The organism is Streptosporangium sp. NPDC000396, from assembly GCF_042898655.1.
GTDB lineage: Bacteria > Actinomycetota > Actinomycetes > Streptosporangiales > Streptosporangiaceae > Streptosporangium.
The window spans coordinates 1-56,903 of record NZ_JBIAZA010000016.1 but is presented as its reverse complement, the minus strand read 5'-3'; the positions used below and the strand labels follow the sequence as shown (position 1 = coordinate 56,903).

Below are 56,903 nucleotides of genomic sequence, written 5' to 3'. Positions count from 1 at the left end.
CAGGACCGCGAGGATGCTCTTGGCGTTCACCGGTTTGCCGTTCCCCTTGGCGACGGTGACGTCCAGCGGGGTCTTGGCCGCGGTCTGCACGAATGTCGCCGCGGGACGGGCGTGCAGGCCGACCTCGGCCTTGACGGTGACTTGGCGCTCGGCCACGTGTTCCTCCTGCGAGAGTCGGCCGGGCGGTCTAGACCGCCCGGCTCATTGTCTGGTCATAGGTGACCGGCCGGACGCGGCCGATCGTGGGAGACCCTGCGGGCCGTGGCCTCATGTCCACTGGAACAACTCGTCTCCCGCGCGCACGAGGCCCTCGGCGAGCGTGGTCACGGCCCCCTCGATCGCGTCCAGCGCCACGACCGGGCAGACGGGAGAACGCCCGCCCGCCTCGACCTCGGCGGGGTCCCAGGCCACCACGGGCTGTCCCGCGCTCACCCGATCCCCCTCGGACACCAGCAGCTCGAACCCCACCCCTTTGAGCTGCACGGTGTCGATGCCCAGGTGAACCAGAACTCCCCGGCCGTCGTCGTCGACGACGACGAACGCGTGCGGATGCAATTTGATGATCTTGCCCGCGATGGGTGAGACCGCCCGGCCCGGCGCCCTGTCGGGCTCGATCGCCATCCCCGGCCCGACCAGGCCCTCCGAGAACACCGGGTCGGGCACCGCCCCCAGACCCACGGCCGCCCCCGCGACCGGGGCCAGAACTGTGGTCATCACACCCCCTCGGCATGCCCCGCCCGCGAAGGCGGGGCCGTCCCCGCCTGCTCAGCCGATGATGTCCTCGATGTCGCTGGCGATCGTGTCGGCTTCGGGGCCCACGACCACCTGGACGATGTTGCCCGCGGCCATCACGCCGTGCACGCCTGCGGCCTTGAGCGCCGTCTGATCGACCTTGGAGGCGTCACGCACCTCGGTGCGGAGCCGGGTGATGCACGGTTCGATCTCAATGATGTTGTCCGCACCGCCGAGCCCCGCGATGATCGCATCAGCGCTGGCTGCCATGTCGCCCTCCAGTCGTCATCGGACCGCCCCCTGTCCAGGTCTGTGACCAGGCTAAACGATGCTCCGCGATCAGTCGGTCTGGGTCACCTTGTTGAGACCGCGCGGGGCGTCGGGGTCGATCCCCAGCCTGCGCGCGAGGGCCTCGGTCAGCAGCTGGCCGGGGACGATGAGACCGAGCGGGGCGACCCACTCCGGAAGGTCCGGGCCGTGCAGCGCCGCCGTGGAGACCGCGGAGAGCGCGGTGCCGCCGCCGACGGTGTAGGCCGCGGCGCCGGCGCCGGTGACCCGCTCGGCGAGTGCCACAGTGCCGGCCAGGGTCGGGCCTTCCCCGGCCGCGACCAGGATGGCCGGGGTGTCGCGGTCGACCACGGCGATCGGGCCGTGCAGCAGGTCGGCGTAGGACAGGCCCATGGCGTGCAGGTAGCACGCCTCCTTGAGCTTGAGCGCCAGCTCCAGAGCGGTGGAGAAGGCCAGGCCGCGGCCGGAGACCACGACACCCGGCTTGTCGGCCAGACCGTCGACGATCGCGTCCAGGTCGCCCGGGTCATCGATCAGCTTCTCCACCGCATCCGGCACCCGCCGCAGGTCGTCGGCGTTGACGTCGGCGCCCAGGCCGAGGCCGAGCACGGCCAGCGCGGCGAGCTGGGTGGTGTAGGTCTTGGTGGCCGGGACGGCCTTCTCCTCGCCCGCGAGCGTGCACAGGGCCAGGTCGGCGGCCTGGGCGAGAGGGCTCTGCTCGCCGCCGTTGGTGATCGCCAGAGTCCTGGCGCCGCAGTCCTTGGCCCAGGCGAGGGTCTCGACGATCTCCTCGGTCCGGCCGGACTGGGAGAGCGCGACGGCCAGCACGCCGTCGAGGTCCAGCCTGCGCCTGTAGGTGGTCGCGATCGAGGGCGCGGCGAGCGTGGACAGACGGCCCGTGTGCGCCTCAGCCAGATAACGGCCATAGACTGCGGCATTGTCGGAGGTGCCCCGGGCGATGAACAGCAGCTGACGGGTCTGGCTCGCCAGCCGCTCCACCTCCTCGACCCTGGGGAGGAGGGCGTCCAGTGTGGCCCGCAACGCAGCAGGCTGCTCGGCGATTTCGCTGCGCATCTTGGTCGTCATCACACGCTCACCCTTCGGTCGGGCTGATGAGATCGGGCCGTTATCGATCCGTCGCCGCACCGTACGTTGACACCCTTTTCCGGCCTGTGGTCTAGTCCGGACTAGACCAGTACGAACCATAACTCATCCACACATCTCAGATCGAGAGGGGAGGATCCCGTGGCCCAGATCGATCCGGACAGTCCAGTGCCGAAGTACTTCCAGCTTCGCGAGATCCTGCTCGACCTCATCGAGAACAACGAGCTGGCGATCGGCACGGCGATCCCGTCGGAACGCGAGCTCTGCCAGCGCTTCGGTCTGTCCCGCATGACCGTACGGCAGGCGGTCGACCACCTGGTCTCGGAGGGCAGGCTTCAGCGCGTCGCGGGCAAGGGCACGTTCGTGGCCCGCCCCAAGATCGAGATGTCCCTCCGGCTGACCTCGTTCAGCGACGAGATGCGCGCCCGGGGCATGGAGCCCGGCTCCCGCGACCTGGACCGCCGCGTGGTCAGGGCCAGCGCGCATCTCGCCAGGGAACTCGGCATCCACCCGGGAGACGAGGTCCACTTCATCGAACGGCTGCGCACCGCCGCCGGCGAGCCCATGTGCATCGAGCGAGCCCACATCCCGGTCTCCCTCGCGCCCGATCTCAACAGCTACGATCTGACGGGCCGCTCCCTCTACGCCCTGCTTGAGACCCGCTACGGCCTGGTTCTCGACGCGGGCGAGCTCACCATCGACGGCGGCATCGCCGACCCCGCCGACGCCGACCTGCTGAAACTGCCGCGCGGCGGAGCCGTTCTGCTGCTCCAGCGACGTTCCTTCGCCGGAGGCGTCTGCGCCGAGCTCGGGGTCTCCACCTACCGCGCCGATCGCTACCAGCTCCGCACGGCCCTGGAGATACCGGCCCGCCGCACCTGACCTCCTCCCCTCCCCCACCCTCTGGAGGAAAGTCCGATGAGTTCCACCTCAGCGGACGCGGGTCTGCCCGCCCCGTACCCATCCGGATCCGCCGTGATGAGCGTGCTCCGGCGCCCGGGATGCTCCTTCGCAGGCCTCCTACGTCCCCCGCGTGTCCACGACCGTGTATTCGCGACGACCAGTGGTACATACCAAGCATCCCCCCGCACGGCGTGGCACGCGGGGGGTCTGGGATGAGTACGGCAGCCGCAGAGCGCGGCCCATCGGCATGGTCGTCGGTCTTCGCCATCCTCCAGCGCATCGGGCGCTCGCTGATGATGCCGATCGCGGTGCTGCCCGCCGCCGGTCTGCTGCTCAGATTCGGTCAGGAGGATCTGCTCGGCCGGACGGACAACGCTTTTCTCGACCAGGTGGCCGCCATCTTCGCGGCCGCCGGTGGCGCCCTGTTCGACAACCTGCCGCTGCTGTTCGCGGTCGGCGTCGCCATCGGGTTCGCCCGCAAGGCCGACGGCTCCACCGCGCTGGCCGCGCTCGTCGGCTACCTGGTCTTCGACCGTGTTTCCAAGACCCTGTTCTTCGCCGCTCCACCGGTCTCCCAGGTCTACAAGAAGGTCGCGCTGAACGTCGTGGACCCCGAAGGGAACCCCGTTCCCGCGCTCAACCTCGGCGCGCAGAATCCCACCGGGGTCCTGGGCGGCATCGTCATCGGCATCACCGCCGCCCTGCTCTGGCAGCGCTACTACCGGATCAAGCTCCCCTCCTGGCTCGCCTTCTTCGGCGGCCGCCGGTTCGTCCCGATCATCACCGCCGTCGTCGCGCTGCTCCTCGGCGTGGTCTTCGGCCTGCTCTGGCAGCCGGTCGGCGAATGGCTGGCCGGCGTGGGCGACTGGCTGGCCCTCCACGGCACCCCGGGCGCCGGCGTTTACGGCGTGGCCAACCGCCTGCTCATCCCGGTAGGCCTGCACCACTTCCTGAACACGATCGTCTGGTTCACCCTCCCCGAGTGCGACGCCGGGGTCAACGGCGCGACCAGGAACGCCTCGGGCGACCTGAACTGCTACTTCGCGGGCCAGGACGGCGCCGGGATCTTCATGACCGGCTTCTTCCCGGTGATGATGTTCGGCCTGCTGGGTGCCGCCATCGCGATGTGGCGGGCGGCCCCGCCCGGCAGGCGCGCGACCGTCGGCGGCATCATGCTCTCGGCCGGCCTCACCTCCTTCGTCACCGGTATCACCGAGCCGATCGAGTTCGCCTTCATCTTCGTGGCGCCCGTGCTGTTCGTGGTGCACGCGGTCCTCACCGGGCTGTCGATGGCCCTGATGGCGGAGCTGGGGGCCCGCCTCGGGTTCACCTTCTCCGCGGGCGCCATCGACATGCTCCTCAACGCGGGCAAGTCCAACACCCACGGGATCGGACTGATCATCGTCTTCGGCCTGGTCTACTTCGTCGTCTACTACGCGCTGTTCACCGTCCTGATCAGGAAGCTGAACCTGGCCACCCCGGGCCGGGAGCCGGAGGAGGCCGACGCCGCACCGGGCACGACCACCGACCCGCTCGCTCCCTGAGCACCGTTTCGGCTGTCCGCCAAAGATCAACGACCCATGCCGGAAACCGCCTTTCCCCAGGTGGGAACCGATCCAGCATGAGGTCACCTTCTCCGCCTAGCCGGACGAAACGACGGTGATCGCGAGGAAGTTGGCGACCGACGTATCTGGACAGGGGACCGGAAACTCCTGGACATGTCAGTTCCGCCGACCACGATCGGAGTTGTCATGTCGCGCCCCCCACGACCGGTATCGCTCCCCCGGATCGCGCCGTCCCCCCGCACCGAACCGCCCTATGACGACGAACGCCCGCCCGGGGACATCCCGGCCGCCGCCCCGCCGTACGTCCAGGGGGCGCTCGCGCTCGACTACGAGCCTGAGCCGGTCGACTCCCGGGCCCACAGGCCGTTGGTCTGGGGACCGCCGGGCGCGATTCCCGACGGGCGGCGGCTGCGGGCTCTCTGCCAGGCCGTCGCCGAGATCCTGGCCGGCAGGCGACCGCCTTCGAGCGTCTCCTCCCACATGACCGGCCGGGCCCACGCCGAGCTGGTCAGAAGCGGAAAGATCATCAACTGCACGCGACCGCCGCTGGTCGGCACGCCTCACGTGTCCCAGCCCGAGGACGGAGTGGTGGAGATGTGCGTCCTGGTGCACTGCGGTGACCGGCCACGCGTCCTGGCGCTGAGACTGGAGCGCCAGGGGGTGCAGTGGCTGTGCACCGACTTCGAGGCGACGCCCTGACCGCCCGCCGTACCGCGTGAACCTGCCGTACCGCGTGAAAGCGAAGGGCCCGCACGGCGTGCGGGCCCTTCGATCAGCGATCAGGCTTCGGTGTGCTTGGGGTCACCGTGGCAGCGCTTGTACTTCTTGCCCGAACCGCAGGGGCACGGGGCGTTGCGCTCGACGTTGCCGTAGGCGTCGCGCTCCGCCTTGGTGCTGACCCGGGTGTGCTCGATCTCGCCGCTCTCGCCGGGCGCGGTGTATTCCAGCTCGGAGGGACGCTGCGGGCCGCGCAGGCCACGGGCGATGATCGAGCGGGCCTCGGCGATCGCCTCGTCCTCGGCCGCCTCGGCCTCTTCCACGATCGGGTTGGTCTGCACCTCGACTTCGAGGTTGAACAGGTAGCCGACCGACTCCTCCTTGATGCCGTCGAGCATCTGGGAGAACATGTCGAAGCCTTCGCGCTGGTATTCGATCAGCGGGTCGCGCTGAGCCATCGCGCGCAGGCCGATGCCCTCCTGGAGGTAGTCCATCTCGTAGAGGTGCTCGCGCCACTTGCGGTCGAGGACCGACAGGATGACCCGGCGCTCCAGCTCCCGCATGGTCTCCGAGCCGAGCTCCTCCTCGCGACGGTCGTAGGCGGCCATCGCGTCGGCCTTCACCTTCTCGTTGAGGATCTCGGCGGTGAGCTCCTCACGACCACCGACCTCCTCGACGATCCCGTCGACGGTGAGAGTGGTCGGGTAGAGCTGGCCGAGCGCCTTCCACAGCTTGTCGAGATCCCACTCCTCGGCGAAGCCCTCGGCGGTGGCGCCCGCGACGTAGTCGTCGATCACGTCGTTGATGAAGCCGCGGATCTGCTCGTGCAGGTCGGCGCCCTCCAGCACCTGGTGGCGCTCGGCGTAGATCACCTTGCGCTGCCGGTTCATGACCTCGTCGTACTTCAGAACGTTCTTACGGATCTCGAAGTTCTGCTGCTCGACCTGGTGCTGAGCGGAGGCGATGGCCTTGGAGACTATGCCCGACTCGATCGGGACATCGTCCGGGATGTTCAGCCGCGTCATGATCATCTCGACCCTGGCCGAGTTGAACAGGCGCATGAGGTCGTCCTCGAGCGAGAGGTAGAAACGCGACTCGCCCGGGTCGCCCTGACGGCCGGAACGGCCTCGCAGCTGGTTGTCGATGCGCCGCGACTCGTGCCGCTCGGTGCCCAGGACGTAGAGGCCGCCCAGCTCGGTGACCTCGTCGTGCTCGGACTTCACGGCCTCCCTGGCCTTCTCCAGCGCCTCGGCCCAGGCCTTTTCGTACTCCTCCGCGGTCTCGACCGGGTCGAGGCCGCGGTTGCGCAGCTCCGTGTCGGCACGGAAGTCGGGGTTGCCGCCGAGCATGATGTCGGTGCCTCGACCGGCCATGTTGGTGGCGACGGTGACGGCGTGCTTGCGGCCCGCCTCGGCGACGATCGCCGCCTCACGCGCGTGGTTCTTGGCGTTGAGGACCTCGTGCTTGACGCCCCTGCGCTTGAGCTCCTTGGACAGGCGCTCGGACTTCTCCACGCTCGTGGTGCCGACCAGGACCGGCTGGCCCTTCTCGTAGCGCTCCTTGATGTCCTCGACGCAGGCCATGAACTTGGCGTCCTCGGTCTTGTAGACCACGTCGGCCTGGTCCTTACGGATCATCGGCCGGTTCGTCGGGATCGGGACGACGCCCAGCTTGTAGGTCTGGTGGAACTCGTTGGCCTCGGTCGCCGCGGTGCCGGTCATGCCCGAGAGCTTGGAGTAGAGGCGGAAGTAGTTCTGCAGCGTGATCGTGGCGAGAGTCTGGTTCTCGTCCTTGATCTTCACGCCTTCCTTCGCCTCGATGGCCTGGTGCATGCCCTCGTTGTAGCGGCGGCCGTGCAGGACGCGGCCGGTGAACTCGTCGACGATCAGGACCTCACCGTCGACGACGATGTAGTCCTTGTCCTTCTTGTAGAGCTCCTTGGCCTTCAGCGCGTTGTTGAGGAAGCCGACCAGGTGGGTGTGCTCGGGCTTGTAGAGGTTGTCGATGCCGAGCCAGTCTTCGACCTTCTCCACGCCGGGCTCGAAGATGCCGACGGTGCGCTTCTTCTCGTCCACGACGTAGTCGCCGGTCTGCTCCTCGCCGTCCTTGCCCTCGGTGCCGCGGCGGAGCCTGGGGACGATCTTGGCGAACTCGGTGTACCACTTGCCGGACTGCTCGCCGGGGCCGGAGATGATCAGCGGTGTCCGGGCCTCGTCGATGAGGATCGAGTCGACCTCGTCGACGATGCCGAAGTTGTGGCCGCGCTGGACGCACTCCTCCAGCGACCAGGCCATGTTGTCGCGCAGATAGTCGAAGCCGAACTCGTTGTTCGTGCCGTAGGTGATGTCGGCGTTGTACTGCCTGCGGCGCTCGTCGGACGGCATGTTCGCCAGGATCACGCCGACGTTGAGGCCGAGGAAACGGTGGATCCGGCCCATCTCGTCGGCGTCGCGCTTGGCGAGGTAGTCGTTGGTCGTGATGACGTGCACGCCCTTGCCCGAGAGGGCGTTGAGGTAGGCGGGGAGCGTACAGGTGAGGGTCTTGCCCTCACCGGTGCGCATCTCAGAGATGTTGCCCATGTGCAGGTTGGCCCCGCCCATGATCTGCACGTCGAAGTGGCGCTTGCCCAGCACGCGGCGGGAAGCCTCGCGAACGGTGGCGAAGGCTTCGGGAAGCAGGTCGTCGAGGGACTCGCCGTCGGTGTAACGCTGCTTGTATTCGGCGGTGAGCGCGCGAAGCTCGGCGTCGGTCAGGCTCGTGAAGTCGTCCTCGATGGAGTTGACCTGGTCGGCGATTCGCTTGAGCTTACGCAGCAGTTTGCCTTCGCCTGCGCGAAGGATCTTGTCGAGAAAGGCTGGCACTTTAGGTAAAGCTCCTCGCAGGTCTTCCGCGGCCGGACGGGCCCGGATGAGGACGAGACATGGTTCTCCGCTGCCATCGTAGGCGGTTCTCCCACCAGACACAGCCACCCTGAAAGACGCTCTGCGCGTCCACGGAGTTCCTCACGTCCCTTTTAAGGGACTAGCGACCAGCCTAAAGGGTATGCCGGTTTGCACACGCGCATGGCGAAGGAATGAGCATACGGCGCGTCGTACTCCGGGGGGAACGCTGCCATGGCGGGCGCGTCTCAGCAGGCCGACCCTGACGACAGGGCGACGTTGTGGCTGTCCGTGACCGTGGTCGCACTGGGTTTCTCCATCGGAGGAGCGGCCCTGTGCCTGGGTCCCAACTGGCTCCTGTTCGGAATGGGCACGATCATCTTCGCTCTGGGAGGAATCCTCCTCATGGCCTTCCATGTCCTCCAGGACGTCACCCCCGACGAGGACGTCATCCCCGACGCCTCACACGCGTCGCACGAGCAGACCCGCCAGGACCCACCCAGCTGACACCGGCATAGCATTTTTGTCGGTGTGGCGCGCTAGTCTTCGGCCTCATGCTGACGCTTTTCCCTCCCCTGGGCCGCCCATGACGGTCACGCTCTCCGCGGACGAGGCCCGCCGGATCATCCTTCGCGCCCAGGGCTTCCTGGGTGCCGACGCCCGCCGCGGCGGCGTCCCCGCGGTCCTGCGCCGCCTGGGAGCCGTCCAGCTCGACACGATCTCCGTCCTGGCCCGCTCCCACGAGCTCATCGCCTATGCCCGGCTCGGCGCGGTCGGCAGGCAGAAGATCGAGCGCGCCTACTGGGACGACCCGGCCCGCGCCTTCGAATACTGGTGCCACGCCGCCTGCATCCTGCCGATCGACGACTGGTCTCTCTACGCCTTCCGGCGCAGGCGTTTCCGGGACAGGAAATACCGCTGGCACGAACTGCCCGACAACGTGGACAAGGTGCTTGAGCAGGTCCGTGAGAACGGTCCCATCACCACCGCGGACATCGGGGGCGCCAAGAACGGCGGCCCCTGGTGGGACTGGTCCGACTCGAAGATCGCCATCGAGTGGCTGCTGGACACCGGGGACGTCGTCTGCACCCGCCGCGTCGGCTGGCGCCGCGTCTACGAACTGGCCGAACGCGTGGTCCCGGGTCACCTCCTGGGCGACGACCTCTCCGACGCCGAGTGCGTCGTCCGCCTCGCCCGGATCGCCGGGCGCGCTCTCGGCGTCGCCACCCGCGCCGACCTCGTCGACTTCCTCCGCCTCAAGGCGCCCGACGCCGCCCTTCTGGACAGGTCGCTGCTCGACGGCAGCGCCGGGCTCACCCCGGTCCACGTCTCGGGCTGGCCCGAGCGGGCCACAAAGGCCTGGGCCGACCCCGCGACCCTGGAGACCGACCCCCGGGGCCGTCACCGCACGACGCTGCTCTCCCCGTTCGACTCCCTCGTCTGGGACCGCGCCCGCACCGTCCGCGTGTTCGGCTTCAACCACCGCCTGGAGGCCTACGTCCCCAGGGAGAAACGCGTCCACGGCTACTTCGCCATGCCCGTTCTCGCCGGGGGCCGGCTGGTGGGCCGGGTCGACCCGGCCCGCGAGGGCTCCACCCTGGTCGGCCGCCAGGTCAGCGTCGAACCCGGTGTCAACCAGCGCAAAGCGGCCGAATCTCTGGCCGACGCCCTCTGGGAGGCCGCCGCCTGGGTCGGTTGCGACGACGTTCGCGTCGACCGTGTGGACCCGCAGCTGTCCGCGCCTCTCCAGCAGGCCCTGATCCGCTGATCCCGCGGGCATGAGTCATGAGGGCATGAGGGCGCGGTGGCCACATGTGGTCATCGCGATGACCACATGTGGCCATAAGGGTGCGGTGACCCACGTGCAGGGCCACCGCACCAGGTGTTTCAGGTGATTTCGAGCATTCGCTCGCGAACCGCGTAGACCACCGCTTCCATCCGGGAGTGGAGCTGGAGCTTGTCCAGGATGTTGCGGACGTGGTTCTTCACGGTGTTCTCGGAGATGAACAACTGCTTGGCGATCTCGCGGTTGTTCATGCCCTTGGCGACCAGGCGGAGCACCTCCATCTCCCGGTCCGTCAGACGGGGAACGGGGACCTGGGGAGGCCGTTCGGCCTCCTTGCGGCTCATGTTCGCGAACTCGGTGATGAGTTTGGCGGCCATCGCCGGATTGATCAGCGACTGCCCTTCGTGAACACCGCGCACGGCCTCGGGGACCTCGTCGAGCTGCACGTTCTTCAGCAGGTAGCCGGTGGCGCCCGCCTTGATCGCCTCGAAGAGATCCTCCTCCTCGTCGCTCACCGTCAACATGATGATCCGCGTGCTCGGCACCGAGGCCTTGATCTCGCGAGTGGCCTCGATGCCGTTCCTGCGGGGCATCCGGACATCCATGAGCATGACGTCAGGGGTGAGGCGGTCGGCGAGCTCGACCGCCTCCTGACCGTCGCTCGCCTCACCGACCACCTCGATGTCCGTCTCCGCAGCCAGCGCCATCTCCAGGCTGCGTCGGATCAGCGCGTGATCGTCGACGATCAGCACGCGGATCGGGTCACCGCTCTTGGCAGGGCGGTTCGCCTCATCGGGTTCCGTCACGCCTCCTCCTCGGGGGGGCCAGAGCCGTTGGACCGCCATGATTACACGGGTTCCCGGTCCTCGGGGTGGTCGGAGAGGATCTTCGAACTCGTCCGTCAGGATTCGACGAGCCGCAACACGCCGTAGCTGTAGCCTTGCCGGAGGTATACGACGCTGGGCTGTCCGCTCTCCTTGTCGCGGAACAGATAGAAGTCGTGGCCCACCAGCTCCATTTCGAGCAGTGCCTGATCGATGGTCATCGGGTCGGCCTTGTGGGTCTTCTCCCGGATCACCAGCGGCCCGTCTCCGTCCATCTGGATCGGGATGATGCTCTTGTCTTCGGGAAGGCCGGCGTCGGCCGCCGGCTCGGCCTCGTGCTTCGCGCCAAGGGCGGGCGGCGCGGCTTCGAGCGACTCCGCGAGCGCGGCGGCGGTCAACTCGGCGATAGAAGGGGGGCAGTGATTGCCGTGGTGAATCTTGCGCCGGTCAGCGAGGCGCCTGAGTCTTCCTTCGAGCTTTCCGAGCGCCATGTCGAGGGCGGCGAAGCGATCGTCGGCCGAGGCCTCGGCCCGGATGGCGGGACCGCGAGAGTAGATGGTGAGCTCGACCCGCTCGCGCGGACCGCTGATGTGGCCGTTGGTCTCTCTGGTCACCTCCACATCGATGCTGATGAGCTTGTGGTCCAGACGCTCGACTCTGGCCAGCTTGGTAGTCACGTAGTCGCGGAATCGGTCACTCACTCCAGTGTGCCGACCCTTGACGATGATCTCCATGCACAGCCCCCCTTCGAATCCCGACGGTGGTACAGCGGCACCCGCTCGGCCGACCTGGTCTTCGTCCCCACATCCGCCTGCTGAGGGTTTCGCAGCTCTTTGCCACTACATGCCCTTCTCTTCTGGCGAGGAACATCTGGCTCCTCGGGAAGGCAGGACTTACCTCTAAGCCGCACCGTGATCGATCGACAAAGAGTCGTCTTACGTGGACCGTTTTGCCTGCGGCTGGCATCGGCTAACCGGGCCGGCCCCCTCATGGGGGTCGGTCCGGCGCAACCACGGACCCGAGCGGGTGCCATGGCTCAGACGCTATCCGCATCCCGTCCGAATGTCAGCCTGGGAAACCGCCAAAGGATCACTTTGCGTGATTTTCGGCGGGGTTCCGGACGGCGGAAAGGGTGACCCCCTCGGCGCGACATCCCTGCGAACGCGCGCTTCCCACACCCGCCGACCAGCCCGAGGCCTTGATCGAGACAGGGAGGTATGACTTTACGGTGAGACCGTTTATTCACCCACCAACTTACCCTCCGTCACGAATACCAGTCCGACCCCTCCGGCGTGTCGCGGCGACCGTGACGGCGAGGGAAGCCGCCACGCCCGCCTCGCGCAACGCTCTGGCCGCTTCGGCGAGCGTCGCCCCGGTGGTGACGATGTCGTCCACCAGCACAACCCGCTCGGCGTCGCCCCAGAAGGCCGCCTGGGGCCCGTTCCAGGCAGTCGCAACCTTGTATGCCAGAGCAAGGTTTTCGACCCGCTGGAGCGAGCTCAGCCCCGCCTGGTCGGCGATCCGGCGGCGCGGGACGAGCAGCTTCGCCACGGTCGCCGGCCGGCCCGCCGCACGGAGACATCCGGCGGCGAGCTCCGCGAGCCCGGTGACCGGATCGTGCCCGCGCCGCCGCAGGGCCGGGCGGGCGCTCGGCACGGGAACGAGGGTGACCGGCCGCTCGTCGGCCCCGGCGGCGATCGTCAGTGCCAGGGCTCCGGCCAGCGGACGGGCGAGGGCCGTACGGCCGCGCTCCTTGTAGGCGATGATCATCCGTCGCACGGCACCCGTGTAGCCGGTCGCCGACCAGCACTCGGGAAGACCCGGCGGGGGCGGGGCGGGCGTCCGGCACGCGGGCTCCCCGTGCAGCTCGGCCGTACAGCGAGGGCAGACGAGGGCGCCCGGCGCGCCGCATCCGGCGCAGCGGGGCGGAAGGACCAGGTCGAGCAGCGCGGTCGGCACGGATCCACGGTGTCATGCCCCACCGACAGGCGGTTCGGCCCATGGCCGCGCAGACCGCCGGGCTCCTCACGCGTCGGCCGGTGTCTGCCTCACCGGCGAAGCGCATCGGCCGGTGTCATGCCTCACCGGCGAACGGCTCAGCCCAGGGGGTAGGCCGGGGAGGAGGGGCCGTTCTTGACGAAGACCGCGGCTCCGTTCTGGTTCTTGACCAGGGTCTCCCACTTGGCCGAGTTGTGGTTCCAGGAGAGGACCTGCAGGTTGCCGTCCTCGTCCTTGGCCCCGGCCAGCAGGGAGCCGTCCAGGGCGGTGATGCTCTGGATCCCGGAATAGGAGGCGAGGGACTTGGCCTCCGCGGTGACCGAGGCCTCCAGCAGGTTGAACTTGCCGGTGAGCACGTAGAGGGTCTTGCCGTCCTTCCAGGCGATGTCCTCGATCGTCTGCTTGCCGTCCGGGGGCACGACGGTCTGCAGCGCGGTGATGCGGGTGTAGCTCCCCTGGCCGATGACCGTGCCGATGAGGACCTCCTCCTCGTCCAGCCCGTTCCTCGTCACCACCGCGACATGCACCCCGTCCCGCGCGACCTTGAGCGCCTTGACGTCGGTCGTGTCCAGGTCGGGAGCCGAGACCTCGTACTGCTGGTTCTCGTCGCGCCGCAGCACCTTCGAGGAGTGGTCGCTGGACCGGTTCACCGTCCACAGCGTGTGGTACCGATCCCACGAGGGCGGGGTGAGCTTGTCGCCGGTGACCCACGGCTGCCATTCGCCGCCCTGGGTGAGCGGCGCGACCGAGACGGTCTTGCCGTCCTTCGACAGCGCCGCCACCTGCTGACCCTGGTCGCTGATGGCCGGGTGGGTCCGCGTGCCGTCCTTCTCGCCCGCTTTGCCCAGCACCGGCTGGCCGGTGTTCTCACGCAGCTGCAGCAGCGCGCCGTCGGCGAGATAGAACGGGTGGACCTCGCCGGGAGCCAGCCACGGGTCGAACCTCGAATGCTGCTGGGCGTCGACCAGCAGCGGGCTGTCGGAGGAATAGTACGGCTCGCCGTTCACCCTGATCTCGAAGCCCCAGCCGCCCTTGGTCAGCTCGGCGAGCGTCCCGGCGAGCTGGGCCGACATCGGGATGATCTGCTCGGAGTCCACCCGCTTGGTCAGGTCGACGACGACGCGGTTGTTCTCGGTGAAGACGTCGTTGAGCTCGGTGCCGGACTCGAAGGCGGAGTTCACGGCGTTCTTGAGCAGGCCGCTCGGCCCCTTGAGCAGTCTCTTGACCGTCGTCTTGGCGAAGTTGGACGTGGGGTCGATCGGCACGCGGACCTGGTCGACGACCAGACCCGTCCGCGCCGAGTCCAGGAAGTACAGGTCCACCTTGAGATAGGCGCGATCGACGTCGGCCTCCGACAGCAGCAGACCGTTGGGCGCCGAGCTGATGCGCCACCCCTTCGGTCCTTTGGCGAGGGTGAAGGGCACCTCCCTGCTGCCGCCGCTCGGCTGGTAGCGGCCGTCCTGGCCGACGGTCGCCGTCACCGTCCCGTTGAGCGTGACCGTGACCTGGTTCGCGTCGCTCCCCTGCTGCTTGCGCGGGGCTTCGGTCTGCTTGTAGACCGTCACCCCGCTCTGCGGGTCCCACTTTTTGGCGAAGTCGTCGGTGAGGTATTTACGCGCGATGTCACGCCTGGGGTCGTCGACGCTCGCCATCGCCGCCCGGAATCCGGTGACGACCTCCTCGGCCGTCCAGTCGGGGCTCGGCGACACGGCGACCACCCGCGCGTACGGGTCGCCCAGCGGGTTGCCCTTACGCACGTCGTCCACGCCGATGATCGACCTGCCGCCGATGGGGATCACCGAACAGGCGGTCGTCCCCGCGCAGGTCAACGTGACGGCCAGGCCCGCGGCCCCCAGGCTTCGCGCGGTCCTACTCCGCATCGCGTCCCCCGTCCGCCGCCGCCGGTGACAGCACCGGTGTCATGTGCCCGCGCCAGGTCCGCCGCATCTCCACCTCCGGCGGGACCAGCGGCAACGGCGAACCTCTCAGCGGCGTCCCGGCCGTCCGGGGCAGCGAGAGCCGGAACTGCGACCCCTCCCCGTGCGCTCCCCAGGCCTGAAGCCAGCCGCCGTGCAGCATCGCGTCTTCGCGGGAGATCGCCAGGCCCAGGCCCGTACCGCCGATGGTCCGCGCACGCGACGGGTCGGCCCGCCAGAACCTGTCGAAGACCATGTTCTCCTCGCCGGGTTTCAGGCCCACCCCGTGATCCCGTACGGCCACCGCCACCGCGTCCCGGTCCGCGCCGACCGTGACGATGATGTCCCGGCCCTCGCCGTGCTCGATCGCGTTGAACAGCAGGTTGCGCAGGATGCGCTCGACCCGGCGGCTGTCTATCTCGGCCATGCACGGCTCGCCGGGCAGACGCAGGTCGAAACGGGTGGAGTGGCGCTCGGCCAGCACCTCGGAGTCGGCGACCGCGCGCAGGACCACGTCTCTGACGTCCGTCGAGTCGACGTCCAGCTCGGCCGCGCCCGCGTCGTAGCGGCTGATCTCCAGCAGGTCGGCGAGCATCGACTCGAACCGGTTCAGCTGGTTCTGCATCAGCTCGGCCGATCTGGCGGCCATCGGGTCGAAGTCCTCGCGGGCGTCGTAGAGCAGGTCGGCGGCCATCCGCACGGTGGTCAGCGGGGTGCGCAGCTCGTGCGAGACGTCGGAGACGAACTGCCGCTGGACCTGGGACAGCTCCTCCAGCTGATGGATCTTCAACGCCAGGTTGCCGGCCATCTCGTTGAAGGAGGTGGCCAGGCGCGCCAGGTCGTCCTCGCCGCGGACCTTCAGCCGCTCGTCCAGGCGTCCGGCGGCCAGCCGCTCGGCGGCCTGCCTGGCCAGCCGTACCGGGGTGACCACCTGGCGGGTGACCAGCGAGGCGATCGCGGCCAGCAGCAGCACCAGGGCGACCCCGACGACGATGAGCATCCGCAGGACCGAGGTGAGGGTCTTCTCCTCCTCGTCCAGCGGGACCAGGTGGTAGATCTCGTATCCGCTGTCCAGCAGGGTGCCGGAGGTGTCGAGGCGGGTGCCGATCACCATGCCCGGCACAGGCTCCCGCTTGCCGCTGTAGTACAGGTATGTGTAGGCGGTGCTGTCCTCGTCGGCCGGCTTCCTGAGCACCTCCTCGCGCAGCTTCGGCGGAATGCTCGCCTGGTCGATGTTCGTGCTGGCGGAGAAGTCTCCGGGCCGGCTCTCGTTGCGGATGATCACCGAGTATCGGGTGGCGGGCCCGGCCCGCCCCGCGAGCGCCGCGACCGCCTCGCCGAGCGGGCTGTCCCCGCCTCCGGAGAACGTCTGCCCCGGTTCGGCGGACTGCTTGGAGACGTCGCCTTCCTGCCGGTTCAGGTAGGTGAGCACCGTTCTCCGGTCGGCCTGCGCCTCGCTCCTCGCCGCGCGCTCCCTGGCTCCCAGCGTGGTGGCGATGATCTGCTGCATGAGGAAGACGCCCAGCACGGCGACCACCGCGATGGAGATGACCATCGTGCTGGTGACCACGCGGAGCTGCAGGGAACGCCGCCAGACCCGTCGCACGCCGCCCGCGGCGCGGCGGGCACGCCGACGAACACCCCGCGCCACCTGGCGCGGGGTGCGACGGCGACGCTTGTCAGACGAAGGCATATCGGGGACCGGAGGGGCCGCGGGCCTAGGCCGGTCCGGCCTTGTACCCCACCCCGCGAACCGTCACCACGATCTCGGGGTGCTCGGGGTCCTTCTCGATCTTGGCGCGGAGCCGCTGGACGTGCACGTTGACCAGGCGGGTGTCCGCCGCGTGCCGGTAACCCCAGACCTGCTCGAGCAGGACCTCCCGGGTGAAGACCTGACGCGGCTTGCGGGCGAGCGCGACCAGCAGGTCGAACTCCAGCGGGGTGAGGTTGATCGTCTCCTCGTCCCGCTTGACCGAGTGCCCGGCGACGTCGATGGTGATGTCGCCGATCTGCAGGATCTCCGGCGTCGGCTCGTCGGTGCGGCGCAGCCGCGCGCGGACCCGGGCCACCAGCTCCTTGGGCTTGAACGGCTTGACGATGTAGTCGTCGGCTCCGGACTCCAGGCCGAGCACCACGTCGATGGTGTCGCTCTTGGCCGTCAGCATGACGATCGGCACACCGGACTCGGCACGGATGCGGCGGCACACGTCGATGCCGTCGGCTCCGGGCAGCATGAGGTCGAGCAGCACCAGATCCGGCCGGGTGTCGCGGAACGCGTCGATTGCCTTGTCCCCATCGGACACGAAGGAAGGTTCAAAACCCTCTCCGCGCAGCACGATGCCGAGCATCTCAGCGAGAGCGGCGTCGTCGTCGACGACCAGCACGCGTCCTTTCATGGCCCCTCATTCGTTTTACGCAGTTTGGGAGTCGGTGGGGTAAACGGCACAGTCGTCGAAGATTACCCTCGTCCGGCCACTGGATGGCACCAGCTTGACAACCGGCCATCCAACCGCCGAATTTTAGGTGCACACAACGTAGGTCGCGCAGCAGTCCCCCGTATCACCACCTCCGGATTTGGCGACTGCGGATACCAAGCAGAGGTAGTGACGTTCCCAGTCTGCGATAAACAGCGGCGTCTCGGCCATCCCTCCGGCATCTCCATCGATCTCCACGGGGTGAAACCTCGGTGTGATCTCCCCATCAGCACAATCGGCGCGTCTACATGCCAGGATTGGGATATGTCAGACGGTCACGGCACCACTCCCAACACACCACCCGGCTGGGCGTCCAACCAACCTCCGCCCTACGGCAACGCCTCGGGATCGCCGTGGACCACGCCCGGTTCCGGCCCGGACATGCCGCCCCCGCAGCAGCCGTACGGCCAGCAGGCTCCGCCCTACCAGCACGATCCCCACGACCGGCAGGCCCCGCCGTACGGCTACCGCCCGCCGCCCCCGGCACTGCGGCCGGGGATCATCCCGCTGCGCCCGCTCAGCCTCGGCGACATCCTCGACGGCGCGATCAAGCTGATCCGCTCCAACCCGAAGTCCGTCCTGGGCCTGTCGGCGATCGCCGCCGCGCTCGGCGCGATCCCCGTGGCGGTCGGCCAGGCGATCCGGCTCGGCGAGGTGGGCACCACCCTGAGCCAGTCCTCCTCGCTGGACGGCCAGCCGGAGGCGGGGTTCCTCACCCAGTACGGCCCGAGCCTGATCTCCTACATGGTGCAGTTCGTCGCGGTGACGCTGCTCAGCGGCGTGCTGACCCGGATCCTGGGCCGGGCGGTCTTCGGCGGCAAGATGACGGTGGGCGAGGCCTGGCAGCTCACCCGCAGCCGGGTGCCCACGCTGTTCGGGCTGGTGGCCGTCGGCATGCTGATCCTGCTGGTCCCCGTGGCCGCGGTGGTCGCGCTGCTGTTCGCAATGGCGTCGGCGGGCGCCGGAGTCGGGGCGACGGTCCTCGCGGGCGCGGTGGCGCTACTGGGTTTCCTGGCCTACTCGCTCTTCATCACCACACGCCTGGCGCTCGCGGCGTCCGTCGCGGTGCTGGAGCGGCGCGGCGTCGTCGACTCCCTGAGCAGATCCTGGCGCCTGGTGAGCGGCGGTTTCTGGCGGACGCTCGGCATCCTGCTGCTCACCCAGATCATCGCGGGCCTGGTCGGCATGGTGCTGTCGTTCCCCTTCACCCTCGCGGGGTCCGCCGTCGGAATCATCGGCCAGGGCTCTTCCGGAACGCGGATCGCCGCGGCGATCCTGATCGCCGTCGGCGTCACCGTCGGCGCGATGATCACCTACCCGTTCCAGGCGGGGGTCAACGGCCTCCTCTACGCCGACCGGCGGATGCGGGCCGAGGCGTTCGACCTGGTGCTGCAGACCGCGGCGATCGAGCAGCAACGCCAGGGCTGGGTTCACGCGTCGGCCGACGACCTGTGGGACCCGTCCGTCACGCCCGGCGGGCCCGGCCGGCCCGGGCAGGCCGGCCAGGGATCTCCGTGGCCCTATTCCTGACGACCCCGATCGACCTCGGCCGCGACGAGGCTCAGCGAGAGGCGGCCCGGGAGCTGCTGAAGGCCGAATACGCCAAGGAGTCCCTGGTCGACCGCGCCATGCGGGCCCTGAACCAGTTTCTCGGCGATCTGCTGGACCCGGAGTCGGTGGGCGTCGTCGGCAGCGTGGCGGCGCGGATCGTGCTCGTCGCGATCGTGATCGCCGTCGTCGGCGCCGTGGCCGTGATCGCGCTCAGGACCACCCGGGGCGGCACCGCGCGCCAGGAGGGTATTTTCGGGGACCGCCGCCGCACCGCCGCCGAGCACCGCGACACCGCCGAACGCCTGGCCGCCGAAGGCCGGTGGGCCGAGGCGATCCGTGAGCGGCTCAGAGCCGTCGCCCGAGATCTGGAGGACCGTGTCATCGTCGACTCCACGCCTGGCCGTACCGCCGACGAGCTCGCCACCGAGGCCGGGCGGGCGCTGCCCGGCTTCGCCGCCGAGCTGACCGCGGCGGCGAAGGTGTTCGACGACGTGACCTACGGCGAGGTGCCGGGCACCTCCGACGCCTACGAGGTCCTGCGCTCCCTCGACGAACGCCTGCGCACGGCCCGCCCGGCGCTCACCCCCGCGGCGAAGGCGGTCTCGTCATGAGCCTCGCCGCCGCCCCGGGAACGGGATCGACGTCCGTCTCGCCGACCGCCGCGAGCCTGTGGCGTGGCGGCCGCGGCATCCTCCTGGTCGCGCTCATCGTGGTCACCGGCGCCGTCATCGGCGTGCTGCTCGGCGGCTCCGGTGAGAGCAGGCTCCTCGACCCCGCCGACACCTCGTCGTCCGGCGGCAAGGGCATGGCCCAGCTGCTGCGGGCCCACGGCGTGCGGGTCACCCGGGTCACCTCGGTCGCCGAGGCGCGGGCCGCCGGCTCCGGCGGCGGCACGATCCTGCTCAGCGACACGTCCTCGCTCACCGACGAGGACGCCGAGGAACTCGCCAGGATGCCCGCCGACCTGCTCGTGGTCGGCGTACGGACGCGCCTGGACCTGCTCGCCCCGGGCGTGAGCGTCGCCGGCACGACGCGGACGCGCTCCCGCGAGCCCCGGTGCGCGCTGCCGGCCGCGACCAGGGCCGGCAGCGTTTATATGGGCGGCATGGCCTTCACCGCCCCCTCGGGGGCGACCACCTGCTACCCGGCCGACGGGAAGCCGACCCTGGTCAGCTATCCCGACGCGGGCCGGACGATCACCGTCGTGGGCGACGGCCAGTTCATGACCAACCTGCGGCTGGCCGAGGACGGCAACGCCGCGCTGGCGCTCAACCTGGCCGGGGCCAGGCCTGCGCTGATCTGGCTGGTGCCGTCCGAGAGCGCCCCGGCGGGCACGGGCGAGGAGAACCTCTACGATCTGATCCCCGACGGGATCAAATGGGCCGTGGTGCAGCTGATGTTCGTGGTCGTGCTGCTGGCGCTCTGGCAGAGCCGCCGGCTCGGCCCGGTGGTGACCGAGCGGTTGCCCGTCGTGGTCAGGGCGGCCGAGACCGTGGAGGGCCGGGCCAGGCTCTACCGGGCCAGGCGGGCCCGCGACCGGGCCGCCGCCGCCCTCCGCGCGGGCTTCGTCGACCGGACCACTCCCCGGCTCGGGCTGCCCTCGACGGCCGGGCCGGACGCGAAGGTGAACGCGATCGCCGAACGGACCGGCCAGGCGGGCGCCCACGTGGGGGCGGCCCTGTACGGCCCGCCGCCGGCTGACGAGGCCGGGCTGGTCGCCCTGGCCGCATATCTGGACATGTTGGAGAGGCAGGTTAAAGAGTCGTGAGCGAGCGTAGCGAGCGAGCTGACGGGCACGGCGGCACCGTGCTCCCGCAGCCGGCGAAGGGGGCCTCGTGACCACACCAACGGAGAACGGCGGTCCGGCGGAGACGACCCCGGCCGCCGGGATCGCGCCCGGCGCGCCCCGCGCGAACGACGCGAGGGAGGCGCTCGGCGCCCTGCGCGCCGAGGTCTCCAAGGCCGTCGTCGGCCAGGACGCCGTGGTCACCGGGCTGGTGATCGCGCTTCTCTGCCGTGGGCACGTGCTGCTCGAAGGCGTGCCAGGCGTCGCCAAGACCCTGCTCGTCAGGACGCTCGCGGCGGCGCTCTCGCTGGACTTCAAACGGGTGCAGTTCACACCCGACCTGATGCCCGGCGACGTCACCGGCTCCCTGATCTACGACGCGAAGACGTCGGAGTTCGAGTTCCGGGAGGGCCCGGTCTTCACCAACCTGCTCCTCGCCGACGAGATCAACCGCACGCCTCCCAAGACGCAGGCCGCGCTGCTGGAGGCGATGGAGGAGCGGCAGGTCAGCGTGGACGGCAAGCCCCGCGGGCTGCCCGAGCCGTTCATCGTGGCCGCCACCCAGAACCCCGTCGAGTACGAGGGCACCTACCAGCTGCCCGAGGCACAGCTCGACCGGTTCCTGCTCAAGCTGACCGTGCCGCTGCCGCCCCGCGACCAGGAGATCGCGGTGCTGGAACGGCACGCGCTCGGCTTCGACCCGCGCGACCTGTCCCACATCAAGGCCGTGGCCACCGTCGGCGACCTGGAGGCCGGACGCGCGGCGGTCAGCCAGGTGCACGTCGGCCCCGAGGTTCTCGGCTACATCGTGGACATCGCCAGGGCCACCCGCCAGTCGCCGTCGCTGCAGCTGGGGGTCTCGCCGCGCGGCGCCACCGCGCTGCTGGCCGGGGCGCGGGCCTGGGCCTGGCTGTCCGGCCGCGCCTACGTGACCCCCGACGACGTCAAGGCGCTGGCGAGGCCCTCGATGCGGCATCGGATCCAGCTCCGCCCCGAGGCCGAGCTGGAAGGCGCGACCGCCGACGGCCTGATCGACGCCATCCTCGCCTCCGTCCCCGTTCCCCGCTGAAGACGATGGCACTGACAGGACGGGCCGCGCTGCTGGCCCTGCTGGGCACGCTGGTCGTGCTGTTCGCACCCCGGCCGGGGGCGGCCGTGGCCGGGGTCGCGCTGCTGCTCGCGGCCCTGATCGCGGTGGACCTGTCGCTGGCCGCGGGCGTGCGGCCGCTGCGGTTCACCCGCGCGGGCGACCGGCTGGTACGGCTCGGCGAGTCCGCCACGGTCGAGCTGATCGTGGAGAATCCCGGGCCGCGCCCGGCCCGGGGCCTGCTCAGGGACGCCTGGCCCCCCTCGGCCGGGGCCGTACCGCGCAGCCTGCCGCTGGATGTGCCTCCCGGGGAACGCCGCCGCCTCACCATGACCCTCACCCCCACCCGCAGGGGCGACCGTGAGGCGGTCACGGTCACGGTCCGCACGCTGGGCCCGCTGGGCATCGCGGCCCGCCAGGGTTCTCACAAGGTCCCGTGGTCGGTCCGGGTGCTGCCGCCGTTCCTCAGCCGCAAGCACCTGCCCGCCAAGCTGTCCAAGCTCAGGGAGCTGGAAGGCCAGCATCCGTCGATGGTCAGGGGGCAGGGCACCGAGTTCGACTCGCTTCGCGAGTACGTGGTCGGCGACGACGTGCGCTCGATCGACTGGCGGGCCACCGCCCGCCGCAACGACGTCGTGGTCCGCACCTGGCGGCCCGAGCGCGACCGGCGGGTGCTGATCGTCCTGGACACCGGACGCACCTCGGCCGGCCGGGTGGGCAAGGCCCCGATCCCGCTGGCCGGAGAGGTTCCCAGGAGCGGTGGCGTGCCCGGCGGGACCGCGATCGTGCCGGGCTGGCCCAGGCTGGACTGGTCGATGGACGCGGCCCTGCTGCTGGCCGCGCTGGCCGCCCGGGCCGGCGACCGGGTGGACTTCCTGGCCTACGACCGCGCGGTACGCGCCTGGGTGTCCGGCGCCAGCCGTACCGAACTGATGTCGTCGCTGGTCAACACCATGGCTCCGATCGAGGCGGAGCTCATCGAGGCCGACTCGGCCGGCATGGTCGCGGCCGTTCTGGCCCGGGCCAAGCGGCGCTGCCTGGTCGTCGTGCTGACCGACCTGAACTCGGCGTCGCTGGAGGAAGGCCTCCTGCCGGTGCTCCCCCAGCTCTCCTCACGGCACCTGGTGCTCCTGGCCGCCGTCTCCGACCCGCAGGTGGCCGCGATGGCGGCCGGGCGCGGCACCCCCGAGCTGGTCTACAACGCGGCCGCGGCGGAACACCAGAACGCCGACCGCCGCAGGATCACCGCCCGGCTGCGCCGCCACGGGGTCGAGGTGGTGGACGCGGCCCCGGAGCAGATCGCCCCCGCCCTGGCCGACGCCTACCTGGCGCTGAAGGCCGCGGGCCGCCTCTGACCGATCGCCCCTCCCCGCCGGGCGCCCGGAGAACTCAACCGGCGCTCGGCGCGAGGCCGGGCCTCCGGAGAACTCAGCCGGCGCTCGGCGCGAGGTCGGGCGCCCGCTCCAGGTCGCCGGTCTCCTGAGCGGCCACGGCCCGGCGGCCGAAGAAGATCACATAGGTGAGGAAGGCCGCCTCTGCGATCACTCCGATGCCGATGCGCATCCAGGTGGGCAGGCCCGACGGGGTGACCAGGCCCTCGATGAGCCCGGAGACGAACAGCACCACCACAAGGCCGAGAGCCACGCTCATGACGGCCCTGCCCTGCTCGGCGAGAGCCTCGCCACGCTTGCGGGGACCGGGGTTGACGACCGTCCAGCCGAGGCGCATGCCGACGGCCGCGGCGAGGAAGACCGCGGTCAGCTCCAGCAGGCCGTGCGGGGTGATCAGGCCGAAGAAGATGTCCAGCTTGCCCCGCGAGGCCATCAGCCCGGCGGCGACGGCCACGTTGGCCGCGTTCTGCCACAGGATGTAGGGGATCGGCAGACCGAGCAGGATGGCCATCATGATGACCTGTATCGAGACCCAGGCGTTGTTGACCCAGACCTGACCGGCGAACGAGGCCGCCGGGTGCTCGGAGTAGTAGTCGGCGAAGTCGTGCTCGACGAGCTTGGTGACCTCCTCCGGCGTGGCGATCGCGGCCTGGACCCCGGGGTCACCCGCCACCCAGACGGCCATGACCGCGGAGACCAGCGCGAACGCGGCGGCCGTACCGATCCACCACCAGCGGGCCCGATAGGCGACCACCGGAAAGGAGACCGTGAAGAAACGGATGAACTCCCGCCAGGCGGGGGTGTGGGCACCGGTCACCGCCGAGCGGGCCCGGGCGACCAGCGCCGACAGGCGGCCCACCAGGAGGGAGTCGGCCGACGCGGAACGCACGATGGACAGGTGCGTGGCGACTCTCTGGTAGAGATCGACCAACTCGTCGACCTCGGCACCGTCCAGCGACCTACGGCGCCGGATCAGGTCCTCCAGGCGGTCCCAGGCCGGGCGGTGCGCGCTGACAAAAGCGTCGATGTCCACACGGAAAGCCTAGGGCCTGCTCTGCGGATCACTGATTGTTGAGCGCGGTCCGCACCCATGGACCTCGCTGAATCTTCGCGCTGCGCGCGGTTCACACTCGGGCTGTGCTTCTTTGGGGCTTCGCCCCAAACCCCAGGTGAAGGGCCTCCGGCCCCTCACACTCCCCGGCCGCTGACCGATTCGCCAGACAGCTCCGCAGCTTCGATCAAGAGCAAGTGGTCGGGATTGTTCACCCCGTTGACACAGTCAGCCTCGTATGGTGGAGCTGCCGCGCAATCGCGAGGAGGGGCTGAGATGGCTGGGCATGACTGGAACCCTGATCTAGGCGGTAGCGGGAGCGAAACCACAGGCCAGCGAATTGCCCGAGCGCGGAAACGCCGAGGACTCACTCAAACGGGCCTCGCCGCCAAGGCCAACATCTCTCGCAGCCTGATCGCACAGGTCGAATCAGGCCATAAACCCGCCACCCCTTCGCTTGTCGCCGTCGTGGCGAGAGCGTGCGGGGTCGACGCCGCCGAAATCAACGGTCAGCCTTACCGAGGGTCCGATAAGCGCAGTGATGCGGTGCATGCGGCGATACCCGCCATCAGACGCGCTTTGGCTTATGCCGACGTTTCCCCTGAGTTGGATATTCCCCCAAGGTCACTCGATGAGCTGGCTTCAGAGTTGGTCAAACTTCAGAAGCTAAAAGGGGCTGCCGCGCATGTCCTCCTCGGAAGTCATCTACCAGCGGCCATCGAGGAACTGACGGTTCACGCGATGGAGTCGGACGCTCCGAAGGCATGGCGTCTGTTGAACCGCGCTTACGCCATAGCGGTATCTCTGACTCGTCGCCTGGGTTACATCGATCTGGCGCAGGTCGCCATCGACCGGACCGCGACTACCGCGCTGCGCGCCGATGACCCGCATCTGCGGCACCTGATCCCACTGTCACGAGCACTCTTGTTGCTCGCTCTGGGGTCTGGAGACATCGCACTGACAATGGCTAAGCAGGCGGCAAACAACGTGGACAGATCCGAACCGGCAGGGCTGGAGGTCTACGGATCACTCCACCTGCGCGCCGCCATCTCTGCGGCACGGATTGGGTGCGAATCGGACGCCTGGGAGCACCATGGTCTCGCGGCCGAGACAGCGGCCCGAATCGCCCCACAAGATCGGCTGGACCCGTACGGCTTGCAGATGAATCCCGTCAACGTGGCGATCCACGGGTGCGCGGTGGCCACCGAACTGGGTGACTACGACACAGCGATTCGTCTGGACGCAGATTTCAAGCAGCCTACCAAGCTCACTGCCGAGCGAAGGGCGCACCACGAGATCGACATGGCCAGGGCGCACCTGTGGCTCAACAATCACAACAAAGCACTCAAGCGTGTCCTTAATGCCGAGCGAATTGCGCCGCAAATGACACGATTTCACCCTACAGCGAGAGAGACCGTCAGGCAGCTAGGCACCCACTATCGCCTTATTCCGGAGGAGCTTCACGGCCTGGAAAGTCGCATGGCTTTCTAAGGTTTATTCGAACGATTTGTTCACGGAAACTGTGAACATTCACTGTCCTAGCACTTCGTAAGGTCACCGTGACAGCGAGACTACGGGCCCCGTTGTCCGACTCTGGCGGTTCCGACCTTGGAGGACAGGTGACACGGCACACGGCAGCAGTTGAATCTCCGGAGGAAATAGACGAAGCCACAGCGGAGAGCCGAGACAAGGCGTTGGCCGTCGTGCAATGGCTGTTGAAGTCACACGGGCTTCGTGGGGATGTCATGCCGTCGCCGAAGGCATCTCTGACGTGCTACGCCCCCGAACTGAGGGTGTACGGCGGCACGGGATGGATGGTCGCCAAGGTGATCGTGGGGCGGCGGTCCTGCCACTACCTGGTGACCCTGTCCACGGTTGAGATCGAATGCCAGCCCGTGAACGGCAATCAGCCGTATGCCGTAGTGGACCTGGTTCTCGCGGCGGCTCGCGGGAGGGTCGCGTGACTGATGCTGTTGCGACACGCACCAGTCTCCGTGTTCCTTACGTCATCGCTCACGAGGGCGAAGTCGTATCACCACGGTTGAAGTTTGTGCGCCATCCGGCTGGAGGGCTAACCCTCTCCCACGCCGATCCTCGTCGGGGCGATTGGGCCTACGGGGTACTGCGCGCACGGGTCCGGAACACAACGTCGAAGTCGGTCTCAAGCAGACCGCCCTGCTTCCCTACGCGCTCGCCACGCAGCTGGTTGTGCGCCTATACGACATGCAGCCTGTACCTCATCCAGGTCGCAGCTAGCGACCTCCTAGGACTCCCGACAGAGAACCGCGTGAACTTCCCAGCGCCGCCCATTCACACGGTTTGGCCTCTCGTCCGGGCGAGAGCCCCTGTCGGGGGCCGCACACTCCTCTGGTAGGCGAGGCGCGCTCTACCGGAGGTCCCGAACCCGTCGCCCACCGGAGGGGCGGGCGTGGCAGACGACAGTTCGGGTCGTCTCCCGCAAGCGGGTTCGGACGCGGTCCCTGCCACGACGGACGTGGCAGGGACCGCAGCACCGCCCGTTCCACTACTCAGTACCCGCGCTGGCGGGAGAAAGAAAGGCACCGTGACGGTAGTGATTCCCTGGGGAGCAAGTCGGATGACCGCGCCCCTCCCAGAAGAGCCGCCCCTGTACGAAACCCTCAAGTTCGACCCCAAGACGCAGCTCACCCACTTCTACGACGCAGGCGGCGGGGTCGTGGACATGGCTGGCAAGGTGACCGTGACCAAGTCGAAGGGGGGCGGCGGCGACGGTTCTAGCGGCTCATCCTCGGTCGCGGACGACTCCAACAACGACGGGTAATAGCGGATGCAGCCCACCCCGCAGGCCGTGCTGGTCATCACGTCGGCGGAGGACGTCACGGCCAACATCGTCATCGAGGCGCTGAACGAGCGCCAGGTGCAGGTTGTCCGCATCGATCCTGCCGATATCGGCGCCGAGCTGGTGTTCAGCGCCGTCATCGGTGACGGCCGTGGGGAGTGGGCGGGGCGGCTTCGCACGCCGAGCCGTGACATCGCGCTGGAGAACGTGGGGGCGGTGTACTATCGCCGCCCCCGCCCGTACTCTGCTCGATTCACCCGCCTTCCCGCTGTGGAGCAAAAGTTCGCCACCACCGAAGCCCAATATGGGCTTGGTGGCATCCTGAACAACTTGCATGGCGCGGTATACGTCAACCACCCTGCTGCCAATTCCCGGGCCGACTACAAGCCCGCGCAGCTTCAGACAGCCGCCCAGCTTGGCCTGTCTGTTCCGCTGACCCTGATCACCAACGATGTGGAACAAGCCCGTCGGTTCGCCGCCGAGCACGGCCCAATCATCTACAAATCATTCCGAGGTGCCCCAGCAATGCCAGATGGCTACGTTTCTGCCATATGGACGCAGCGGGTCACTGCACAAGAACTTGATGACTCCCTGTCGGTGACTGCCCACCTGTTCCAGAAGGAGGTGCGCAAAACTGCTGACGCCAGGGTGACCGTGATCGACCGAAACGTGTTCGCAAGCAGGATCACTACACCCGATGCCGCTCTCGACTGGCGCAGCGGTGACTGGGAGAAGCTGGTTCACGATCCCCTGGACGTGCCCGAGTCGATCAAGAACGCTCTATACGCTTACCTTGATCACTTTGGGCTGATGTTCGGCTGTTTCGACTTCGCGCTCGAAGCCATCGGCGGGCGAACTTCCGAGGCCTGGACCTTCATCGAGTGCAATCCCAACGGGCAATGGGGTTGGCTTCCCGATTCCGACGCGATGGCGCACGCCTTCGCTGATGTGATCTTGAAAGGATGGTGGTCGTGAGCGACATGGCAATGAAGCTCCGTCACATGCTGGCGGACACCATCGGGTCTGCCGACTGGCGCATGGCACTGGAGCTGGTGCCTCGCGAGCTGTTCGTAGGAGATGCCGTCTACCGAGTCGACCAGGCCCGCGGTGATCTGTGGACGCCTGTCCAACGGGCCGAGGTCGGTGAGGACGACTGGCTGGCCCTGGTCTACACCGATGAGACGTGGGTGACCCAGGTTGCGGGGATCATGGCCGAAGACGCGGTAGGGCCGGTAACGGGATCTCCCAGCTCGTCATCTACTTTCCCGAGTCTGGTCGTCCGGATGCTGGAAGCCGCCGGAATCGCCGAAGGCGACACGGTGCTGGAGATCGGCACGGGCACCGGGTACTCGACCGCGCTGATGTGTCAGCGCCTCGGCAACAGTGCGGTGACCTCGATCGAGTACGACCCTGCCGTGGCCGAGCGTGCCAGGAAGGCCATCACTGCGGCCGGATACGCACCCACCCTCGTGGTGGGAGACGGTCTTCACGGTTATTACGGCAATGCCGAATACGACCGGCTGATCTGCACCTGCTCGGTGCGGACCATTCCCCCGGCGTGGCTGGATCAGGTACGCGCTGGGGGGACCATCACCACCCCTATGTGGGGCTGGATGGATGGGGTCGCGTCCGCGCACCTCACCCTCGCCGATGACGGTACGGCGAGCGGACGATTCCTGAAGGATGACCTCTACTTCATGCGTGCCCGCGCCCACCTGCCGCCGCCGCGTCCACCCATCGTGACTGGTACTGGGGAGGCGCGGGAGAGTCGAATCGATCCGGCGATCCTGGGTGACGAAGCCGCTCTGTTCGTCGCCCAGCTCGCCGCGCCGGCCGCCCAGTACACATGGACCCAGGACACGACGATCCTGCTGGATGTCAGCACTGGCTCGCGGGCCGATACCAGGCCGAACTCCAGTGGTGGATGGACGGTTCATCAACACGGCCCTGTACGGCTGTGGGACGCGGTCGAGGACGCCATCTTGCTCTGGCAGGACGCCGGATCTCCGCACCAATCGGCATTCGGGCTCACCGTCACCAGAGACCGCCAGTATGTCTGGCTGGGCGAGCTGGATGGGCCGGCTTGGAATCTGCCCGCCTAGCTCACCGAACTCCCCGGTAGGGCGCCGCGCCCTTACCCAGAACCAGTCCTACCGGGGTCTCTCTCGGTCGCAGGTGCTTCCTCACAACACCTACTCCCTTCGAGCTGCGCAGGGCGACGCCCACGCGGCACAAGATCGGCACCGCGAGCACGTGCGGCGGTCAGGCTCCCGTACGGTGATCACCCTCAGGAGCACCCATGATTGGCGTCGCGCGGGAAACCTCGGCGGTGGAAACGCAGATCAGAACGCGACTCCGCAGCGCAGGAGCACGTTGGCGTACGGCCGTGCCTCGCCGGTGCGCACGACCAGCCGGCTGGAACGCGACAGGTGCTTGAGCCGCTCGTGCGGGACGTAGGCCAGGCCGGGAAGCCGGGCGCCGAGCAGGGTGTCGCATTCGGGGTTGGCCGCCCTGACCTCCTCGGCCGCGACGGCGCCCTCCACGACGAGTTCGGCGAGGATTCCGTCCAGTACCTCGGCGAACGCCGGAATGCCGGGAAGGAAGGCGAGATCGACGACCTCGACTCCGGGTGGAAGCGACATCCCGCTGTCGCAGACGAGCAGCTCGTCGGTGTGGCCGAGGCGCGCGAGCGCACCCGACAGGGCCGCGTTGAGAATTCCCGAGCGTTTCAAAGAGCCCTCACCTCTTCCATGCGCGGATAGGAACTCTGCGCCCCGGGCCTGCGAACGGACGCGGCGCCCACCCGGGCCGCGAAGGCGGCGGCGTCGGCCAGATCGTCGCCTTTGGACAGGCGCCAGGCCAGCGCTCCGGTGAACGCGTCACCGGCGCCGGTGGTGTCGACGGGATCCACCCGGGGACTCGGCACCGCGATGACCGAGCCCCGCTCGGCGACGACGGCGCCATCCGCCCCCAGGGTGACGACCACCGAGCGGGGGCCGAGCGCGAGCAGTGCCCGCGCCTGCCGTTCGGGGGTGCCGCGCTCGCCGAGCAGGAACTCGGCCTCGTGCTCGTTGACGACGAGCGGGTCGCACATCGCCAGCAGCTCATCGGGCACCGGTGCCGGAGGCGACAGGTTGAAGACCACCCGGGCCGCCATCCGCGCCGCGGCCAGCACCGCGGCGGCGGGGCTCTCCAACTGCAGCGAGACGACCCGTGCGGAGGCCAGCAGGTCTGCCGCCCCGGCGACGTCCTCCTCGCTCAGCCGCCCGTTCGCCCCGGGCGACACGATGATGCTGTTGTCGCCGTCCGGCCCGACGGTGATCAGAGCGACGCCGCTCGGTCCCGGCGTCTCAAGCAGGTGGCCGAGCTCCACACCGTCGCCGGACAGCGCCCGGCGCAGGAACTCGCCGTTCGCGTCGGAGCCGATCCGGCCGAGCAGGGCCACCCGGGCGCCGAGCCGGGCCGCGGCGACGGCCTGGTTGGCGCCCTTTCCTCCGGGGTGGACGGCCAGGTCCGAACCGAGCACGGTCTCACCGGGGGCCGGGCGCCGATCGACGTGAACCACCAGATCGGCGTTGACCGAACCCACGACGACCACGTCGTACGGCGGCGCCGATCCGTCCGGAGACCGCCCCGAGACCTTCTCCCGGGACACCGGCTCCGAAGAGGCCGGTCCCAAGGATGCCGAGCCCGGAGACAGCGGCTCCGAAGAGACCGGCTCTGGAAACACCGGCCCGGAAGACCTCGGCTCAGAAAGCACCGGCCCAAAAGACACCCGCCCGGTGGAGATCGGCTTGAAGGACGTCGACCCCAAAGACGTTCGCCCGGAGGACAACGGCCCGAAGGACGTCGACCCCACGGACACCTGCCCGGAGAGCGTCACACCAGGGGACGCCGACCTCGAATCCAAAGACTCCGGCTCTGGAGACCCCGGCCCGGAGGACGTCGCCTTCGGGGGCACCGGATCGGCGTCGTTCTCACGGCCGGTCATCACGAGGTCTCGAACTCACCGACGTTTGCCTGGGTCACGACCTTCACCGGTACGGCCAGCGTGGGCTCGAGCTTCTCGCCCTTGGCCGCCTTGACCGCGCCCTGCACGGCCTGCTGGCCGAGCAGCCCCGGCTGCTGGGCGACGCTGGCGTTCAGCGTGCCCTCCTTGACGGCCTTGAGCCCGTCCGGCGTGCCGTCGAAGCCCACGATCTTGACTTCCTTGCCCGCCTTGGCACCCAGTGCCTTGATGGCGCCGAGGGCCATCTCGTCGTTCTCGGCGAACACCCCGGTGATGCCAGGGTTGGACTGCGTCAGGTTGGTCATGACGTCCAGTGCCTTGGTCCGATCGAAGTCGGCGGGCTGCTGGGCGACCACCTGGATGTTCGGGTAGGCCTTGATGCCCTCGGCGAATCCCTTGCCGCGGTCACGGGACGCGGAGGTGCCGGCGACGCCCTGAAGGACGACGACCTTGCCCTTCTCCCCCAACTGCTTGGCCAGTTCCTGAGCCGCCTGCCTGCCGCCCTCGACGTTGTCGGAGGCCACGGTCTGGGCGACGGTGGCGCCGTTGACCCCGCGGTCGGCCGCGATCACCGGGATTTTGGAACGTTCCGCGGCCTTCACCGCGGGCGCGGCGGCGTCGGAGTCGACCGGGTTGATGATGATCGCCTTCATGCTCTGGCTGACGAAGTTCTGGATCTGGTTCACCTGCTGCGAGGCGTCGTTCTGCGCGTCGGTGACGGTCAGCGCCACCCCCTGCTTCTTGGCCTCGTCCTCCGCGCCCTTGCGCAGCTGGACGAAGAAGGGGTTGTTCAGGGTGGAGACCGACATGCCGATCTTGATGCCGCCGCCGGACGTTCCCGAACCGCCGGAGGACGAGCCGGAGCCACAGGCCGTGAGCCCCAGGGCCAGCGCGGCGCCGGTCGCGATGAGTGTGATGGTGCGCTTCATGATGCTTCCTTGCGAATCTCGGTGGACCTGGGTGGATCTAGTAGGTTGCCCGGCGGCGCAGGGTGTCGAGCAGGACCGCGAGCGCGATCACCACTCCGATCACGACCTGCTGCCAGAAGGCGGAGACGGACAGCAGGTTGAGGCCGTTGCGCAGCACCGCGAGGATGAGCGCGCCGACGAAGGTTCCGAAGGCCCGGCCCTTGCCCCCGGACAGGCTCGCCCCGCCGATGACGACGGCCGCGATGGCGTCCAGCTCGTAGCCGGCGGCCGCCTGGGGCTGGGCCGAGGCCAGCCGGCTGGCCAGGACGATGCCCGCGATCGCGGCGAAGAGCCCGGACAGACCGTAGGTGACGAGCTTCTGCCGGTTGACTTTGATGCCGGACAGCCGGGCGGCCTCCTCGTTGCCGCCGATGGCGTATATCGCGCGTCCGGTGTAGGTCCGGTTCAGGATCACGGCCGTGATCATGCCCATGACCACCATGACGACGACCGGGACCGGCAGGTAGTCGCCGATGGTGTCGCCCAGGTGCGTGACCGCCTCCGGCATCGGGATCGGGCTGCCCTGCGAGACGACCAGGGCCAGGCCGCGGGCGATGCCGAGCATGGCCAGGGTGGCGATGAACGGCGGCAGCTTGCCGTACGCGATCAGCATGGCGTTGACCAGCCCGCACGCGAGGCCGACGCCGAGGGCGATCACGGTGGCCAGCGGCCACGGCATGCCCGCGGCGCTCGCCGTCCAGGCCAGCACGATCGCCGACAGGGCGGCGACGGAGCCGACCGACAAGTCGATGCCGCCAGTGATGATCACGAAGGTGACGCCGAAGGCGAGGATCGCGGTGACCGCCGCCTGCACCCCCACGTTGAGCAGGTTGGTCACGGTCAGGAAGTCGCCCGACAGCAGCGACAGCGCGACCACGAGCACGATCAGCGCGACCAGAGCGCCGTTCTCCGCCAGCCAGGCGGCGACAGGATGCTGCCGGTGGGGTGCCTTCGGTGCCTGGGGGGACCCGTTGAGCGCTTTAGTGGACACGAGCATCCTCCACCTCGGTGACGGCCAGGGCCATCACCGAGTCCTGTGTCGCCTCACGGGCGGCGAGCTCACCGACGAGCCTGCCGCGGGCCATCACCAGGACGCGGTCACTCATGCCGAGGATCTCGGGAAGATCGCTGGAGATCATGAGCACCGCGTGCCCGGAGGCGGTGAGCGAATTGATCAACTGATAGATCTCGACCTTGGCCCCCACGTCGATGCCGCGCGTGGGCTCGTCGAGGATGAGCACGCTCGCGTTGGCGAGCAGCCACTTTCCGATGACGACCTTCTGCTGGTTGCCGCCCGACAGCGTGCGGACTTCCTGGTCGAGGCCGCTCATCCGCACGCCGAGCTGCCCGGCCACCTCGGCGGCGGCCTTGCGCTGCCCCGACCGGTCGACGAATCCCCCGCGGCTGGCCCGCCCCAGCGTGACCAGGCCGAGGTTCTCGCCCACGTCGGCGCCGAGGACCAGCCCCTGGCCCTTGCGATCCTCGGGGACCAGGCCGAGGCCCGCCTCCATGGCGGCGTGCACATCCCCGCGGGGCAGCGGGCTGCCGTTCACCAGGACCTCGCCCACGTCGTAGGAGTCCGCGCCGAAGATCGCCCGCGCGACCTCGGTACGGCCTGCCCCGACCAGCCCTGCCAGGCCCACCACCTCTCCGGCGCGCACCTCGAAGGAGACGTCGGCGAACGAGCCCGGGCTGCCGAGTCCACGGATCTCAAGGAGCGGGGCGCCCGGCGCCGCCGGCTCGCGGGGGTACTGCTGGTCGATCGGACGGCCGACCATCAGCCTGACCAGCTCGTTCTCAGGAGTGCTCGCCGGCACCTCGGCCACCGAACGGCCGTCTCGCAGTACGGTGACCCGATCGCCGATCTGCGGGATCTCCTCCAGGTGGTGCGTGATGAACACGATCGCCACGCCCTGGTCGCGCAGCTGGCGGACGATGGCGAACAGCCGCTCGACCTCGCTCGTCGTGAGCACGGCGGTCGGCTCGTCCATGATGAGCACGCGGGCGTTCAGGCCGAGGGCTTTGGCGATCTCGACCATCTGCATGCGTGCGATGCCCAGCCGCGCCACCGGGGTGCGCGGGTCGACGTCGACGCCGACCCGTTCCAGGGACGCGCGTGCCTGCTCGTGCATCCGTTTGGTGTCGACCAGGCCGAACCGGCGGGGCGGGCGGCCGAGGGCGAGGTTCTCACCGACGGAGAGCTGGGGAACCAGGTTGAACTCCTGGTAAATCGTGGCGATGCCCAGACGCTGCGCGTCACCCGCGTCGCGGATCTCGGTGGGGGCGCCGTCGACCAGGATCCGCCCTTCGTCGGGGTGGTAGGCCCCGGAGAGCATCTTGATCAGCGTGCTCTTGCCCGCGCCGTTCTCTCCGAGCACGACGTGGACCTCACCCGCGCGGAGGTTGAAGTCGACCCCGTCCAGCGCCACCACACCCGGGAACCCCTTGCGCAGGCCCTCGACCCGGAGGATCTCGTCGTTCACGAGGTGTTCCTTCACGAGGTGTTCCTTTCTTCGCCGCGCGACTCTTCACCGCGCAGCTCTTCGCCCCGCGGCTCTTCACCGCGCAGCTCTTCGCCGCACGACCGGCGGACCACCAGCACCGCGGGCAGGACCGCCGACTCCGCGGGCCGGTCGTCGAGCCGGTCGAGGATGACCTGTACGGCGCGCCTGCCGAGTTCCGCGGCGGGCTGGCTGATCGCGGTTATCGGGGGGTTCACGTGCGGGAACCAGGCGACGTCGTCGAAGGAGGCCAGTGCCACGTCGTCGGGGATGCGCAGACCACGTGCCCGTATCTCGTCCAGCGCGCCCAGGGCCATCAGGTTGTCGCCCACGAAGATCGCCTCCGGCGGCTCCGGCAGGTCGAGAAGCTTGGCGGTGAGCGCCCGCCCGCTGCCCGACCGGAAATCGCCCGCCTCGATGTACTCCGGGCGAGTCTCCAGGCCGTGCTCGGCGAGCGCCACGAGAAAGGCGTCCGTCCGTTCCCTGCCCGTGGACAGCCTGGCGGGACCCGAGATGAAGGCGATCCGCCGATGCCCGAGGTCCCGCAGATGGCCGACGAGTGCCTTGATCGCGTCGGTCCCGTCGACCCGGACCGACGGCACGTCCACCCCGGGGAGCGTGCGGTCCAGGAAGACCAGCGGCCTGCCGGCTCGCGCGACCTCCTCCACCAGCGGCGTGACCTCCGCGGTGGGGCAGATCAACAACCCGTCCACCCGCTGCTCCAGGAGGGTGCGCACGTAGTGGTCCTGTTCCTCGGCCCGCTCGTCGGCGTTGCCGATGATCACGGTATAGCCGGCCGCGCGCGCCGCGTCCTCGACCGCTCTGGCCAGCTCGGCAAAGAATGGGTTGAGAATGTCACCGATGATCAGGCCGAGGGTTCTGGTCGCCTCGGTGCGCAGCGAGCGCGCCACCGCGTTGGGGACGTAGCTGAGCGCCGCCATCGCGGCGTAGACCCGGCTCCGGGTCTCTTCCGTCACCGACGGGTTGTCATTGAGAACCCGGGAGACTGTGGCGACGGAGACGCCCGCATGCGCGGCCACATCCTTGATACGTGCCATCAGCCCTCCATGTAATCGATTTCACGAGGGTATGTAATCGATTACATCGATGTAAATACCACGTTTAGTGACCTACATCACACAATATGAGACGTCAGGGAAGTGTCCCTCATCGCCCCTCCCCGGCCCGCACGACCGGGCCGGACCGCCTCCTCGCCTCCGGGCGGACGAAAGATCCGTCCGGACATAGGTAGGGTTCTGAGTGTGTCCGATGTCGTAACCGGCGAGGCCGTCGTCGTCGAAGTCCGGATCGCCCAGCTCCCGAGCAGGGCCGCGGCGCTGTTCATCGACATGGCGGTCCAGATCGTGACGCTGATCGGCGCGTATCTCCTGCTCGGAGCCCTGATCTTCTCCGTCGATCCGGCGCTGGCGGCGATGATCTACATCTCGCTGACGGTGCTCGTGCTCGTCGGCTACCCCGTGATCTTCGAGACGCTCTCACGCGGCCGCAGCCTGGGCAAGCTCGCCCTCGGCCTCCGCGTGGTCAGCGACGACGGCGGCCCCGAGCGGTTCCGCCAGGCACTGTTCCGCGGCCTGGCCGGAGTGCTGGAGTTCTGGATGCTCAGCGGCGCTCCCGCCCTGATCAGCTCGCTGATCTCGGAGAAGGGCAAGCGGCTCGGCGACGTCTTCGCGGGAACCATGGTGATCTCCGAGCGGGCTCCCCGGCAGTACGGCCCGCCGCTGGAGATGCCGCCGCAGCTCGCCGTGTGGGCGGCGACTCTGGAGCTGTCCCGGCTGCCCGAGGGGGTCGCCGCCACCGCGAGGCAGTACCTCATGCGCTGGCACGACCTGTCCCCCGACATCCGGCACGAGATGGGCGTGCGCATCGCCACCGAGATGTCGGCCTTCGTGTCCCCGCCCCCGCCGCCGGGCGTGCCGCCGTTCGCCTACCTGACCGCCGTCCTGGCCGAACGCCGTCGCCGTGATCACGTACGGCTGGCGCAGCAGGCTGGAGCGGCGCGGCCCGCTCAGGCGACGCCCTACCCGCCGCACCCCTACCCGCCGCACCCCTACCCACCGCAGCCTTACCCGGCACAGCCTTACCCGCCGCAGCCCGCCCAGCAGACTCCCCCTCCCCCCACCCAGCAGGCTCCCTCTCCGCCGCAGTCCCACCAGCGGGTGCCCCATCTGCCGTCACCCCACCAGCCTCAGCCCCATGCGCCGGCGCCGGGTTCCATGCCCGCACCGCCCGCACCCCAGCCGTCCGCCGCACCGCCCGCACCCGAGCCGTCCGTCACGCCGCCCGGCTCCGCCACCGGCGGCTTCGCCCCACCCGCCTGAGCTCCGGCACCCGCCGTACAGGCTCGGGAGCACGTCCGCGGACACGGAGGAGGCCGCACGACGCCGCACGGACGCAGGAAGCCTCACGGACGCAGGAAGCCTCACGGACGCAGGAAGGGGCGGGCCACCGCTCGCCGCCCCTTCCCGGTTCCCGGCGATCAGCCGCCGTGCCCCCGCTCGCGGTACGAGGCCTGGGTCTGCACGTTCAGCCGGTCGAGGTGAACGCTCCTGGCCGAGTCCGTGCGACGGTCATTGATCTTGATGACGTCGAATCCGTTGTGGAAGTCGCTGCCGTAGATGTAGCCGTTGTAGTAGTAGGCCGACCAGATGCCGCCCCCGCCGCCGTTGGGCTCCGGGCCGCGCTCGAAGAAGGCGATCTCCTGCGGGTGGGCGGAGTCGGTGAAGTCCATGACCGAGACGCCGCCCTGGTACCAGGCCTGGACCATGATGTCGCGCCCCTTGACCGGGATCAGCGAACCGTTGTGCGCGACACAGTTCTCGGTGTCGGCCTGGTAGCGCGGGATCTTGAAGTAGCTCTTGAAGGCGAGCCCACCGCCGACGATGTCGAAGACGGCGTCGGCGCCGCGGTTCGGGCCGGTGGCCTCGTTGCAGGTGGCCGCGCCGCCGCCGCCGAGCTCGTCGGTGAAGATGACCTTGGTGCCCTCGTTGTTGAACGTCGCCGAGTGCCAGAACGCGAAGTTCGGGTCGGTGACGTGAGCCGTGACCACCGGATTCTCGCGGTTGGAGATGTCGAAGAGCACGCCGTCGCCCATGCAGGCACCGGCCGCGATGTCCTTCTCGGCGTAGACGGTGATGTCGTGGCAGCCGCTGGTCGGCAGCAGCAGGCCCGGCTGGGTCTCGTTACCCCCGTCGGGGAAGACGACCGGGGTCGCGACGACCGCCGCGGCCGTCGGGTCGCCCAGCGGCACCTTGATGATCGAGATCTTGTCGTGCGGCGGCTGGCAGTCGGGGAAGCTCGCCGAAGGATTGTAGGAGGAGACGTAAAGATAGACGTTGCGCCGGTCTTTGCCCTTGCCGGGGACAAGGGTCAGGGTGTGCGAACCGCAGTTGGTCTCGACCGCCTTGACGTACTTCGGATTCTTCTTGTCGCTGATATCGAAGATCCGGACGCCCTCCCATGACTCCTTGATCGACGCGCTCTGTGAGGTGCTGCTGCAGGAGTCGTTGTTCCGGGAGGAGTCGACCGCGGTGAACAGCAGATCGCCGTAGACCGAAACGTCCATCTGGGAGCCGGGGCAGACGACGCTGCTGACGAGCGCGGTTTTCTTCGGCTTCCTGATGTCGTAGATCGAGAAGCCGCCGTAGTTGCCGACGTAGGCGTAGTCACCCTGGAAGGCCATGTCGGTGTTGATCGTTCCCTCCAGCCCGGGAGGCTTGGGAACGTTGGTCACGTGCGAGACGTTCGGGCTGGTGACGACCGTACCGGGCGGCGGGATGTCGGCGGCCTGGGCGGGCACCGTCGACGTCAGCATCGCGGCGACTGCCGCCGCCGCCGATGCCCGGCCGATCCTGCGGAGAGCGAGCACCCGGAACCTCCATTACAGAGCGGACACAAATTCCCGATAAATGAGAAAATTGTCCGCCTTGACAGCTAGATAAACTAGATGTCAATTTGTAAGAATAAAGCGTCTTTTAACGTCTTTGCTCTTACACGTTGGAAGACGAGGTGTCCCACTCCCCGGGCGGTGAGGAAGAAATCCTCACCGCCTTTGCCAGGGTGATCAGTCGTCGTGGTCGCCGTGACCGTTGTCACGGTAGGAGGCTTGGGTCTGCGCGTTCAGAATGTCGAACTTGACGCTCTTAGCCTGGTTCGTACGTGGATCGTTGATCTCCAGGATGTCGAGGCCCAGGTTGAAGTCGCTGCCGTAGATGTGGCCGTTGTAGTAGTAAGCGGACCAGAACCCGCCGTCCAGCGGAGGGGCGGTGTTGTCGGGACCGCGCTCGAAGAAGGCGATCTCCTGCGGGTGGGCGGAGTCGGTGAAGTCCACGACCGAGATGCCGCCCTGGTACCAGGCCTGGACCATGATGTCGCGGCCCTTGACCGGGATCAGCGAGCCGTTGTGCGCGACACAGTTCTCGGTGTCGGCCTGGTGACGCGGGATCTTGAAGTAGCCCTTGAAGGTGAGCTGGCTTCCGGCGATGTCGTAGTAGGCGTCGGCGCCGCGGTTCGGGCCGATCGCCTCGTTGCAGGTGGCCCTGCCGCCGCCGCCGAGCTCGTCGGTGAAGATGACCTTGGTGCCGTCGTTGTTGAACGTCGCCGAGTGCCAGAACGCGAAGTTCTCGTCGTCCCGGGCCGTGGCGGTGACCTTGGGGTTCACCGGGTCGGAGATGTCCATCAGGACACCCTCGCCCATGCAGGCCCCGGCCGCGATGTCCTTCTCCGGGTAGGCGGTGATGTCGTGGCAGCCGGTCGTCGCGGACGTGCGGTAGGGGTAGTCCTGGTTCGGCTCACCCGGGTTGCCCCCGTCGGGGAAGAGGACCGGGGTGTTGACGACCGCCGCGGCCGCCGGGTCGCCCAGCGGCACCTTGATGATCGAGATCTTGTCGTGCGGCGGCTGGCAGTCGGGGAAGCTCGCCGAAGGGCTGTAGGAGGAGACGTAGACGTAGACGTTCTGCTGGTCCTGCCCCTTGCCGGGGACGAGGGTCAGGGTGTGCGAACCGCAGTTGGTCTCGACCGCCTTGACGTACTTCGGATTCTTCTTGTCGCTGACGTCGAAGATCCGGATGCCCTCCCAGGATTCCTTGATCGACGCGCTCTGTGAGGTGCTGCTGCAGGAGTCATTGTTCCGGGAGGAGTCGACCGCGCCGAAGAGCAGGTTGCCGTAGACCGCCATGTCCATCTGGCCGCCGGGACAGACCACGGAACTGACGAGCGCGGCGCTCTTCGGCTTCCTGATGTCGTAGACCGAGAAGCCGCTGTAGTTGCCGACGTAGGCGTAGTCGCCCTGGAAGGCCATGTCGGTGTGGATGTCCGCCAGCGCCGCCGGCTTGGGGATGTTGAGGACGTGCTTGATGTTCGGGCTCATGACGATCTCGCCAGGTGCCGGGATGTCGGCGGCCTGGGCGGGCACCGTGGACAGCGCCATCGTCACCGCAACCCCGGCCATGACCAGGAATCGGCCGGTCAGGCCCCTCCTGAGGGGGTTAAACACTCGTGAACCTCCTTGCCATATGCACCCATAAAGGCCACATAAATGACTGAATCGTTCATCCTGAGTGGCCGGTCAGGCAAGCCGTCACTGTGTCAGGAACTGTTTCCGACTTGCTGCCTTTACCCGCTTACTCGACGGAGTTAGGGTTTTTGGTCACGTCAGATTCGGAGAAGGAGGCCGGGTGCGCGTCGCGCTCGTCGTTGTGGCCACCATCCTGTTCCTCAGCGCGTGCAGCACCGAAACGGCGCCGCCCTCGGCTCAGTCGACCGCCCCGGTCATCGCACCCGGCCGGCCGGGTGAGGTGGCCAAGACGATCAGCCCGAGCGAGGCCGCCACGATCGTGCCCTCACCCACCGCCAACGCGGCGGACGTGAAATACGTCCAGGACATGATCGTCCACCACCGGCAGGCCCTCGACATGGCGGTCCTGGCTCCGTCACGAGCCGACTCCGGCAAGCTGAAGGGCCTGGCGGCACGCATCAAAGACGCCCAAGGGCCGGAAATCCAGTACATGACCGCCTGGCTGCAGCAGCAGGGCCTGCAGGCGCCGGACCACCACACCGGCCACACGAACATGCCGGGCATGGCCACGCCCGAGCAGATGGAGGCGCTCAGGGCCGCCTCGGGCAAGGACTTCGACCGGCTCTTCCTCACGCTGATGATCGCCCATCATCGGGGGGCGCTGACGATGTCCGAGCAGGTTCTGGTCAGCGGCTCTCACATAAAGGTCGAGGAGCTGGCCAACGACGTCAGCGTCACGCAGAGCGGCGAGATCCGCAGGATGCTGGAGATGCAGGCGGCGCTATGAGCCGAGCCGCCACGAGTGGAGATACTTCTCCTGCTCGGAGGTCAGGCTGTCCACCTCGATCCCGGCGGCGGCCAGCTTGAGCCGGGCCACCTCCACATCGACCTCCTGCGGCACGTCGTAGACGCCCGGGGTCAGCCGTGCCCGCTCACGGGACAGCCACGCGACCGCGAGAGCCTGCGCGGAGAAGGACATGTCCATGACCGCGGCCGGATGCCCCTCACCCGCCGACAGGTTCACCAGACGGCCCTCGGCGAGCAGCAGGATCCTGCGGCCGTCGGCGAGGACGTACTCGTCGGTGTTGGGGCGCACCCCGGGATGCACGGACTCGGCCAGCTCGTCCAGGGCCCGGACGTCGATCTCGACGTCGAAGTGGCCGGCGTTGGCCAGGATCGCGCCGTCCTTCATCACCGCCAGGTGCTCGCCCGTGATCACGTCGCGGTTGCCGGTGACCGTGATGAACACGTCTCCCGCCCGTGCGGCCCTCGTCATCGGCTGCACGTCGTAGCCCTGCATCGAGGCGTCCAGCGCCTTGACCGGGTCGATCTCGGTGACCATCACCCGGGCTCCCAGGCCCCTGGCTCGCTCGGCCACGCCCCTTCCGCAGTAACCGAACCCGGCGACCACCACGGTCTTGCCCGCGAGCAGGGTGTTGGTGGCGCGCATGATGCCGTCGAGGGTGGACTGGCCGGTGCCGTAGCGGTTGTCGAACATCCGCTTGGTCCGGGTGTCGTTGACCGCCACCACCGGGAACCTCAGGGCCTGCTCGGCGGCCATCTGCCGAAGCCGGATGATCCCGGTCGTGGTCTCCTCGCAGCCCCCCGAGACCCCCTCCAGCAGCTCGGTCCGCTCGGTGTGCAGGATGTTGACCAGATCGCAGCCGTCGTCGAGGACGATGTCCGGGCCGATGTCGAGCGCCCGGTGGATGTGACGGTAGTAGGTCTCCCTGTCCACCCCGGCCCGCGCGTGCACGCCGATCCCGTAACCGCTCAGCGCCGCGGCGACGTCGTCCTGCGTGGACAGCGGGTTCGAGGCGGCCAGCGCGATCTCGGCCCCGCCCGCCCTCAGCGCGCCCATGAGCACCGCGGTCTCGGCGGTCACGTGCAGGCACGCGGCGATCCGCAGCCCGTCGAGAGGCCGCTCGGCCGCGAACCGTTCCCCGATGGCGGTGAGGACCGGCATCGACCGCGCCGCCCACCCGATCCGCCGCTCTCCGGCGGCCATCAGCTCGCTGTCCACGGTTGTCTCCCCGGATTGCCCGAAGGGCCCCCGCAACTCTGCGAGGGCCCCGGTGGGACGGTCGATCAGTAAACGGTCGATCAGTAACGGTAGTGGTCGGGCTTGTAGGGGCCCTCGATGTCCACGCCGATGTATTCCGCCTGAGCCTTGGTGAGCTTGGTGAGCTTCACGCCGAGGGCGTCGAGGTGGAGGCGGGCGACCTTCTCGTCCAGGTGCTTGGGCAGCACGTAGACGCCGACCGGGTACTCCTCGGTCTTGGTGAACAGCTCGATCTGGGCGATCACCTGGTTGGTGAAGGAGTTGGACATGACGAAGGAGGGGTGGCCGGTGGCGCAGCCCAGGTTCATCAGGCGGCCCTCGGCGAGCACGAGGACGGCGTGGCCGTCGGGGAAGGTCCAGGTGTGGACCTGCGGCTTGATCTCGGTCTTGACGATGCCGGGGATCTTCGCCAGGCCGGCCATGTCGATCTCGTTGTCGAAGTGACCGATGTTGGACACGATGGCGTTGTGCTTCATCTTCGCCATGTGGTCGGCGGTGATGATGTCGAAGTTGCCGGTCGTGGTGACGAAGATGTCGGCGATGCCGACGACCTCGTCCAGCGTGGTGACCTGGAAGCCGTCCATGGCCGCCTGGAGGGCGCAGATCGGGTCGATCTCGGTGACGATGACGCGGGCGCCCTGGCCCCTGAGCGCGTCGGCGCAGCCCTTGCCGACGTCGCCGTAACCGGCCACGACCGCGACCTTGCCGCCGATCAGCACGTCGGTGGCGCGGTTGAGGCCGTCGAGGACCGAGTGGCGGCAGCCGTACTTGTTGTCGAACTTCGACTTGGTCACCGAGTCGTTGACGTTGATCGCCGGGAAGAGCAGCGTGCCGGCCTTGAACATCTCGTAGAGGCGGTGGACACCGGTGGTCGTCTCCTCGGTGACACCCTTGATCTGCGAGGCGATCGCGGTCCACTTGTTCTCGGAGGTGACCGTACGGCGGAGCAGATCAAGGATGATCTTCCACTCCTCCGGGTCGTTCTCGTCGGCGCTGGGGACGGCACCGGCCTTCTCGTACTCGGCGCCCTTGTGGACGAGCAGGGTGGCGTCGCCGCCGTCGTCGAGGATCATGTTGGGGCCGTCATCGCCGGGCCACGTCAGGGCCTGCTCGGTGCACCACCAGTACTCCTCCAGGGTCTCGCCCTTCCAGGCGAAGACCGGGACACCCTGGGGGTTGTCGACGGTGCCGTTCGGGCCGACGACGACGGCCGCGGCGGCGTGGTCCTGGGTGGAGAAGATGTTGCAGCTGACCCAGCGGACCTCGGCGCCGAGCGCGACCAGCGTCTCGATGAGCACGGCGGTCTGGATGGTCATGTGCAGCGAGCCCATGATCTTCGCGCCGGCCAGCGGCTTCGCCTCGGCGTACTCCTTGCGGACGGCCATCAGGCCCGGCATCTCGTGCTCGGCGAGCTGGATCTCCTTGCGGCCGAAGTCCGCAAGCGAAAGGTCGGCGACCTTGAAGTCCATCTGTTACCCCTCTGCTTGATGGTCGCGCTCGCCCTGCGGCCCTCGCTGGACTCGTGATCCCGCTTCGCTCTCGGACCTGGCTCGCCGCTCCACCGAAAAAGTCGACGATGTGAGTTTAGGTGGCCCGCGGGGCTCCTCGCACCTTCCGAACGGCTAACCTGACACAAGAATGTAAGGATCTGCGGAAGGGTCCGAGAATGCGGATCACCGAAGCCGCCAGACGGCTGGGAATGTCACCTCGCATGCTCCGCTACCGCGAGGCGCTCGGCCTGCTCCCACCCATCAGGAACCAGGGCGCCCACCGGCGGTTCGGTCCCGAGGAGCTCTCCGCCGTGGCCCAGGGCGTGGAGCTGGAGAAGCGGTTCGACATCTCCCCCGCCGAGCTGGCCTTCGCGCTGCGGGTGCTGAGCGAGCCCGCGGTGGCGCAGGCCGTACGAGATCTGGGGCTGCGGATCGGCCGCCTGCAGGCCCCGCGCCGGGCCCTGGACTTCGAGAAGGAGAAGGCTCTGCGCCTGCTCCAGGGGAGCACTCAGAGCCGCCCGCGGGATCGCTCCTAGGAGTGACGACGCCCCGCCCGAAGATCAGGAGAATTCAGGCCATGGATGTCACCACCAAGCTGATCCAAGCGGAGGAAAGGGTGGCCGCCTTCGATCTCAGGCGTGTCCTCGAATCACCGCTCACCAACCTCGCCGTCGCCGCCGCGCTCACGCTCCTCGCGCTCATGGAGCTCGTGGAGGCGAGGGATCTGGATCTTCTCACCCTGGCGGCCGCCCTGCTGGCCACCGCGCCACAGGCGATCCGCCGCTCCCAGCCATGGCTGGCCGCCGCGATGGTCTTCCTGGGGGCCGCCGGACTGATGCTGGGGATGAGGCAGGCGTCCATCGCGGCCGGTATTTCGATCCTGCTCTCCTCCTACACGATCCTGCGTCGGCTCAGCCGCAAAGCCGCCTGGGCTCTGGTGGTGGTCATCGGTGTGCTCACCGTCGCCGGGGTCGCCGCGGTCGCCGCGCTGGCCTGGTATCACTACCGCGAATTCGGCCTGTATCCCCGCAGCCAGCAGGTCATCCTGATAGGCGCCCTGCTGGGCGTGATCCTGGCGATGGCACTCCTGGCGGACGTACGGCGCAGCCGTACGGAGATCAAGGAGGCGCGCGCCGACAACCTGGAGACCCTGCGGGAACAGGCCGCGATGGCCGAGCGGGCCAGGATCGCGCGGGAGATGCACGACATCGTGGCCCACTCGATCTCGATGGTCGCCGTCCAGGCCGAGACCGCGCCCTACACGCTCGGCGACCTCGACGACCGGGTCAAACAGGAGTTCGCCGAGATCGCCGCCTCCGCCCGCGGCACGCTCACCGAGATGCGCCGCCTGCTCGGCGTGCTCCGCGCCGACATCGTCACCGCCCCGGAGACCGCGCCGCAACCGGGGCTGGCGCGGCTCGGCGAACTGATCGAGCAGCACGACGGCCAGGTGGACCTGGACGTGATCGGGGAAGAGGTGCCCGTGCCGCAGGCCGTCGACGTCTCGGCCTACCGGATCGTCCAGGAGGCGCTGACCAACGCCCGCGTCCACGCGCCGGGCGCCCGTGTCTCGATCGAACTCGCCTACCGCCCCTCCCTGCTGGTGCTGCGGATCACCGACAACGGCCCCGGCCCCTCCGGGAAAACCTCCAGCGGGCACGGCCTGGTCGGCATGCGCGAGCGCGCCCTGGCCCTTGGCGGCTGGTTCGAGGCGGGCCCCGGCCCCTCCGGCGGCTTCCTCATCCAGGCGGGTCTCCCACTGGAATGACCACTCCCGACCGTCACCGGCCCGCCCAGGGCACGACACCCCCGGGCGATCGTCCCGGCACGACGCCTCCGGACGACCGGATCCGCGTGCTGGTCGCCGACGACCAGCCGGTCGTGCTGCGGGGTTTCGCGGCCGTGCTCAGGGCCCAACCCGACCTCACCGTCGTGGGCACCGCCTCCGACGGCGCGCAGGCCGTACGGCTGGCCCGGGAGGCCCACCCGGACGTCGCGCTTCTCGACATCCGGATGCCGGAGATGAACGGGATCGAGGCGGCCCGCCGGATCCTGGAGACCGAGGCCACCAAGATCATCATGATCACCACGTTCGACCTGGACGACTACGTGTACGACGCGCTCACCGCGGGGGCGAGCGGGTTCCTGCTCAAGGACGTCCGGGCGAACGACCTGGCCGAGGCGGTCCGGACGGTGGCACGCGGAGACGCGCTGCTCGCCCCGAAGGTCACCAGGCGGCTCGTCGCCGAATTCGCCCGGCAGCGACGGCCCGCCCCGGCGGGCAGCCCGCTGACACCACGGGAGACGGAGGTGCTGCGGCTGGTGGCCAGAGGGCTGTCCAACGCCGAGATCGCGGCCGCCCTCGTGGTCACCGAGCACACCGTCAAGACCCACGTGGCCCGGCTCCTGGCCAAGCTCGGCCTGCGCGACCGCACCCAGGCCGTCATCCACGCCTACGAGTCAGGCCTGGTCGTCCCCCACTCCTGACCCCCTCCCGGCCATCGAAGAACCAAAAGCCCGGGCGGTTCACGGTTCCACTCAGCGGAGGGAGAGCTCTCCGCGTTATGGGACTTAAGACGTAAATGAGCGGTTCCGAAGTACGGCACCGCCGGGAGAGCTGAGCTGCGCCCGGCGGACCGCTTCCACCTACCCGTGGGGCGGGCACTTCGGTTGAGCGGCTGTTGCCCGCCCCACCCTTGACCAGGTTGACCAGGTCCGCGATAGCCAAGAAACCCCTCACAGAAACGAGACGAAGGCATCCAGGATCGGAGCGAGCGGATATCGCCCAGACACGACAGCCCTTCGGTCTTCTCCCTCTCACGAAGAGGTGGTCAAAAAACGAGCCCCGACAGGAGGACCGGGGACACGCCGCCGCAAACACCCTGAACAGCGGCAACCTCCAGATAATCGCGGACCGGCTGCACGTCGTCGACCGTGGCTTCACCGCGATCGGCGCATCATGGGTCGACGCCGTCATGCTCACCCCGCGCTGAGCAGCGATCAGATCATCAGGAAACGCGTAGCCATGGTCTCCCCAGGGCGTTGCACGCACCGGATAGTCCTACAAGGAGTCAACTGAGGACTCGATGACGCCCCGTTCTCCCGAAGGGAAGTGCGTTACCCGCCCTTTGCCCCGGATGTCCTATGGCTGCATACGTCAGGCGAGGACGCCGCTGCGAGCGGCAAGACCACGCAGCTCAGGCGTGGTGCGCCCGGACACCAGTAGGCCGGATATGAGAGACTTCACCGCCGGACGCGCATGCGTTTCCTCAGGGGCGTAATGCTCGGCGGTCAGGAGTGCGCGCACGCATTCGTCGCGACGGCCCAACTGCCCAGCCGACATCACCCCCGCCGGCGCCGTAATCGGCTTGCGCGAGCCCGTCCGGCTGCGCGCCGCTGCGGTGACGGCCGACGACATCCGCGCGGTGACCGCTTTGCTGATCGCCGCTCTGGTCGCCGAGGGCACCTCTACGATCCGGGGGATGTACCACCTCCGGCGCGGCTACGGCCATCTGATCGCCAACCTCGCCACGCTGGGAGCCGACATCACCACCACCTCGGAGGCCTCCTGATGCCCGCCGTACCGTTCACCGCCGATGACACCGACCGCCTTCGGGAAACCCTCGCCGAGGTGGTCGCCGATGGCGCTACCCCCGGCGGAGTTGTCATCTGCGGCACCGTCGACGGCGAAAAGCATGTCCTGACGGCGGGCACCGTCGCGCCTGAACTCGGCGACGTGCCACCCACCGAGCGCACTGTCTACGACATCGCCTCGCTGACCAAGGTTGTCGCCACCTGGCCGCTCATCGGCCAAGTCCTCGACACGGGGCTGGGCGATCTCGACGCACCTGTCCGCGACATGCTGCCTGCGATGAACGGCGAGACTCCCAGCGGGGAGGCGACCCTCCGCCAGCTTCTCACGCACACCTCCGGGCTGCGTGCCTCCACACGCCTGGATCATTACCGTGGCGCGTCCGCGCCGCTGTACGAACTGCTGTGTCGCGAACCATTGGAAGACACGCCTGGGCGACACCGGTACATCAACCGCGGGTACATCCTTCTCGGCCTGGCTCTCGCCCACGTTCACGGTGCGCATCTAAACGATCTTGCCGACCAGTTCTGGCAGGGCGTTGGAATGCCCGCCACTGTCTACGGGCCCGTTGCCCGCAGCCGCCATGTCGCGCCGACCGAACAACACCTCACCGGCGCCCCGAGGATCTGGGGCACCGCACACGACGACAACGCCGCTCTTCTCGGCGGTGTCGCTGGACACGCAGGCGTCTTCTCCACACCCCATGACCTCGCGGCCTACGCCACCCACCTGCTTGATGCCTACACCCGCGACGACGCCATGGGCCAGTGGTTGCGAGCGAGCCTTGTCCCGCAGGCTGTGATCGAAACGGGCCTGGAGCGCGGCCTGTCGTGGATTCTCGCCGCCGGCGGCCGCGTCGCCTACCACCACGGGTTCACCGGCACCAGCCTCTACCTGGCCCCGGAGGCCGGTCGATACCTGGCGATCTGCACCAACTCCGTCTACTACGGCAACGCCCGCACCCGGATCGCTCCCTTGCGGGAGCTCGCGCTCAAGATGATTTCCGCCGCCTGGTGGTCGAAGGCACCCGATGAGTGAACTGCTGGTCGACCACACCACGCTGCGCCTCGGCGGCCCCGTTGATCGGCTGTTCCCTCACACCGACCGTTACCTGAAATGTGATCAAATGCGAGCACAGGTCAGGCAGCCGTGGCCTTGCGGCCACGGCGTTCCCCGGTTTCCCGGGGTTCCCGCTTCACTGCCGACAGCCCACCTTCGGCGGGTCTTACACCGGCTCCACGGGCGTTTCGCGTCTCCCCGCAACTCTGGGCGACGTCGGCCGCGAGCGCGGCCAGATTGCGTGCGGCGTTGACATCCCGGTCCAGGACCAGGCCGCAGGCCGCACAGGAGTAGGTGCGCTCCGACAGGGCGAGCTTGGCTTTCACCGCGCCACAGCCGGAACACGTCTTACTGGAGGGGAACCAGCGGTCGGCCACCACAAGCCTGCCGCCCCTCCAGGCGGTCTTGTAGGCGAGCTGCCTGCGGATCTCGGCCATGCCGACATCGGCGATCGCGCGGGCGAGCTTCCGGTTGGCGAGCATCCCGGACACGTGGAGGTCTTCGACCACGACCGTGCCGTAGGCGGCGACCAGACGGCTGGTGAGCTGGTGCAGCCCGTCGCGCCGCTGGGCGGCCACCCGGGCGTGGGCCCTGACGAGCGCGGCTTTGGTCGTGTGCCAGCAGGCCGAGGGCTGGCGCCTGCCGCCGTCCGGGGTGCGCGGCCCGACGCGGCGGGCGAGCCGCTTGTTCAACCGGCGCAACCGGCGCAGCGCCGCGCGGTGGTGGTTGGGGTTGTCGATGACCTCGCCGGTGGACAGCACCGCCAGCGCCCTCACCCCGAGGTCCACCCCGACCACCGCGTCCGGGCGGGCCGGGGCGCGGTCGGCGCGGTCGATCTGGCAGGTGAACGCCACGAACCAGCGCCCGCCCTCGTTTCGGATGGTGGCCGACAGGATCCGGCCGGTGCCGCGCTCCAGGTGCCGGGCCAGTTTGCGGGTGGACTCGCATGTCTTGATGGTGCCGAGCCGGGGCAGGGTGACATGACGCCGGTCGGCCTCGATGCGGATGACACCGGTGGTGAACCGGCACGACAGGGTGGTGCGGTGCTTGGCCTTGAACCGGGGAAACCCCACAGGTTTGCCTTTTCGCTCGCCCCTGCGGGAGGCCGACCAGTTCTTCAGTGCCCGGGCCAGGCCGTCCAGGCCGCTGCTGTAGGCCTCCTTGGAGTTGTCCGCCCACCACGGCGCGACCGCGCCCTTGGCGGCGTTCCATGTTCGGCGCAGGCCGTACAGCGACCAGGGCGCCTCGGTCAGCAGTTCCTCGGGCATCCCGTAGGTCTTCTCCGCCTCCCGCTGGTCCAGGGCGGCCCTGACGCGGGCCAGCCCCCAGTTGAACGCGAACCGCGCCGCGCCGCAGTGCGAGGCCAGCGCGGCGGCCTGTGCGGGGGTGGGGTCGAGGGCGTAGCGGTAGGCCTGGACGACCTTCACGAGGTCTCGCGATCAGCGGCCTTGGCGGCGGTGAGGGCCCGCAGCGCCCGGTTGCGCGCCCCGCGCCGCCCGTACAGGCGCGCGCACATCGACGTCAGCACCTCGATCATGTCGCGCGCCAGGTCGTCGGTGGTCTCGCCGGGGTCGGCCACGACCAGGCGGCGGCCTTGGGCGGCCAGCGCCGCCTCGACGTAGGCGACGCCGAACCTGGCCAGCCGGTCGCGGTGCTCCACGACGATGACCGGGATGGACGCGTCCGACAGCAGCCGCATCAGCTTGGGCCGTCGCTCATTCGGCCCGGAGCCGATCTCGGTCACCGACGCCACCACGGCCAGTCCGGCGCTGGTGGCGAAAGAGGTCAGGTGGGCAATCTGCCGGTCCAGGTCGGCGCGCTGATCGTGGGAGGACACCCGCGCGTACAGCGCGGCCCCGCCCGGGCTTTCGGCGGCCGGGCCGTCCACGACGATCGTGCCGGTGGGCAGACGGCGGGCCGGGACGGGCATTTTGCCTTCCCGGAACCACCGGTAAGCGGTCTGCGGGTGAATGCCCTGCGACCGCGCCCACTCAGCAAGCTTCACGCATCTATTGAAACATGCGTTCGCTTACGTTCGCTCACGTTTTAGTGAACAGTTCCGACCCCGCCGCTTGGCCGGATCTCGTGCACGCCGTCCCCCGTGACCCTGTGGTGCCGTTCGTCCTCGGCGGAGGCAGCAATACCCTCGCCGACGACGCGGGGTACCCCGGACCGGTGATCCGCATGGCAACTCGCGGCATCACCGCCCGCCCGCTCGGCGACGACACCGTGGAAGTCGCCGCCCAGGCCGGCGAACCGCTGTCGGCCCTTGTCACCTTCACCGTCAGCGAGGGCCTATCCGGCATCGAGTACCTCGCCGGTATCCCGGGCACCGCCGGTGCTGCTCCGGTGCAGAACACCGGCGCCTACGGCCAGCAGATATCCGACGCCCTCACCCGCCTCACTGTCTACGACTGGAGCCGCCGGCAGCTCGTCACGTTCCACCCCGAAACATGCGGCTTCGGCTATCGCACCAGCATCTTTAAGACTCACCCGGGCCGATGGACGATCCTTGAGATCGCTCTACGCCTCACCCGCAGCACCTACGCCGCCCCCATCACCTACCAGCACCTCGCCCACGCACTCAATGTCCCCCTCGGTGCCCGGCCCCCACTCGCCGAAGCGGCTCAGGGCGTCCTGACCGACCGCTGCCAGCGTGGCCTGGCCCTACCGGAGGACGGCCCAGACGCCCGCCAGGTGGGATCAGTCTTCCTCAACCCGCCCATCACCACGGCCCAAGCCAACGCGGTCCGCGCGGCGGGCGGCATGGTCTACCACGACGACCACGGCATTCCGCGAACCAGCGCCGGATGGTTACTCCAACTGCTCGGATACCACCCCGACCGCCAGCTCGCACCAGGCATATCCTGCTCAACCCGCCGGACCCTCACCCTCACCGCCCACGACGGTGCCACCGCTGTTTCCTTCAACACGGTCATGCGGAAGTTGACCCGTGACGTCTTCGAAACGACGGGCATTCGGCTGCACCCGGAGCCCGTACGGCTTGTCGCAAGGAGCATGTCCGATGAGGTGCGGGTGACCATGAACCAAGCAACCGCATGCCGTAAAGGCCCCGACGGGCTGCACTTCCCTCATTAGGCCCACCCAGCTGTCGCTGCGATCCGGGCGTGCGGCAGCCGGGTACGAACGGGTGGCCCGCTGAGTTTGGAGGGTCGACCAACCCGTGCATCGTCCAGCGCGCCTCCACCTGAGAACCTGCCGAGGCATCCCGCATGAGATGGCGCACAGGGTCAACTGGTCTTGCGAGGGAAGCCGCGGATGGCGTTGCCCGCCCGCTCGGCGATCGATGCCAGGTGCTCGGCCAGGAGCGGCGGGTCGAGCAGGGTGTAGTCCATGGGCAGCAGGGTCAGGCGGTAGGCCAGATAGTGGGGTGTGTCGGGGTGGGTGCGCAGTCGGCAGGTGTGCTCGTCGACGGGTTCCAGCTCGCCCTGCCAGGCAGGGACCTGCTCGGCGGCCCGCTCGATCGGCGCGTGCAGGAGCACCGTGGCCCGGATGGAGCCCGCCGCGATCGCCTGCTTCACCCAGGTGAGAGCGTCGACGCCGCCGGGTGGCTCGCGGACGGGCATGTGGACACCGGTGCGCTGGACGTCGGTGAGGCGGTCCAGGCGGAAGGAACGCCAGGCGGAGCGCTCAGCGTCGAAGGCGACCAGATACCACAGCCGCCCCGAAGCCACCAGCCGGTGCGGCTCCACCAGGCGGCGGCTGGTCTGACCGTTGGCCGTGGTGTAGACGAAACGGACCCTCTCGTGGATGACGCAGGCAGCCGCGAGCGCGGCCAAGACCTCGGCGTCGGTGGTGGGCCCCGGGGTGGGCGGCAGAATGACAGTCGCGCGTGAGAGCGAGGCCACCCGGCGGCGCAGCCGTTGCGGCAGGACCTGTTCCAGCTTGGCCAGGGCGCGCAGCGAGGCCTCCTCCACCCCTGCGACAGCCGCGGTGACGGCGGTGCGCAACCCGATGGCGATGGCGACGGCCTCCTCGTCGTCCAGCAGCAGCGGTGGCATGGCCGTACCGGCGGTGAGGCGGTAGCCGCCGATGTTGCCCTGGGTGGCGTGCACGGGGTAGCCGAGTTCGCGCAGCCGGTCGATGTCGCGGCGGATGGTGCGGGTGGTGACGCCGAGCCGGTCCGCCAGTTCGGTGCCGGGCCACTCTTTCGGGGTCTGCAGCAGGGACAGCAGTTGCAGCAGTCGTCCAGATGGATCGCGCATGGCTTCACTCTGCCGCACTGTTAGGACATTCACTGACCTATTAGGGGTCTACTGTTCAGTCATCAAGCGAACGGCCAGGGAGAACACCATGTTGCGCGGAATGACCACCATCAGCTACTGGACCGACGACCACGCGGAGGCCGTCCGTTGGTACACCGAACTGCTGGGCATGAGCCCCTACTTCGAGCGGCCCGGATACGCCGAGTTCCGCGTCGGTGACTTCCAGCACGAGCTGGGCCTGATCGACAGCCGTTACGCCCCCGAGGGCGCGGCGAGCGGCCCGGCGGGCGTGATCGTGTACTGGCACGTCGACGACGTGGCGGCCGCGGTGGAGCGGCTCGTCTCGATGGGCGCGAAGGTGTATGACCCGCTCACCGAGCGCGGCCCCGGGTTCGTGACCGCCTCGGTGGTCGATCCCTTCGGCAACATCCTGGGCGTCATGTACAACGCTCACTACCTGAAGGTCGTGGAGTCGGCCCGATGAGCGCAAAGGAGGCGGTCCTCACCTTCCAGGACGCCGCCCAGCCGCGCATGCGTCACAGTCCCAGGGAGGAAAGCTCCGCCCTGGTCTTGACGCCCAGCTTGGGATACGCCTTGTACAGGTGGTAGCCGATGGTGCGCGGGCTCACGAACAGCCGCTCGGCGATCTCCCGGTTGCTCAGTCCGGTGGCTGCCAGCCGCACGCTCTGGAGTTCCTGTGGCGTGAGCCGGTCAGCGAGGTCGGTCGCGTGGTCGCGCACCAGGCGGGTCTCCCCCGTGGCGCGCAGTTCGCTGCGGGCGCGCTCGGCCCAGGGCCGCGCGCCAAGCCGCTCGAACGTCTCGGCGGCGGCGCGCAGGTGTCTGCGCGCGTCACTGGTCCGCCGGTCCCGCCGCAGCCGCTCGCCGTACAGCAACTCCGTCCGCGCCTGGTCGAAGGGATAAGTCCGGATCTGTACGGCTTGCGCGAATGTGTCGACGTCGTCGGCGAGCAGTGCCTGGCAGCGCAGCGCGATGGCCGCGGCCCACGGCTGCCCGACCCGATCGGCCCACGCCGTGAACAGCCGCACCGCGGAAGCGGCGTGTCGCTGCCGCCCCAGCCGCACCGCGGCCTCGACCAGGATCGGCAGGTGGCCTATGACGCCCATGGGGCGCGATCCGGACACCACCGCCTCCATCCGGTCCAGGGCCGCCTCGTAACGTCCCAGGCCCAGGTCGAGCAGGCTCAGCGAGACGGCCGCGTGCACCGCGCTCGGGGCCAGGTCTCGCTCGATCGCCTCGGCCGTCAACTCGCGGCAGTGTTCCTCGTCGCCTTCGATGGCGGCCAGCTCGGCCAGGGTCGCCGACAGCTCAATGCGCGGCATGCGCTGGCAGGTGTCGGCGGCGATCTGCAGCCCATCGGCCAGAGTGGCGCGCGCGTCGGCGTAGCGACCGGTGAAGAGCAGGGTCCGCGCCAGGATCGTCTGTACGGCCGGCAGCACGCCGAGCGCGCCCTGCGCCCTGCACTCCCGCTCCAGGCTCCCGGCCAGGCGCATCGCGCCCTCGATGTCGCCGATGACGAGGTGTAACCGGGCGAACAGCAGGCGATCCTGCACATCGGACTGCGGCGGCCGGGCCAGCAGCTCCTTCAGCGTCTCGATGCCGCCGTCATCCAGCCGGTTGGTGGCAAGCGCCGCCATGGCCAGCCGGTGCACGTCCGACCCCTCCGCCACGCAGGCGGCGATTCGGTTGAGCGCCTCGAAGTCGTTGGCACGCCAGGCCGCCCGCGCGGCGCTGCGCAGCAGGGGCGGCAGCTCCGCCGGTGTGACGGCTGCGGCCGACTCGAAGAGCAGCACATGCGCTTCCTCCGTCCGCCCGAGCCCGTCGGCGATGACTGCCCTGAGCGCGGCCGCCTCGGCCGAGTTCCCGGCCTGCTTGATCAGGTGGCCGGCCCGCTCGAACTGACCCGCGTCGGCGGCCGCGCGCGCCGCGGCGAGCCGTCGGCGCTCACGCTCGCCCGGGTCCGAGGTGAGAGCGGCGGCACGTTCGTAGGCGGCGGCCACGGCCGCGTACCCGCCACGCTCTCTGGCCCGCTGTGCCGTGCTCTCCAACGCTGCGGCGACCTGCTCGTCGGGGCCCGTCGCCGCAGCTGCCAGGTGCCAGGCACGCCGGTCGCCGTCCAGGATCTCCGCGAGCGCGCGGTGCGCCTCGATCCTGCGGCTCGCCGTGGCCCCTTGGTAGGCGGCGCTCCTCATCAGCGGGTGGCCGAAGACCAGTCGATCGCCTTCGACCCGCAGCAACCCGGCGGCCTCCGCCGGATCCAGGTCGGGTAGCCCCGCGCCCAACCGCTCGGCGGCCCGCAGGACGGTGGCCGGCTCGCCGGTGTCGTCGGTCGCCGCGACCAGCAGCACGGTCCGCGTCGCCGCCGGCAGCGCGCGGATCCTGTCGTCGAAGGTCTGCAGAATCCTGTTCTGCACGGGCACGAGCCCCATCGAGAGCATGCCGGTGCCCTGCTCACGGCGCGCTTCGGCCAGCACCCGCAACGCCAGCGGGTTGCCGTGCGCCTCGACCAGCACCTCCTCCCGCACGTGCGGCGCCAGGTCACCGACCAGCGCGTTCGCCGCCTCGTCGGCCAGGCCGCCCAGGCGCAGCTCGGGCAGCCCGGTCGCGGGGAAGTCCGGCGCGTGCGGCAGGCGGACCGCGAACATCATCACCACGCCCTCGGCCCGCAGCCGCCGCGCGGCGAACAGCAGGGCGTCGGCCGAAGCGGTGTCCAGCCACTGTGCGTCGTCGACCAGGCACAGTAGCGGGGCCTCCTCGGCCAGCAGGCCGAGCACCGCCAGGCCGATCAAGAATGTGTCGCCGTCGGCCTCCCCCAGCCCCAGCGCGCCCCTGAGCGCGTCGGCCTGCCGTACCGGGAGATCGTCGAGGCGGTCGAGGAGGCCGCCGACGAGCATGCTGAGCCCGGCGTAGGGCAGCTCGCTCTCCGCCTCGACACCGGTCGTCCGCAGCACTCGCATGTCGTCCGCCCGGCTCGCGGTGTAGTCGAGCAGCGCGGTCTTGCCGATGCCCGCCTCACCGCGGACGACCAGCGCTCCGCTCGTGCCCTGGCGAGCGGCGGCGAGCAGGGCGTCGATCGTCCCCGTCTCCTTCGCCCGCCCCCGCAACATGTCTCAAAGGCTACCCCCAATGATCAGCGGCCCATTCGCGGTAAGTCCTGGCCGGGCGTCCGGTGAGTTCCTCGACGGCGCCGGTGACCGGCTCGGGCTCCGGGACCCCGCTCGCCATCTTGCTGACCAGCCCTGCGGCCAGTTCGGGTCCGAAGATGGCCTCATACTGCTGCCTGACCTCCTCCAAAGACGCCTCCTGGAAGCGCACCTCACGCCCGATCACCTCGGAGATGGCGGCCACCCGCTCGGGCGCGGTCAGCGCCTGCGGCCCGGTCAGCACATAGGTCGCCCCTTCGTGCCCGTCGCCGGTCAGCACGCGCACGCCTGCCGCCGCCACGTCGGCCTCGTGGGTGTGGGACCGCGCCCACTCGGCGAACGGCTCGCGCACAACGCTGTCGCGCCGGATGCCTTCCGCCCACTTGAGGTCGTTGGCCGCCAGCCCGGTGATCCGCAGGAAGGTCCAGTCGGCGCCGGACTCGCGGACCAGCCGCTCGATCTCGCCGTGGGAGGCGTTGATCGGATCGGCCTCTCCCGCCGCCACGGAGGAGAAGTACACGACGTGTTTGCCCGCCAGCCTCTTCACCGTCTCGGGTGCGGTGTGGTCGGCCTGGAGTGTCGGCCAGACGAGGAAGACCTTCTCCACGCCTTCCAGCGCCGCGTCCAGCGAGCCGGGCGCGGCCAGATCGCCTTCGACGACCTCGACCGGCAGCCGCGCCCGACCCGCGTCGCGGGTCAGCGCTCGCACCTCGGTCACTCCCGCTTCCACCAACTGCTTGACGACCTGACCACCCACCCGGCCCGTCGCCCCCGTCACCAGAATCATGAAATTTCCCCATAAAACGTCTCTTCGGACTGCGCGCCGGACAGCGTGCGCCCGTTGATCTTGAAGATCGGCACGCCTCTGATTCCAGACATTCGCACCTGCTCCAACTCCGCCCTGGTCTCCTCCACGCCGCCGTCGGTCCACGCCACCCCGACCTCCGCGACCAGCTTCCGCAACGTGTCGCTGTCGGCGAGGTTGAGCCCATCGGCGAAGTAGGCGCGGAACAGCCGGTCCACCATCGTCTCGGCCCGCCCCTGCGCGGCGGCAACCGTGATCAGCCGGTGAGCTTCGAACGTGTTGGCGAACAACGCCTTGCCGTAGTCGTAGACCGTCCCTTCCCGCGCTGCCAGCGCGGTCATGCGGGCGGTTGACTCCCCCACCGACGGACCGAAGACCCGCTTGTGCACCTCTTCGAGAGGCTCGGCCTGCGCCGGGTCGCTCGGCGCGTCGGGAGCGATCTGGAAGGGGTGGAAGACCACCTCCGCCTCGCCGCCCTCGGCACGCAACCGTGCCAGCGCCCTGCGCAACCGGTTCCATCCGAGGTAGGAGGCGGACCGCTTCCCGGCTGGCTGGGTCGCGGAGAAACTCGGCGGACAGCAGCTCCTGGTAGGCGCTGTGGGCGAAGGCGACCGCGGACGGCCCGGC

General features: G+C 69.0%; 52 protein-coding genes (1 of these 52 running past the window's edge). 24 read left to right on the top strand and 28 right to left on the bottom strand.

Annotated elements, in window-relative coordinates:
• From ACFY2X_RS25500 to ACFY2X_RS25485, 4 genes are all read right to left on the bottom strand, one after another.
• Positions 1-156, bottom strand: the 5' portion of a protein-coding gene (locus tag ACFY2X_RS25500; RefSeq protein WP_389941983.1) for an HPr family phosphocarrier protein. 102 nt of this gene lie to the left of the window's left edge; 156 of the gene's 258 nt are visible here — the first part of the coding sequence; it begins with the start codon at positions 154-156; its stop codon lies off the left edge, out of view.
• A 111-nt stretch (positions 157-267) separates the two neighbouring features.
• On the bottom strand, positions 268-714 hold the full coding sequence (locus ACFY2X_RS25495) for a PTS glucose transporter subunit IIA (RefSeq protein ID WP_389941980.1): 447 nt from the start codon (positions 712-714) through the stop codon (positions 268-270).
• A gap of 51 nt (positions 715-765) precedes the next feature.
• Positions 766-1,002, bottom strand: coding sequence for a glucose PTS transporter subunit EIIB (locus ACFY2X_RS25490; protein WP_389941977.1), 237 nt, complete (start codon positions 1,000-1,002; stop codon positions 766-768).
• Between the two features lie 69 nt (positions 1,003-1,071).
• Positions 1,072-2,106, bottom strand: coding sequence for an SIS domain-containing protein (locus tag ACFY2X_RS25485; RefSeq protein WP_389941974.1), 1,035 nt, complete (start codon positions 2,104-2,106; stop codon positions 1,072-1,074).
• 159 nt (positions 2,107-2,265) lie between these two features.
• Between ACFY2X_RS25485 and ACFY2X_RS25480 the strand changes: the two genes are divergently transcribed.
• From ACFY2X_RS25480 to ACFY2X_RS25470, 3 genes are all read left to right on the top strand, one after another.
• Complete coding sequence (locus ACFY2X_RS25480; RefSeq protein ID WP_389941971.1) at positions 2,266-3,006, top strand: GntR family transcriptional regulator; 741 nt, start codon at positions 2,266-2,268, stop codon at positions 3,004-3,006.
• Positions 3,007-3,239: 233 nt separating this feature from the next.
• Positions 3,240-4,571 carry a PTS transporter subunit EIIC gene (locus ACFY2X_RS25475; protein ID WP_389941968.1) on the top strand — a complete coding sequence of 444 codons (1,332 nt, stop codon included), beginning with the start codon at positions 3,240-3,242 and terminating at the stop codon, positions 4,569-4,571.
• A 207-nt stretch (positions 4,572-4,778) separates the two neighbouring features.
• A complete protein-coding gene (locus ACFY2X_RS25470; protein WP_389941965.1) occupies positions 4,779-5,291 on the top strand; it encodes an Rv3235 family protein in 513 nt (170 codons plus the stop codon).
• Positions 5,292-5,371: 80 nt separating this feature from the next.
• Here the strand turns inward: ACFY2X_RS25470 and secA are convergent, their stop codons facing one another.
• Positions 5,372-8,170 carry a preprotein translocase subunit SecA gene (gene secA / locus ACFY2X_RS25465; RefSeq protein ID WP_389941962.1) on the bottom strand — a complete coding sequence of 933 codons (2,799 nt, stop codon included), beginning with the start codon at positions 8,168-8,170 and terminating at the stop codon, positions 5,372-5,374.
• Positions 8,171-8,422: 252 nt separating this feature from the next.
• Between secA and ACFY2X_RS25460 the strand changes: the two genes are divergently transcribed.
• The gene (locus tag ACFY2X_RS25460; protein WP_389941959.1) at positions 8,423-8,695 is read left to right on the top strand and encodes a hypothetical protein; all 273 of its coding nucleotides are present in this window, start codon (positions 8,423-8,425) and stop codon (positions 8,693-8,695) included.
• 79 nt (positions 8,696-8,774) lie between these two features.
• Positions 8,775-9,956 (top strand): winged helix-turn-helix domain-containing protein, encoded by a 1,182-nt coding sequence (locus tag ACFY2X_RS25455; RefSeq protein ID WP_389941956.1) that lies wholly within the window; start codon positions 8,775-8,777, stop codon positions 9,954-9,956.
• Positions 9,957-10,075: 119 nt separating this feature from the next.
• Here ACFY2X_RS25455 and ACFY2X_RS25450 read toward each other — a convergent pair whose 3' ends face one another.
• The 6 genes from ACFY2X_RS25450 to mtrA all read right to left on the bottom strand — a co-directional run bounded on the left by ACFY2X_RS25450 (position 10,076) and on the right by mtrA (position 17,108).
• Positions 10,076-10,780: a response regulator gene (locus tag ACFY2X_RS25450; protein WP_389941953.1), complete on the bottom strand. Its 705-nt coding sequence runs from the start codon at positions 10,778-10,780 to the stop codon at positions 10,076-10,078.
• A gap of 95 nt (positions 10,781-10,875) precedes the next feature.
• Complete coding sequence (hpf, locus tag ACFY2X_RS25445; protein ID WP_389941950.1) at positions 10,876-11,532, bottom strand: ribosome hibernation-promoting factor, HPF/YfiA family; 657 nt, start codon at positions 11,530-11,532, stop codon at positions 10,876-10,878.
• A 520-nt stretch (positions 11,533-12,052) separates the two neighbouring features.
• Positions 12,053-12,757, bottom strand: a complete 705-nt coding sequence (locus ACFY2X_RS25440) for a ComF family protein (RefSeq protein WP_389941947.1) — start codon at positions 12,755-12,757, stop codon at positions 12,053-12,055.
• A 137-nt stretch (positions 12,758-12,894) separates the two neighbouring features.
• Positions 12,895-14,676, bottom strand: coding sequence for an LpqB family beta-propeller domain-containing protein (locus ACFY2X_RS25435; RefSeq protein ID WP_389941944.1), 1,782 nt, complete (start codon positions 14,674-14,676; stop codon positions 12,895-12,897).
• The gene (gene mtrB / locus ACFY2X_RS25430) at positions 14,666-16,405 is read right to left on the bottom strand and encodes an MtrAB system histidine kinase MtrB (protein WP_389941941.1); all 1,740 of its coding nucleotides are present in this window, start codon (positions 16,403-16,405) and stop codon (positions 14,666-14,668) included. Before mtrB ends, ACFY2X_RS25435 begins: the two co-directional genes overlap by 11 nt.
• A 25-nt stretch (positions 16,406-16,430) precedes the next feature.
• Entirely contained in the window at positions 16,431-17,108 is a 678-nt protein-coding gene (mtrA, locus tag ACFY2X_RS25425) for an MtrAB system response regulator MtrA (protein WP_389941937.1), read from the bottom strand.
• A gap of 342 nt (positions 17,109-17,450) precedes the next feature.
• Between mtrA and ACFY2X_RS25420 the strand changes: the two genes are divergently transcribed.
• The 5 genes from ACFY2X_RS25420 (at position 17,451) to ACFY2X_RS25400 (ending at position 22,965) form a co-directional block, all read left to right on the top strand.
• Positions 17,451-18,716 carry a hypothetical protein gene (locus ACFY2X_RS25420; RefSeq protein WP_389941934.1) on the top strand — a complete coding sequence of 422 codons (1,266 nt, stop codon included), beginning with the start codon at positions 17,451-17,453 and terminating at the stop codon, positions 18,714-18,716.
• The gene (locus ACFY2X_RS25415; protein ID WP_389941931.1) at positions 18,701-19,348 is read left to right on the top strand and encodes a DUF4129 domain-containing protein; all 648 of its coding nucleotides are present in this window, start codon (positions 18,701-18,703) and stop codon (positions 19,346-19,348) included. Before ACFY2X_RS25420 ends, ACFY2X_RS25415 begins: the two co-directional genes overlap by 16 nt.
• Positions 19,345-20,505 carry a DUF4350 domain-containing protein gene (locus ACFY2X_RS25410; RefSeq protein WP_389941928.1) on the top strand — a complete coding sequence of 387 codons (1,161 nt, stop codon included), beginning with the start codon at positions 19,345-19,347 and terminating at the stop codon, positions 20,503-20,505. Before ACFY2X_RS25415 ends, ACFY2X_RS25410 begins: the two co-directional genes overlap by 4 nt.
• Before the next feature lie 121 nt (positions 20,506-20,626).
• Positions 20,627-21,592, top strand: coding sequence for an AAA family ATPase (locus ACFY2X_RS25405; RefSeq protein ID WP_389942391.1), 966 nt, complete (start codon positions 20,627-20,629; stop codon positions 21,590-21,592).
• A gap of 5 nt (positions 21,593-21,597) precedes the next feature.
• Complete coding sequence (locus ACFY2X_RS25400; protein WP_389941925.1) at positions 21,598-22,965, top strand: DUF58 domain-containing protein; 1,368 nt, start codon at positions 21,598-21,600, stop codon at positions 22,963-22,965.
• Between the two features lie 73 nt (positions 22,966-23,038).
• Here ACFY2X_RS25400 and ACFY2X_RS25395 read toward each other — a convergent pair whose 3' ends face one another.
• The gene (locus ACFY2X_RS25395) at positions 23,039-24,034 is read right to left on the bottom strand and encodes a stage II sporulation protein M (protein ID WP_389941922.1); all 996 of its coding nucleotides are present in this window, start codon (positions 24,032-24,034) and stop codon (positions 23,039-23,041) included.
• Between the two features lie 294 nt (positions 24,035-24,328).
• Here ACFY2X_RS25395 and ACFY2X_RS25390 point away from each other — a divergent pair, with 294 nt between their 5' ends.
• From ACFY2X_RS25390 to tgmC, 5 genes are all read left to right on the top strand, one after another.
• Positions 24,329-25,543: a helix-turn-helix domain-containing protein gene (locus tag ACFY2X_RS25390; protein ID WP_389941919.1), complete on the top strand. Its 1,215-nt coding sequence runs from the start codon at positions 24,329-24,331 to the stop codon at positions 25,541-25,543.
• Between the two features lie 254 nt (positions 25,544-25,797).
• Entirely contained in the window at positions 25,798-26,016 is a 219-nt protein-coding gene (locus ACFY2X_RS25385; protein ID WP_389941916.1) for a hypothetical protein, read from the top strand.
• A 464-nt stretch (positions 26,017-26,480) separates the two neighbouring features.
• Positions 26,481-26,852 (top strand): putative ATP-grasp-modified RiPP, encoded by a 372-nt coding sequence (gene tgmA / locus ACFY2X_RS25380; RefSeq protein WP_389941913.1) that lies wholly within the window; start codon positions 26,481-26,483, stop codon positions 26,850-26,852.
• Positions 26,853-26,879: 27 nt separating this feature from the next.
• On the top strand, positions 26,880-27,845 hold the full coding sequence (gene tgmB / locus ACFY2X_RS25375; protein WP_389941910.1) for an ATP-grasp ribosomal peptide maturase: 966 nt from the start codon (positions 26,880-26,882) through the stop codon (positions 27,843-27,845).
• A gap of 5 nt (positions 27,846-27,850) precedes the next feature.
• Positions 27,851-28,972: an ATP-grasp peptide maturase system methyltransferase gene (gene tgmC / locus ACFY2X_RS25370; protein ID WP_389942388.1), complete on the top strand. Its 1,122-nt coding sequence runs from the start codon at positions 27,851-27,853 to the stop codon at positions 28,970-28,972.
• 240 nt (positions 28,973-29,212) lie between these two features.
• Here tgmC and rbsD read toward each other — a convergent pair whose 3' ends face one another.
• The 6 genes from rbsD to ACFY2X_RS25340 all read right to left on the bottom strand — a co-directional run bounded on the left by rbsD (position 29,213) and on the right by ACFY2X_RS25340 (position 35,406).
• Positions 29,213-29,602, bottom strand: a complete 390-nt coding sequence (rbsD, locus tag ACFY2X_RS25365; protein ID WP_389941907.1) for a D-ribose pyranase — start codon at positions 29,600-29,602, stop codon at positions 29,213-29,215.
• Positions 29,599-30,525, bottom strand: coding sequence for a ribokinase (locus tag ACFY2X_RS25360; protein WP_389941904.1), 927 nt, complete (start codon positions 30,523-30,525; stop codon positions 29,599-29,601). Before ACFY2X_RS25360 ends, rbsD begins: the two co-directional genes overlap by 4 nt.
• A 335-nt stretch (positions 30,526-30,860) precedes the next feature.
• Positions 30,861-31,808, bottom strand: a complete 948-nt coding sequence (locus tag ACFY2X_RS25355; RefSeq protein ID WP_389941901.1) for a substrate-binding domain-containing protein — start codon at positions 31,806-31,808, stop codon at positions 30,861-30,863.
• A gap of 37 nt (positions 31,809-31,845) precedes the next feature.
• On the bottom strand, positions 31,846-32,844 hold the full coding sequence (locus ACFY2X_RS25350) for an ABC transporter permease (RefSeq protein WP_389941898.1): 999 nt from the start codon (positions 32,842-32,844) through the stop codon (positions 31,846-31,848).
• A complete protein-coding gene (locus ACFY2X_RS25345) occupies positions 32,828-34,345 on the bottom strand; it encodes a sugar ABC transporter ATP-binding protein (protein ID WP_389941895.1) in 1,518 nt (505 codons plus the stop codon). Before ACFY2X_RS25345 ends, ACFY2X_RS25350 begins: the two co-directional genes overlap by 17 nt.
• On the bottom strand, positions 34,342-35,406 hold the full coding sequence (locus ACFY2X_RS25340) for a LacI family DNA-binding transcriptional regulator (RefSeq protein ID WP_389941892.1): 1,065 nt from the start codon (positions 35,404-35,406) through the stop codon (positions 34,342-34,344). Before ACFY2X_RS25340 ends, ACFY2X_RS25345 begins: the two co-directional genes overlap by 4 nt.
• Before the next feature lie 204 nt (positions 35,407-35,610).
• Here ACFY2X_RS25340 and ACFY2X_RS25335 point away from each other — a divergent pair, with 204 nt between their 5' ends.
• A complete protein-coding gene (locus ACFY2X_RS25335) occupies positions 35,611-36,687 on the top strand; it encodes an RDD family protein (protein WP_389941889.1) in 1,077 nt (358 codons plus the stop codon).
• 158 nt (positions 36,688-36,845) lie between these two features.
• On the opposite strand, the gene ACFY2X_RS25330 is transcribed toward ACFY2X_RS25335, so the two are convergent.
• On the bottom strand, positions 36,846-38,180 hold the full coding sequence (locus tag ACFY2X_RS25330) for an LVIVD repeat-containing protein (protein WP_389942385.1): 1,335 nt from the start codon (positions 38,178-38,180) through the stop codon (positions 36,846-36,848).
• Between the two features lie 249 nt (positions 38,181-38,429).
• The gene (locus ACFY2X_RS25325; RefSeq protein WP_389942382.1) at positions 38,430-39,815 is read right to left on the bottom strand and encodes an LVIVD repeat-containing protein; all 1,386 of its coding nucleotides are present in this window, start codon (positions 39,813-39,815) and stop codon (positions 38,430-38,432) included.
• Between the two features lie 226 nt (positions 39,816-40,041).
• Between ACFY2X_RS25325 and ACFY2X_RS25320 the strand changes: the two genes are divergently transcribed.
• Entirely contained in the window at positions 40,042-40,668 is a 627-nt protein-coding gene (locus tag ACFY2X_RS25320; protein ID WP_389941886.1) for a DUF305 domain-containing protein, read from the top strand.
• Here the strand turns inward: ACFY2X_RS25320 and ACFY2X_RS25315 are convergent.
• Positions 40,663-41,904, bottom strand: coding sequence for an adenosylhomocysteinase (locus tag ACFY2X_RS25315; protein ID WP_389941883.1), 1,242 nt, complete (start codon positions 41,902-41,904; stop codon positions 40,663-40,665). The two genes, ACFY2X_RS25320 and ACFY2X_RS25315, sit on opposite strands and share 6 nt — an antisense overlap.
• 80 nt (positions 41,905-41,984) lie before the next feature.
• Positions 41,985-43,412: an adenosylhomocysteinase gene (ahcY, locus tag ACFY2X_RS25310; RefSeq protein ID WP_389941880.1), complete on the bottom strand. Its 1,428-nt coding sequence runs from the start codon at positions 43,410-43,412 to the stop codon at positions 41,985-41,987.
• 197 nt (positions 43,413-43,609) lie between these two features.
• Here ahcY and ACFY2X_RS25305 point away from each other — a divergent pair, with 197 nt between their 5' ends.
• The 5 genes from ACFY2X_RS25305 (at position 43,610) to ACFY2X_RS25285 (ending at position 48,063) form a co-directional block, all read left to right on the top strand.
• A complete protein-coding gene (locus ACFY2X_RS25305) occupies positions 43,610-43,969 on the top strand; it encodes a MerR family DNA-binding transcriptional regulator (RefSeq protein WP_389941877.1) in 360 nt (119 codons plus the stop codon).
• 41 nt (positions 43,970-44,010) lie between these two features.
• A complete protein-coding gene (locus ACFY2X_RS25300) occupies positions 44,011-45,201 on the top strand; it encodes a sensor histidine kinase (protein ID WP_389941874.1) in 1,191 nt (396 codons plus the stop codon).
• Positions 45,198-45,920, top strand: coding sequence for a response regulator (locus ACFY2X_RS25295; protein ID WP_389941870.1), 723 nt, complete (start codon positions 45,198-45,200; stop codon positions 45,918-45,920). Before ACFY2X_RS25300 ends, ACFY2X_RS25295 begins: the two co-directional genes overlap by 4 nt.
• An 881-nt stretch (positions 45,921-46,801) precedes the next feature.
• Complete coding sequence (locus tag ACFY2X_RS25290) at positions 46,802-47,005, top strand: hypothetical protein (RefSeq protein ID WP_389941867.1); 204 nt, start codon at positions 46,802-46,804, stop codon at positions 47,003-47,005.
• Entirely contained in the window at positions 47,005-48,063 is a 1,059-nt protein-coding gene (locus ACFY2X_RS25285; RefSeq protein ID WP_389941864.1) for a serine hydrolase domain-containing protein, read from the top strand. Before ACFY2X_RS25290 ends, ACFY2X_RS25285 begins: the two co-directional genes overlap by 1 nt.
• A gap of 101 nt (positions 48,064-48,164) precedes the next feature.
• On the opposite strand, the gene tnpB is transcribed toward ACFY2X_RS25285, so the two are convergent.
• Both tnpB and ACFY2X_RS25275 read right to left on the bottom strand, forming a co-directional pair.
• A complete protein-coding gene (gene tnpB / locus ACFY2X_RS25280; RefSeq protein WP_389941861.1) occupies positions 48,165-49,511 on the bottom strand; it encodes an IS607 family element RNA-guided endonuclease TnpB in 1,347 nt (448 codons plus the stop codon).
• Positions 49,508-50,089 carry an IS607 family transposase gene (locus ACFY2X_RS25275; protein ID WP_389941859.1) on the bottom strand — a complete coding sequence of 194 codons (582 nt, stop codon included), beginning with the start codon at positions 50,087-50,089 and terminating at the stop codon, positions 49,508-49,510. Before ACFY2X_RS25275 ends, tnpB begins: the two co-directional genes overlap by 4 nt.
• A 44-nt stretch (positions 50,090-50,133) precedes the next feature.
• Here ACFY2X_RS25275 and ACFY2X_RS25270 point away from each other — a divergent pair, with 44 nt between their 5' ends.
• Positions 50,134-51,183: a UDP-N-acetylmuramate dehydrogenase gene (locus tag ACFY2X_RS25270; RefSeq protein ID WP_389941856.1), complete on the top strand. Its 1,050-nt coding sequence runs from the start codon at positions 50,134-50,136 to the stop codon at positions 51,181-51,183.
• A gap of 152 nt (positions 51,184-51,335) precedes the next feature.
• On the opposite strand, the gene ACFY2X_RS25265 is transcribed toward ACFY2X_RS25270, so the two are convergent.
• Positions 51,336-52,310 (bottom strand): helix-turn-helix transcriptional regulator, encoded by a 975-nt coding sequence (locus ACFY2X_RS25265; protein WP_389941853.1) that lies wholly within the window; start codon positions 52,308-52,310, stop codon positions 51,336-51,338.
• An 88-nt stretch (positions 52,311-52,398) separates the two neighbouring features.
• Between ACFY2X_RS25265 and ACFY2X_RS25260 the strand changes: the two genes are divergently transcribed.
• Positions 52,399-52,794 carry a VOC family protein gene (locus ACFY2X_RS25260; RefSeq protein WP_389941850.1) on the top strand — a complete coding sequence of 132 codons (396 nt, stop codon included), beginning with the start codon at positions 52,399-52,401 and terminating at the stop codon, positions 52,792-52,794.
• Positions 52,795-52,846: 52 nt separating this feature from the next.
• On the opposite strand, the gene ACFY2X_RS25255 is transcribed toward ACFY2X_RS25260, so the two are convergent.
• The 3 genes from ACFY2X_RS25255 to ACFY2X_RS25245 form a co-directional block, all read right to left on the bottom strand.
• Positions 52,847-55,435, bottom strand: a complete 2,589-nt coding sequence (locus tag ACFY2X_RS25255; protein WP_389941848.1) for a helix-turn-helix transcriptional regulator — start codon at positions 55,433-55,435, stop codon at positions 52,847-52,849.
• Positions 55,436-55,445: 10 nt separating this feature from the next.
• The gene (locus ACFY2X_RS25250) at positions 55,446-56,258 is read right to left on the bottom strand and encodes an NAD(P)H-binding protein (RefSeq protein ID WP_389941846.1); all 813 of its coding nucleotides are present in this window, start codon (positions 56,256-56,258) and stop codon (positions 55,446-55,448) included.
• Positions 56,255-56,903 (bottom strand): DsbA family protein (locus ACFY2X_RS25245; RefSeq protein ID WP_389941844.1); only part of this gene is annotated, 649 nt, incomplete at its 5' end. The genes ACFY2X_RS25245 and ACFY2X_RS25250, both read right to left, overlap by 4 nt.

Bases quoted from the DNA above. Each gene is read 5' to 3' on its own strand.
- ACFY2X_RS25495 (WP_389941980.1), bottom strand. From the start codon at position 714: ATGACCACAGTTCTGGCCCCGGTCGCGGGGGCGGCCGTGGGTCTGGGG.
- ACFY2X_RS25490 (WP_389941977.1), bottom strand. From the start codon at position 1,002: ATGGCAGCCAGCGCTGATGCGATCATCGCGGGGCTCGGCGGTGCGGAC.
- ACFY2X_RS25485 (WP_389941974.1), bottom strand. From the start codon at position 2,106: ATGACGACCAAGATGCGCAGCGAAATCGCCGAGCAGCCTGCTGCGTTG.
- ACFY2X_RS25475 (WP_389941968.1), top strand. From the start codon at position 3,240: ATGAGTACGGCAGCCGCAGAGCGCGGCCCATCGGCATGGTCGTCGGTC.
- ACFY2X_RS25470 (WP_389941965.1), top strand. From the start codon at position 4,779: ATGTCGCGCCCCCCACGACCGGTATCGCTCCCCCGGATCGCGCCGTCC.
- ACFY2X_RS25460 (WP_389941959.1), top strand. From the start codon at position 8,423: ATGGCGGGCGCGTCTCAGCAGGCCGACCCTGACGACAGGGCGACGTTG.
- ACFY2X_RS25455 (WP_389941956.1), top strand. From the start codon at position 8,775: ATGACGGTCACGCTCTCCGCGGACGAGGCCCGCCGGATCATCCTTCGC.
- hpf (WP_389941950.1), bottom strand. From the start codon at position 11,532: ATGGAGATCATCGTCAAGGGTCGGCACACTGGAGTGAGTGACCGATTC.
- ACFY2X_RS25435 (WP_389941944.1), bottom strand. From the start codon at position 14,676: ATGCGGAGTAGGACCGCGCGAAGCCTGGGGGCCGCGGGCCTGGCCGTC.
- mtrB (WP_389941941.1), bottom strand. From the start codon at position 16,405: ATGCCTTCGTCTGACAAGCGTCGCCGTCGCACCCCGCGCCAGGTGGCG.
- mtrA (WP_389941937.1), bottom strand. From the start codon at position 17,108: ATGAAAGGACGCGTGCTGGTCGTCGACGACGACGCCGCTCTCGCTGAG.
- ACFY2X_RS25420 (WP_389941934.1), top strand. From the start codon at position 17,451: ATGTCAGACGGTCACGGCACCACTCCCAACACACCACCCGGCTGGGCG.
- ACFY2X_RS25410 (WP_389941928.1), top strand. From the start codon at position 19,345: ATGAGCCTCGCCGCCGCCCCGGGAACGGGATCGACGTCCGTCTCGCCG.
- ACFY2X_RS25400 (WP_389941925.1), top strand. From the start codon at position 21,598: ATGGCACTGACAGGACGGGCCGCGCTGCTGGCCCTGCTGGGCACGCTG.
- ACFY2X_RS25390 (WP_389941919.1), top strand. From the start codon at position 24,329: ATGGCTGGGCATGACTGGAACCCTGATCTAGGCGGTAGCGGGAGCGAA.
- ACFY2X_RS25385 (WP_389941916.1), top strand. From the start codon at position 25,798: ATGCCGTCGCCGAAGGCATCTCTGACGTGCTACGCCCCCGAACTGAGG.
- tgmC (WP_389942388.1), top strand. From the start codon at position 27,851: ATGGCAATGAAGCTCCGTCACATGCTGGCGGACACCATCGGGTCTGCC.
- ACFY2X_RS25355 (WP_389941901.1), bottom strand. From the start codon at position 31,808: ATGAAGCGCACCATCACACTCATCGCGACCGGCGCCGCGCTGGCCCTG.
- ACFY2X_RS25350 (WP_389941898.1), bottom strand. From the start codon at position 32,844: ATGCTCGTGTCCACTAAAGCGCTCAACGGGTCCCCCCAGGCACCGAAG.
- ACFY2X_RS25340 (WP_389941892.1), bottom strand. From the start codon at position 35,406: ATGGCACGTATCAAGGATGTGGCCGCGCATGCGGGCGTCTCCGTCGCC.
- ACFY2X_RS25330 (WP_389942385.1), bottom strand. From the start codon at position 38,180: ATGCTGACGTCGACGGTGCCCGCCCAGGCCGCCGACATCCCGCCGCCC.
- ACFY2X_RS25325 (WP_389942382.1), bottom strand. From the start codon at position 39,815: ATGGCCGGGGTTGCGGTGACGATGGCGCTGTCCACGGTGCCCGCCCAG.
- ahcY (WP_389941880.1), bottom strand. From the start codon at position 43,412: ATGGACTTCAAGGTCGCCGACCTTTCGCTTGCGGACTTCGGCCGCAAG.
- ACFY2X_RS25305 (WP_389941877.1), top strand. From the start codon at position 43,610: ATGCGGATCACCGAAGCCGCCAGACGGCTGGGAATGTCACCTCGCATG.
- ACFY2X_RS25300 (WP_389941874.1), top strand. From the start codon at position 44,011: ATGGATGTCACCACCAAGCTGATCCAAGCGGAGGAAAGGGTGGCCGCC.
- ACFY2X_RS25295 (WP_389941870.1), top strand. From the start codon at position 45,198: ATGACCACTCCCGACCGTCACCGGCCCGCCCAGGGCACGACACCCCCG.
- ACFY2X_RS25285 (WP_389941864.1), top strand. From the start codon at position 47,005: ATGCCCGCCGTACCGTTCACCGCCGATGACACCGACCGCCTTCGGGAA.
- ACFY2X_RS25265 (WP_389941853.1), bottom strand. From the start codon at position 52,310: ATGCGCGATCCATCTGGACGACTGCTGCAACTGCTGTCCCTGCTGCAG.
- ACFY2X_RS25260 (WP_389941850.1), top strand. From the start codon at position 52,399: ATGTTGCGCGGAATGACCACCATCAGCTACTGGACCGACGACCACGCG.
- ACFY2X_RS25255 (WP_389941848.1), bottom strand. From the start codon at position 55,435: ATGTTGCGGGGGCGGGCGAAGGAGACGGGGACGATCGACGCCCTGCTC.
- ACFY2X_RS25250 (WP_389941846.1), bottom strand. From the start codon at position 56,258: ATGATTCTGGTGACGGGGGCGACGGGCCGGGTGGGTGGTCAGGTCGTC.